The organism is Acidovorax sp. (genome assembly GCF_027492855.1).
Lineage (GTDB): Bacteria > Pseudomonadota > Gammaproteobacteria > Burkholderiales > Burkholderiaceae_C > Acidovorax.
The window spans coordinates 1-57,671 of record NZ_JAPUDY010000044.1 but is presented as its reverse complement, the minus strand read 5'-3'; the positions used below and the strand labels follow the sequence as shown (position 1 = coordinate 57,671).

42 protein-coding genes and 2 pseudogenes (1 of these 44 running past the window's edge) are annotated in these 57,671 nt (G+C 65.6%); 22 read left to right on the top strand and 22 right to left on the bottom strand.

The window, feature by feature from the left end; genetic code table 11:
* From Q0105_RS08210 to Q0105_RS08200, 3 genes are all read right to left on the bottom strand, one after another.
* Positions 1-993, bottom strand: the 5' portion of a protein-coding gene (locus Q0105_RS08210; RefSeq protein ID WP_298210617.1) for a two-component system response regulator. The gene continues 138 nt to the left of window position 1, outside the view; the window shows 993 of its 1,131 coding nt (coding positions 1-993); it begins with the start codon at positions 991-993; its stop codon lies off the left edge, out of view.
* Positions 994-1,017: 24 nt separating this feature from the next.
* Complete coding sequence (locus tag Q0105_RS08205; protein ID WP_298210615.1) at positions 1,018-5,853, bottom strand: PAS domain S-box protein; 4,836 nt, start codon at positions 5,851-5,853, stop codon at positions 1,018-1,020.
* 84 nt (positions 5,854-5,937) lie between these two features.
* Entirely contained in the window at positions 5,938-8,484 is a 2,547-nt protein-coding gene (locus Q0105_RS08200) for a bifunctional diguanylate cyclase/phosphodiesterase (RefSeq protein WP_298210613.1), read from the bottom strand.
* 615 nt (positions 8,485-9,099) lie between these two features.
* Between Q0105_RS08200 and Q0105_RS08195 the strand changes: the two genes are divergently transcribed.
* Both Q0105_RS08195 and Q0105_RS08190 read left to right on the top strand, forming a co-directional pair.
* Positions 9,100-9,981, top strand: a complete 882-nt coding sequence (locus tag Q0105_RS08195; protein ID WP_298210611.1) for a CmcJ/NvfI family oxidoreductase — start codon at positions 9,100-9,102, stop codon at positions 9,979-9,981.
* A 14-nt stretch (positions 9,982-9,995) separates the two neighbouring features.
* Positions 9,996-10,640 (top strand): 2-hydroxychromene-2-carboxylate isomerase, encoded by a 645-nt coding sequence (locus tag Q0105_RS08190; RefSeq protein ID WP_298210609.1) that lies wholly within the window; start codon positions 9,996-9,998, stop codon positions 10,638-10,640.
* Between the two features lie 192 nt (positions 10,641-10,832).
* On the opposite strand, the gene Q0105_RS08185 is transcribed toward Q0105_RS08190, so the two are convergent.
* Positions 10,833-11,753, bottom strand: coding sequence for a LysR substrate-binding domain-containing protein (locus tag Q0105_RS08185; protein ID WP_298210672.1), 921 nt, complete (start codon positions 11,751-11,753; stop codon positions 10,833-10,835).
* Between the two features lie 271 nt (positions 11,754-12,024).
* Between Q0105_RS08185 and Q0105_RS08180 the strand changes: the two genes are divergently transcribed.
* From Q0105_RS08180 to mutS, 3 genes and pseudogenes are all read left to right on the top strand, one after another.
* Positions 12,025-12,873 carry an isocitrate lyase/phosphoenolpyruvate mutase family protein gene (locus Q0105_RS08180; protein ID WP_298210607.1) on the top strand — a complete coding sequence of 283 codons (849 nt, stop codon included), beginning with the start codon at positions 12,025-12,027 and terminating at the stop codon, positions 12,871-12,873.
* A gap of 114 nt (positions 12,874-12,987) precedes the next feature.
* Positions 12,988-13,092, top strand: a pseudogene (locus Q0105_RS08175) (LysR family transcriptional regulator); the annotation flags it as partial.
* 204 nt (positions 13,093-13,296) lie between these two features.
* Positions 13,297-15,918 (top strand): DNA mismatch repair protein MutS, encoded by a 2,622-nt coding sequence (mutS, locus tag Q0105_RS08170; protein ID WP_298210605.1) that lies wholly within the window; start codon positions 13,297-13,299, stop codon positions 15,916-15,918.
* A gap of 18 nt (positions 15,919-15,936) precedes the next feature.
* Here the strand turns inward: mutS and Q0105_RS08165 are convergent, their stop codons facing one another.
* Positions 15,937-17,148, bottom strand: a complete 1,212-nt coding sequence (locus Q0105_RS08165; protein ID WP_298210603.1) for an alpha/beta fold hydrolase — start codon at positions 17,146-17,148, stop codon at positions 15,937-15,939.
* 293 nt (positions 17,149-17,441) lie between these two features.
* Here Q0105_RS08165 and Q0105_RS08160 point away from each other — a divergent pair, with 293 nt between their 5' ends.
* The 7 genes from Q0105_RS08160 (at position 17,442) to Q0105_RS08130 (ending at position 26,904) form a co-directional block, all read left to right on the top strand.
* Positions 17,442-18,269 (top strand): proteasome-type protease, encoded by an 828-nt coding sequence (locus Q0105_RS08160; protein WP_298210601.1) that lies wholly within the window; start codon positions 17,442-17,444, stop codon positions 18,267-18,269.
* 24 nt (positions 18,270-18,293) lie between these two features.
* A complete protein-coding gene (locus Q0105_RS08155) occupies positions 18,294-19,115 on the top strand; it encodes an alpha/beta hydrolase (RefSeq protein WP_298210599.1) in 822 nt (273 codons plus the stop codon).
* A gap of 159 nt (positions 19,116-19,274) precedes the next feature.
* Positions 19,275-20,096 (top strand): carotenoid biosynthesis protein, encoded by an 822-nt coding sequence (locus Q0105_RS08150; RefSeq protein ID WP_298210597.1) that lies wholly within the window; start codon positions 19,275-19,277, stop codon positions 20,094-20,096.
* Positions 20,097-20,148: 52 nt separating this feature from the next.
* Positions 20,149-21,630, top strand: a complete 1,482-nt coding sequence (locus tag Q0105_RS08145) for an oxygenase MpaB family protein (RefSeq protein ID WP_298210595.1) — start codon at positions 20,149-20,151, stop codon at positions 21,628-21,630.
* A gap of 106 nt (positions 21,631-21,736) precedes the next feature.
* On the top strand, positions 21,737-23,485 hold the full coding sequence (locus Q0105_RS08140) for a diguanylate cyclase (protein ID WP_366145918.1): 1,749 nt from the start codon (positions 21,737-21,739) through the stop codon (positions 23,483-23,485).
* Positions 23,482-25,305 (top strand): diguanylate cyclase, encoded by a 1,824-nt coding sequence (locus Q0105_RS08135; RefSeq protein WP_366145917.1) that lies wholly within the window; start codon positions 23,482-23,484, stop codon positions 25,303-25,305. Before Q0105_RS08140 ends, Q0105_RS08135 begins: the two co-directional genes overlap by 4 nt.
* A 102-nt stretch (positions 25,306-25,407) precedes the next feature.
* Positions 25,408-26,904 (top strand): FAD-binding oxidoreductase, encoded by a 1,497-nt coding sequence (locus Q0105_RS08130; RefSeq protein WP_298210594.1) that lies wholly within the window; start codon positions 25,408-25,410, stop codon positions 26,902-26,904.
* Between the two features lie 27 nt (positions 26,905-26,931).
* On the opposite strand, the gene Q0105_RS08125 is transcribed toward Q0105_RS08130, so the two are convergent.
* A complete protein-coding gene (locus tag Q0105_RS08125; RefSeq protein WP_298210592.1) occupies positions 26,932-28,257 on the bottom strand; it encodes a diguanylate cyclase in 1,326 nt (441 codons plus the stop codon).
* Positions 28,258-28,487: 230 nt separating this feature from the next.
* Positions 28,488-29,312 carry an undecaprenyl-diphosphate phosphatase gene (locus tag Q0105_RS08120; protein WP_298210590.1) on the bottom strand — a complete coding sequence of 275 codons (825 nt, stop codon included), beginning with the start codon at positions 29,310-29,312 and terminating at the stop codon, positions 28,488-28,490.
* A gap of 237 nt (positions 29,313-29,549) precedes the next feature.
* On the opposite strand from Q0105_RS08120, the gene Q0105_RS08115 reads away from it, so the two are divergent.
* From Q0105_RS08115 to Q0105_RS08090, 6 genes are all read left to right on the top strand, one after another.
* On the top strand, positions 29,550-30,119 hold the full coding sequence (locus Q0105_RS08115; protein WP_298210588.1) for a DUF6622 family protein: 570 nt from the start codon (positions 29,550-29,552) through the stop codon (positions 30,117-30,119).
* A gap of 49 nt (positions 30,120-30,168) precedes the next feature.
* Entirely contained in the window at positions 30,169-30,462 is a 294-nt protein-coding gene (locus tag Q0105_RS08110; RefSeq protein WP_298210586.1) for a 2TM domain-containing protein, read from the top strand.
* Positions 30,463-30,545: 83 nt separating this feature from the next.
* Positions 30,546-30,836: a 2TM domain-containing protein gene (locus Q0105_RS08105; RefSeq protein ID WP_298210584.1), complete on the top strand. Its 291-nt coding sequence runs from the start codon at positions 30,546-30,548 to the stop codon at positions 30,834-30,836.
* A 22-nt stretch (positions 30,837-30,858) separates the two neighbouring features.
* Positions 30,859-31,926 (top strand): histidine kinase, encoded by a 1,068-nt coding sequence (locus tag Q0105_RS08100; RefSeq protein WP_298210582.1) that lies wholly within the window; start codon positions 30,859-30,861, stop codon positions 31,924-31,926.
* Positions 31,923-32,771 (top strand): LytTR family DNA-binding domain-containing protein, encoded by an 849-nt coding sequence (locus Q0105_RS08095; RefSeq protein ID WP_298210580.1) that lies wholly within the window; start codon positions 31,923-31,925, stop codon positions 32,769-32,771. The genes Q0105_RS08100 and Q0105_RS08095 overlap by 4 nt, the downstream gene beginning before the upstream one ends.
* Before the next feature lie 163 nt (positions 32,772-32,934).
* Positions 32,935-35,235, top strand: coding sequence for a diguanylate cyclase (locus Q0105_RS08090; RefSeq protein ID WP_298210579.1), 2,301 nt, complete (start codon positions 32,935-32,937; stop codon positions 35,233-35,235).
* A 37-nt stretch (positions 35,236-35,272) separates the two neighbouring features.
* Here Q0105_RS08090 and Q0105_RS08085 read toward each other — a convergent pair whose 3' ends face one another.
* The 11 genes from Q0105_RS08085 to Q0105_RS08035 all read right to left on the bottom strand — a co-directional run bounded on the left by Q0105_RS08085 (position 35,273) and on the right by Q0105_RS08035 (position 51,841).
* Positions 35,273-36,727 (bottom strand): efflux transporter outer membrane subunit, encoded by a 1,455-nt coding sequence (locus Q0105_RS08085; protein ID WP_298210577.1) that lies wholly within the window; start codon positions 36,725-36,727, stop codon positions 35,273-35,275.
* Positions 36,724-39,861 carry an efflux RND transporter permease subunit gene (locus Q0105_RS08080; protein ID WP_298210575.1) on the bottom strand — a complete coding sequence of 1,046 codons (3,138 nt, stop codon included), beginning with the start codon at positions 39,859-39,861 and terminating at the stop codon, positions 36,724-36,726. The genes Q0105_RS08085 and Q0105_RS08080 overlap by 4 nt, the downstream gene beginning before the upstream one ends.
* A gap of 478 nt (positions 39,862-40,339) precedes the next feature.
* Complete coding sequence (locus Q0105_RS08075) at positions 40,340-43,450, bottom strand: MdtB/MuxB family multidrug efflux RND transporter permease subunit (protein ID WP_298210573.1); 3,111 nt, start codon at positions 43,448-43,450, stop codon at positions 40,340-40,342.
* A gap of 32 nt (positions 43,451-43,482) precedes the next feature.
* Positions 43,483-45,147 carry an efflux RND transporter periplasmic adaptor subunit gene (locus Q0105_RS08070; RefSeq protein WP_298210571.1) on the bottom strand — a complete coding sequence of 555 codons (1,665 nt, stop codon included), beginning with the start codon at positions 45,145-45,147 and terminating at the stop codon, positions 43,483-43,485.
* A gap of 149 nt (positions 45,148-45,296) precedes the next feature.
* Positions 45,297-45,938, bottom strand: coding sequence for a LysE family transporter (locus tag Q0105_RS08065; protein WP_298210569.1), 642 nt, complete (start codon positions 45,936-45,938; stop codon positions 45,297-45,299).
* 98 nt (positions 45,939-46,036) lie between these two features.
* Positions 46,037-46,666 carry an ATP-binding cassette domain-containing protein gene (locus Q0105_RS08060; RefSeq protein ID WP_298210567.1) on the bottom strand — a complete coding sequence of 210 codons (630 nt, stop codon included), beginning with the start codon at positions 46,664-46,666 and terminating at the stop codon, positions 46,037-46,039.
* Positions 46,667-46,726: 60 nt separating this feature from the next.
* Complete coding sequence (locus Q0105_RS08055) at positions 46,727-47,662, bottom strand: EamA family transporter (protein WP_298210565.1); 936 nt, start codon at positions 47,660-47,662, stop codon at positions 46,727-46,729.
* Entirely contained in the window at positions 47,659-48,672 is a 1,014-nt protein-coding gene (locus tag Q0105_RS08050; RefSeq protein ID WP_298210563.1) for an NAD-dependent epimerase/dehydratase family protein, read from the bottom strand. The genes Q0105_RS08055 and Q0105_RS08050 overlap by 4 nt, the downstream gene beginning before the upstream one ends.
* Positions 48,669-49,613 carry a bile acid:sodium symporter family protein gene (locus Q0105_RS08045; RefSeq protein WP_298210561.1) on the bottom strand — a complete coding sequence of 315 codons (945 nt, stop codon included), beginning with the start codon at positions 49,611-49,613 and terminating at the stop codon, positions 48,669-48,671. Before Q0105_RS08045 ends, Q0105_RS08050 begins: the two co-directional genes overlap by 4 nt.
* Positions 49,614-49,623: 10 nt before the next feature.
* Positions 49,624-50,958, bottom strand: coding sequence for an NAD(P)/FAD-dependent oxidoreductase (locus Q0105_RS08040; RefSeq protein ID WP_298210559.1), 1,335 nt, complete (start codon positions 50,956-50,958; stop codon positions 49,624-49,626).
* 58 nt (positions 50,959-51,016) lie between these two features.
* Positions 51,017-51,841 (bottom strand): SDR family oxidoreductase, encoded by an 825-nt coding sequence (locus Q0105_RS08035; RefSeq protein WP_298210557.1) that lies wholly within the window; start codon positions 51,839-51,841, stop codon positions 51,017-51,019.
* A 90-nt stretch (positions 51,842-51,931) separates the two neighbouring features.
* Between Q0105_RS08035 and Q0105_RS08030 the strand changes: the two genes are divergently transcribed.
* From Q0105_RS08030 to Q0105_RS08015, 4 genes are all read left to right on the top strand, one after another.
* Entirely contained in the window at positions 51,932-52,690 is a 759-nt protein-coding gene (locus tag Q0105_RS08030; protein WP_298210554.1) for an IclR family transcriptional regulator, read from the top strand.
* Between the two features lie 27 nt (positions 52,691-52,717).
* Positions 52,718-53,086 carry a hypothetical protein gene (locus Q0105_RS08025; protein ID WP_298210552.1) on the top strand — a complete coding sequence of 123 codons (369 nt, stop codon included), beginning with the start codon at positions 52,718-52,720 and terminating at the stop codon, positions 53,084-53,086.
* Between the two features lie 73 nt (positions 53,087-53,159).
* Positions 53,160-53,330 carry a hypothetical protein gene (locus Q0105_RS08020; RefSeq protein WP_162995995.1) on the top strand — a complete coding sequence of 57 codons (171 nt, stop codon included), beginning with the start codon at positions 53,160-53,162 and terminating at the stop codon, positions 53,328-53,330.
* Positions 53,331-53,455: 125 nt separating this feature from the next.
* Entirely contained in the window at positions 53,456-54,145 is a 690-nt protein-coding gene (locus Q0105_RS08015; RefSeq protein WP_298210549.1) for a glutathione S-transferase, read from the top strand.
* A 44-nt stretch (positions 54,146-54,189) separates the two neighbouring features.
* Here Q0105_RS08015 and Q0105_RS08010 read toward each other — a convergent pair whose 3' ends face one another.
* From Q0105_RS08010 to Q0105_RS07995, 4 genes and pseudogenes are all read right to left on the bottom strand, one after another.
* Entirely contained in the window at positions 54,190-55,272 is a 1,083-nt protein-coding gene (locus Q0105_RS08010) for an XdhC family protein (protein WP_298210547.1), read from the bottom strand.
* Between the two features lie 20 nt (positions 55,273-55,292).
* Positions 55,293-55,916 (bottom strand): carbon monoxide dehydrogenase subunit G, encoded by a 624-nt coding sequence (locus tag Q0105_RS08005; protein WP_298210545.1) that lies wholly within the window; start codon positions 55,914-55,916, stop codon positions 55,293-55,295.
* A 39-nt stretch (positions 55,917-55,955) separates the two neighbouring features.
* Positions 55,956-57,167 (bottom strand): VWA domain-containing protein, encoded by a 1,212-nt coding sequence (locus tag Q0105_RS08000; RefSeq protein WP_298210543.1) that lies wholly within the window; start codon positions 57,165-57,167, stop codon positions 55,956-55,958.
* A 145-nt stretch (positions 57,168-57,312) separates the two neighbouring features.
* Positions 57,313-57,671: pseudogene (locus tag Q0105_RS07995) on the bottom strand (MoxR family ATPase); the annotation flags it as partial.

Here is a 57,671-nt window from a genome sequence, read left to right as displayed (position 1 = left end):
AGGCTTGTAGACGCGTTTGCTGATGACCGCGTCATACACATCGGCCACAGCCATGAGGCGCGCTGACACGGGGATCGCGTCGCCCTCCAGCCCCTCGGGGTAGCCCGTGCCATCCCACTTTTCCTGGTGGCTGTAGGCGATCTCTTTAGAGACGCTCAAGAACGCCACCCGCATGCCCAGGCGCCGTTCGGCCTCGTCGATGGCATTGCGGCCCAGCGTGGTGTGGGTCTTCATGATCTCGAACTCTTCCACCGTGAGCTTGCCCGGCTTGAGCAAAATGCTGTCGGGGATGCCTATCTTGCCGATGTCGTGCAGCGGGGCGGACTTGTAGAGCAGCTCGATCATCCGGTCGTTGAGCACATGCTCAAAACGCGGGTGCTGGCGCAGCCGCTCGGCCAGCGTCTTCACATACAGCTGGGTGCGACGGATGTGGTTGGTGGTCTCGTTGTCGCGGGTTTCGGCCAATGAGGTCATGGCCATGATGGTCACGTCCTGGATGGCCTGCACCTCCAGCGTGCGCATGGCCACCTCGCGCTCCAGGTAAGCGCTTTTGTCGCGCAGAAAATCGGCCGTGGCCTTGAGTGCCAGGTGGGTGTTGACCCGCGCCAGCAAAATGGGTGGACTGATGGGCTTGGTGATGTAGTCCACCGCACCCAGGGCCAGGCCCCTGCGTTCGTCGTCGGGGTTGGAGCGCGCAGTCAAAAAGATCACCGGGATGTCGCGCGTGGCGGGTGCCGCCTTGAGGCGCCGGCAGACCTCGTAGCCGTCCACATCCGGCATCATGATGTCCAGCAAGATGAGGTCTGGCGGTGTGTCCGATTGGGCGATCTTGAGCGCCTTTTCCCCGTGGTTGGCCACCTTCACCAGGTAGTGCTCACGCAGCAGGCTTCCCATAAGGGTGAGGTTCTCGGGCGTGTCGTCCACCACGAGCACGGTGGCGATCGGCTTGTCAACGAGTGCCGCCGGACGGGTGGCAAAAGGCGCGTTGTCCATGAGGTGTCCTGTGTGTTGTGCCGTTCAGGGGTGCGGGGCGGCCATGGGCTCGGAGCCAGGTGCTGCCGCCATGGCATCCAGGGCCTGCTCGAAGTCGAAATTCAGGGTGTGCATCTCCACCACCTTATAAGCCTCGCCCAATATCCCCTTGAGCACACTGCCATTGTGTTGGAAAAATTCCGTGGCGGCTGGGTCGTCTTGCTCCAGCAGATGGCGCAGGCGCTGCAGGGCATCGGCGGCGGTGGCTCCGCCCTCTGCCTGTGCCGCATCGGACTGCAGGGGCCCCGACTCCACCGCCTGGGCCATCCATGCCTGCAGCGCCCCCAGCACCGGCACCAGGGCCGCGCGCAATTCGGCCAGCCCATGCACGATGGCCTCGTTGCCGTGGCGAAAGCGCAGTGCATGTTCCAGCGCCTGGGCGCGCTCGGACACCACTGGAGCACCGATATTGGCAGCCACCGAGCGCAGTGTGTGGGCCAGGCGCTCAGCCAGGCTGAGGTTGTTGGCAGACAACGCCTGCTGCAGTTCGGCCAGCACGGGCGCCTGCCCTTGGGCAAACCGGCGCAGCAGCTCGGCATACAACCCTGGCTTGCCCAAAGCGCGCTGCAGGCCCAGTGTGGTGTCCAGCCCCGCCACCAACGGCCAGGCGGTGTCCTGCTGCTGCGGTTCCTCGGGCTGCCGCAGGCCCGCGCCCTCGCCTGTGGCCGCCGCAGGCGCAGCCCCCAGCCCGTCGCGGGGGCGTATCCAGCGGCCCAAGGCCGCCCACAGTGCCGCGGGGTCGATGGGCTTGGCGACATGGTCGTTCATGCCCGCTGCAAAGCAGCGTTGGCGATCCACCTCCATCGCATTCGCAGTCATCGCGATGATGGGCAGGCGAGCGTGCTGCGGATTGCCGCGCAGCGCACGTGTGGTGGTTTCGCCGTCCATGACGGGCATCTGCATGTCCATCAGCACGGCGTCGTAATGCTTGCGCTCGATGCGGTCGATGGCGACCTGGCCGTTTTCGGCCACATCCACGGCAAAACCCGCGTCCAGCAGCAGTTCCATCGCCACCATCTGGTTGAGTTCGTTGTCTTCGACCAGCAGCACCTGGGCACCACGTATCTCCAGCGGCAACTCTGAGGCTGCGGGCGGCGGGGAGACCGTGCGGCGCCCCGCCGTGGTGGCGTGCTCCAGCGGTTGCATGAGGGTATCGAACAGCACCGAGGCGTTGACGGGCTTGATGAGCACGGTTTCGATGCCCTGGGCCCGCGCGGCGCGCATCACGTCCTCGCGGCCATAGGCCGTGACCATGAGCATCTGGGGCACCTTGGCCATGCCCAGGCTGCGGATATGGCCTGCCAGCTCCACGCCGTCCATGCCCGGCATGTGCCAGTCGAGCAGCAGCAGGCCATAAGGCCGGTGCTGGGCCATGGATTCGCGTAGCCGGTCCAGCGCCTCCAGCCCGGAATGTGCCTGCTCCACCTCGAAGCCCATGGCCAGCAGCATGTCGGATAACACCGTGGCCGCCGTGTGGTTGTCGTCCACCACCAACACGCGGCTGCCGCGCAGGTCGGGCGGGGGCAGCAGCGCGCGGGCGGGCGCGCCACGCTCCATGGGCACGGTCACCCAGAAGGTGGAGCCTTTGCCAAATACGCTGTCGACCCCGACCTCGCCGCCCATCAGCTCGGCCAGGCTCTTGCAGATGGCCAGCCCGAGCCCCGTGCCGCCATACCTGCGCGTGGTAGAGGTGTCTGCCTGCTGAAAGCTCTGGAACAGGCGCCCCATCTGCTCTTCGGTCAGGCCGATGCCGGTGTCGCGCACCTCGAAACGCAGCCGCACCTGCAAGTCCTTCGATTCCAGCAATCGCACGGCGATGGCGATCTCTCCTGACTCGGTGAACTTGATGGCGTTGTTGGCGAAATTGATGAGCACCTGGCCCAGGCGGAGCGCGTCGCCCACCAGGTTGGGCGGCACGTCGCTGGCCACATCGCAAACCAGCTCCAGCCCCTTGGCGCCGGCCTTGTAGCCCACCACGTCGGACACGCTCTCGAGCATGCGGTCGAGCAAAAACGGCTGCCACTCGACCACCAGCTTGCCCGCCTCGATCTTGGAAAAATCCAGGATGTCGTTGATCACCCCCAGCAGGTGCTGGCCCGCCTGCTGGATCTTGCTCACGTAGTCATGCTGGCGGGGGCTCAGGCCCGACTTGAGCGCCAGGTGCGACATGCCGATGATCGCGTTCATCGGAGTGCGAATCTCGTGGCTCATGTTGGCCAGAAAGTTGGACTTGAGCGCGGTGGACTCTTCGGCCAGTTCCTTGGCGCGGCGCAGCTCCTGCTCGGCGCGCTGGCGGTCGGTGATGTCCACCAGCGTGCCGATGGTGCCGCCCGGTGTTCCATCCGGGCGCGCGAACCCGTGCAGCCAGAACAACGTGTGGTGTATGTCTCCATCGGCATAGGGCAGGTCGACCTCCCGGTGCACCGACCGCTCACCGTCCATCGCCACCAGGGTGTCGCGCTCGAACAGCAACCGGGTCTCGGGGGACAGATAGTCCAGGTCCGCCACGGTCTTGCCGACCAGGGCTTCACGCGCCACCGCGAAAGCCTGCTCATACGCACGGTTGACGCCGATGTAGCGCCCGTCCGCCCCCTTGTAGAACAGCGGGATGGGGATAGCGTCGATCAGCGCCTGCTGGAAATCCAGCTGCCCTGCCACCTGCTCTTCCAGCAGCTTCTGGTCCTGGATGTCCACGTTGACACCCACCACGCGCACGGGCTGGCCCTGCGCATCCCGGAAGATGCGCGCTGCCTCCAGAAACCAGCGCACTTCGCCATCGGGGCGCACGATGCGCCAGGAATCGCGCAAGTGGTCCTCGGTCCCTGCCAGGCTGCTGTTGAAATAGGCATGCGCGCGTTCGCGGTCCTCGGGATGCAGGCAGTTGAGCCAGAAGTCGCGGCCGTCCGGTTGTGTGCCTGGCGGCAGGCCCATCATCTGCGCCAGCTTGTCGGACCACACAACCTCGCCCGTGTGCAGGTTCAGATCGAACACCCCGATCTTGCCCGCCTCCTGGGCCAGCTCCAGGCGCTCCTTGGCCTGCTCGATGGCCAGCTCAGCGCGCCGCTGGTCGCTCACATCCTCGATCACCCAGATGGATGCGGCGTTGAAGCCGTCCATCTTCAGGCTGCGCCCCGCCAGGCGCGCCTCGAAACTGCGGCCATCCAGGCGGTGCAAGGTGACCGTCTCGCGCAGGGCCTGGCCCGATGCCAGGCTGGGTGCCACCCGGGCTGCAAAAAGATCCGTGGGGCCCGCACCGCCAAACAGCACCGACACACCCTGCCCCAGCAACTGCGAGGATGTGCCCCCCATGAGCTCAAGGAACGCGGGATTGAACTGGCGAAAGTAGCCATCGCACACCAGCACGATGGGCGGCGCATTGTCAAAAATAGCCGTTTGCTGCTCCAGCAGTTCGTTGAGCAGGCGCTCACGCCGTTCCAGCTCCTGCTGGGCCTGCATGCGCTCGGTCACGTCCTCGTGCAGGCCCACGATGCCAATCCGCTTGCCATGCTCGTCAAACACCGGCGACAGCGTGGCTTCGTCGTGGTAGATGCTTCCGTCCTTGCGGCGGTTCACAAAATGCCCCCGCCAGGACTGCCCGGAAAGCAGCGTGGACCACAGGGTCTGGTAAGTCCGCGCCGGGGTCTGCCCGCTGGCCACCAGCGACGGCTTCTTGCCCCGTGCTTCGTCCAGCGTGTAGCCGGTGTTACGTTCGAACTGGGGGTTGACCCAATCGATGCGGCCGTCGCCATCGGTGATGATCACGGAAACCGGGCTGCTTTCGAGCGCCGCGCCCAGCAACCGGAAACGGTCCAGCGCGCTCGCCATCTGCGCGCGGCTGCGCAAAAGGTCCAGCAGCAGCAACCCAAGCAGGCCCAGCAGCGCAAACGCAGCGGCCCCCACCTGCGCGCGCCGGGCGGGCGTCATCAAGGCACTGATGTCGTCGAGCATCACCAGTTGCCATTGCCCCCCTGGGTCGTTCCAGTCGATGGCGTGGTGCTCCACCGCGTAGGTCACGCCGTTGAGCGTCACCTCACCCGCATCGGGCGAAAACGGAAGGGCCGAGGCCACACCGTTCTCAAAATGATGGCCCAATTGGCCCGACGCCCGAATGGCGTCGATGCGCGCCTGGGTGAGCGGCAGGGCCACGCCAAACTGCCATTCGGGCCGTGTGGAAGAAAACGCGGCCCCTTGCGGCGAGAGCAACACCGTGGGCAGGCCCGAGCGCTTGAGCAGCAGGTCCACCGCCTCGAACCCCGCCTTGAACATCACCACCCCGATGATCGATCCGGCGGGCGAGTCACCCGCATACAGTGGCGCTGCGTAGTACAGGCCGCGCTCCTGCGTATTGCGGCCCACGGCGGCGTACACGCTGTTGCCCCCCTGGATGGCTTGCTGAAAGTACGGGCGAAACGCGAGATTGATGCCCGTGGACCGCTCGCCCGCCGTCTCATGCGCCACCACGGTGCCATCCGCAGCAATGACATAGACACCCTTGACCAGAAACCGCCCACGCGCCACGGCAAGCCGGGCCAGCGCTTCCGGGTCGTCGGGTGGCAGGCGGCCCAATGCCATTTCCTTGAGCAAGGGCTCGCTCAAGCCCAGCAGCGACACCGCGCCCAGCAGGCCGCCGCCTGTGGTCTGGCTCACCAGTGCATCGGCCGTCTGCGTCAACAGGCGCGTGCGCTCGGTGGCGCGCTCTGTGCTCCGCCAATGCAGTGCACCCTGCACCACCAGCAAGGCGCCCAGCAGCGCAACCGCCAACACCAGCAAAAGTCCGCGAACCCCTGGGGCCTTTCGGTCCAGCACCTTGTCGAAAAACATGCCTAGACCTTCACCCGAAACCGCCACGCGGGCGCTGCAGCACCCACGCTGGCGGCCATGGCGTACGCCGCTCTGCGGAGCCCATCAACCTGCTGGGTGCAGAAATGCATCGAGATCTCCGGCAGGTCCGGGCCGTCCAAAAAGATACCCCTGAAACCCCTCACACCCATGCAGCCTCAAAAAGCTCAGCTGCCCCGTCGTCTCCACCCCCTCTGCCACCACCTCCAGGTCCAGGCTCTTGGCCAGCGCCAGTATCGTCCTCACGATCGCCGCGTCGTTCGGATCCGCCAGCACGTCCCGCACAAAGCTTTGGTCGATCTTGACCTGGTCCAGCGGCAGCCGCTTGAGGTAGGAGAGGGAGGAGTAGCCGGTGCCAAAGTCGTCGAGCGCAAACCCCACGCCTTCGCTTTTGAGCTGGACCATGCGTGCGATGGTGTCTTCGATGTCTCCCAAGAGCAGGCTTTCCGTGAGTTCGAGTTTGAGGTTTCTCGGATCTGCGTTGTGGCTTTGCAGGGTTTGCAGGACTTCGGCCACGAAGCCCGGTTGCCTGAATTGGCGGGCGCTGACGTTCACGGAGATGGAAAGTTGGGCGGTGCTTTCGTGTTGGCTCCAGCGCTGTAGTTGTTCGCAGGCGGTTTGCAGCACGTATTGGCCCAGGGGCAGGATGAGGCCGGTTTGTTCTGCCAGGGGGATGAAGTCGCCGGGGCTGATCATGCCGCGCTCTGGGTGGCGCCAGCGCACCAGGGCTTCTGCGCCCATGAGGCGGGCGTGGTGGTCTACGACGGGCTGGTAGTGCACGAGGAGTTCCCCGCGTGCCAGGCCTTGGCGCAGGTCGGCTTCCAGGTTGGAGCGGGCGTTGACGGCCGCTTGCATGTCGGGGTCAAAGAAGCGTTGGGTGTTGCGCCCTGCGGCTTTGGCCTGGTACATGGCCAGGTCTGCGCGTTTGAGCAGTTCGTCGACGGTGAGGCGTTCGTCTCCGTACAGGGTGATGCCGATGCTGGGGGTGCTGTAGTGTTGGCCGCCGTGCAGGTCAAAGGGCTGGTTCAGGCTGGCCAGGAGTTTTTCTGCGACGTTTTCCGCCTGGCTGGCCGCTTGCTGCAGGTCGGGGGCCAGGGCTTCGAGCATGACGACGAATTCGTCGCCGCCAAAGCGGGCGACGGTGTCGGCTTCGCGCACGCTGGCCACCAGGCGGGTGGCGACCTGGGCCAGGAGCTGGTCGCCCATGTCGTGGCCCAGGGTGTCGTTGAGGTCTTTGAAGTTGTCGAGGTCGATGAACAAGAGGGCCCCGAGGTTCTTGGTGCGCTGGCAGGCGGCGATGGAGCGTTGCAGGCGATCGAGCAGCAGGCGCCGGTTGGGCAGGCCGGTCAGGGCGTCGTAGAACGCCAGGCGTTCGATCTCTTGTTCTGCTCGCTTGCGGTCTGTGATGTCCATGGTGAAGCCATGCGACACCACCGAACCATCGGCCTCGCGGTGCGGGATGGCATTGGTCATGTGCCAGCGCACGCTGCCATCGTTCATGCGCACGCGGTACTCGCACTGCCAGGGAACCAGCTTGCGCATCGAGACCATGGCCGAACGCTGCACCTGCGGCAGGTCTTCGGCCAGCACACGGTGCATGAGCACGCCATGGTTCGCCGTCACCTCATCGGGCTCCACGCCCATGAACTCGCGCACCGCATCGCTGATGTACTGCACGCTGGTGCTGCCATCGGAATGCTGGCGGTACTCGTAGATGAAGCCCGGGATGCGGCTCGCAATGCGCTGAATGAACAGCAGTTGCTCGCGCAGTTGCTCGGCCGCGCGGTGCTCATCGGTCACGTCCTGCACCACGCCCATGACCACCTGCATCCCATCGCGTGGCAGCGTGCGCTGCACGCGCGAGCGCATCCAGCGCACCTGGCCGTCGGGCCTGCGCCAGCGGTATTCCACGTCCTGCTCCGAGCCTCGCTCGCGGACCTTGTCGAACACATAGCGGTCCTCCGGCAAGATGCCGCTGACGGCACGCTCCGGGTCCACCCATTCCTGCTGCTCGAACCCCGCGATGTCGCACAGCCCCGGCGACCACAGCAGCACGGTTTCGCCAGGATCTTCGATACGGCGCCAGTGGCCGGTGCGCGCCAGGCTCTCCATGGTGTTGAAGACCTCGGTCTGCTCGCGCAGCTCACGTCGCACTTCTTCCAGCGACTGCTCGGACGCTGCGAGCGAGGCCCGCAGATTCTCTGCCTCGGAGGCATCGCGCACCGTGACCATGATGCAGTCGCTGGTGATGCGGCGCGCCGAGAGATCCCAGGCCAGCAGCAGCCGCCCCGGCTCGCGCACCACTTGGCGGCACTCCAGCGGCGCACCCACGCGCACCACGCCGTACAACTGGTCCAGCAAGGGCGTGTCTGCCAGCAGGTCGAACACCTCGCTGGCATCCGCCCCTGGTTCACGCACGGCACCCAGCCCCGGCGTACGGCGCGCAGCGGCATTGGCGGCCAGCAACACCAACCGGCCGTTTTGCAGCCGGAACTCCATCAACGCCACCGGCACCGCATCCACCAAGGCCTGCAGGCGCGCCTGCGCCATGGGCTCGATGAGGCCGTCGCCCAAGGGGGCGAGAAGGTCGGTCAACAGTTCGGACGAAATCACGGTCGCTCTGAAACCTCTGGTTGTAAGAACTTAGTGCGCGACGCCAGGCCGATGCGCGGGCTCAGTCTTTGAGCATATCGTCAAGAATATGTCAAAACGTAACAGAAGGGCAAAACCTGCGGTAAATCATTGAGGGGAAACCCCATGGGCGAACTGTAAAGTCCGCGGCTCATTTCTGCTCCCCCACTGCATATACCGTGCACTAAAACACCGCAGGTCCATTGTGTCGCGCCCTTGTCACTGGGTCGATCGAAATCAACTCACCAAAACATGGACTTGATTGTCAGATCGTCCCGGCCTCGGGCCATTTGCGAGCATCCTGGCTGCCAATCAACGGGTCGCAAAGCCTGGCCGCCGCCGTCACGAAAAAGCGAAGTTACGCAGAAAACCGCTTGATCTGTCGTTTTCATTGCATCGTGCTCTTCTGCGCGAAGACGGACACGCCAGCCTTCATGGATACGAGACCTTGGCATTCGCAATATGCATGCGAAGCGACCTATAAGTCGCTTGAAGCGTAGCACTGCGCAGATTCCAATTCGCCGTAGAGAAGTTCAAGAGATGGGGTTCCATTCCGGCCAGCCCATCCATCGACATCTCGCACTAAAGGAGTCATGAATGAACACCACTACCGCGCAGTCCTTGCAACCCAGCACCTTCGGATCCCAATATCACCCCGCTGTCGTTGCCGGCCTAGGCTACCTGATGCCCACGCAGGAACTGCCCTGCAGCTATGCCTACGAACCGCCGCCAGGCATTCCATGGGAAAACTGTGAATACGAGTTAAGGCAGATGGTCATCGCAGATGCACGTGGCGCCGTGGAGCGAACTTCCATCGACCGAGAAGGTTTCGAACTGTGGGATGCACCGACGGCTGTCTCTGACTTTTTGGACGAAGAAGCGGTCAAGACGATCTACTACCGCGAAGCCTCTGAGCTTGCACTGGCGGTGACCGGTGCACAGCACGCCTATGTCTTCGACCACCTCGTACGGCGGCGCGAGCACGATCGCGCCGCCCTCTCGTTCGGCCGCAAGGGTACGGACGGACGAGCGGCTGCGAATGGCCGCATTCACAATGACTACACCGAGGCATCGGGGCACAAGCGGCTGGCGTTGGTGCTGACTGACCCTGATGTGGCGGTGCGCGTCAAGCGCTACGCCATCGTCAACGTTTGGCGCTCGATCAAGGGTCCGGTGCTCGACACGCCGTTGGCTGTCTGCGACGCCCGCACTGTGATGGCGGCAAACTTGGTCACCAGCGAGGTTCGCTATCCGCGCCGCACCGGAGAGATCTACCACGCAGTTCATTCGCCGCAGCACCATTGGTCCTACTACTCGAAGATGGACCGGCACGAGGCACTGGTGTTCAAGCAGTACGACTCGCAGATCAGCGGAGTCGCACGCTTCGTACCGCATGCGGCCTTCGACCATCCACACATGCCGCCGAATGCCCCGCTGCGCGAGAGCATCGAACTGCGCTGCCTGGTGGTCTACGAATGAAAGCACCCCCTCACATGAACACCATCGCACTCACATGTCCTCCGCCCACCATCGAATTCTGGTTCGATTTCGGCAGCAACTACAGCTATCTCAGCGCGATGCGCATCGAAGCCGCTGCAACCCAACACGGTGTGCAAATCCGCTGGAAGCCCTTTCTCCTGGGGCCTATCTTTCAGTCATTCGGCTGGGAAACATCCCCTTTCGTATTGCAGAAGGCCAAGGGCGACTACGTGTGGCGAGACATGGCGCGCGAGTGCCTGAAGGCTGGCCTTCCATGGCGCAAGCCCACCACGTTCCCCCGCACCGCGCTGCTACCGTCACAGGTAGCCGTTTTCGGTGCAGAGCAAGACTGGATAGGCACCTACTGTCGACGCATCATGTCGCTCAATTTTGCGGAGGACCGAGACATCGACGCGCCAGACGTGGTGACGGATGTTCTTGGCCACCTCGGCTTGGCGGCAAACGAAATTCAGGATGCGGCACAGTCCAACGCCAACAAGCTCAAACTTCGCGAACAGACGGAGACTGCCAAAGCCAAGGGAATCTTCGGAGCACCCACCTTCTTCGTAGGCGACGAGATGTTCTGGGGCAATGACCGGCTGGACGCCGCATTGGCTCATGCTGCTGGTCACCTGAAGGCCCTCAACGCCACTCAGTAGCCCGCATGAAGACGGAGCACTCCATGCCGAAGGACATGAAGTCGCGGAATTCGAACGGTAGGGGCGGTTCCGCGCGAAAAATCGACTGCCTTCAGTTAGAAGAGGCCCATCCCGCAACGCCCGCATGCGCACGGAGCATGCCATTGGCGACCAGCCATCGGTTTTTTTGGTCTGGCAGCAGCTTCATCTGCATCAGGAAGCCGAAGGCAGCACGGATTTCGCCTCGGCTTGGACCCAGGCAGCAACCTGTCGAACCTCCTTCCTGGGATGTGTGTCCGCATGAACCAGCCAGTAGGCATGTGTGGTTTCGGTTTTGTGCTTGGGCGGATCGATCAGCACAAGCCGCCCTTCATCGATCAAAGGCTGGATCAGCTCCAGACGGCCCAGTGCGACTCCCTGGCCTGCCAAGGCCGCCTGAATCACCAAGTCATATTGATTGAAGTGCAGCATGCCTTGCGGCTTGGCATCACCCCAACCCATGGCACTGAGCCAGTCCCGCCACTGCAGCCAGGGATGCCGTGGATCGTCAAATTCCAACAGATTCACCGTCGACAGCTTTTGCGCCGAGCGCAATGATTTGAGTCTCAGCGATGGATGGGCGACCGGCGCGACGGATTCACCGAAAAGTCGGATCGCCCCCTCCGGCGCCAGCGAAGGCGAGGTATACCGGATCGCCAAATCGATGCCATCGTTTCGCATGTCGGAAAGTTTGTTGTTGGCTGCAACGCGCACGTCCACCCCAGGATGCATCCTCTGAAAACGGCTCAGCCGGGGCAGCAGCCAGAGGCCCGTGATGCCGATGCTGCAAGTCAGCGTCACGGGGTGCGGCTGTCCTTTGGTTCGGATCTCGCCCATCACATCCTGCAGTTGCTGCACGGCGCCATCGGCGCTGCGGAACAAACGTTCACCTTTGGTCGTGAAAGCGATCGAACGGTGACCGCGTACGAGCAGTTTGACGCCCAATCGCTCTTCCAGAGCGTGGACCTGCCGACTGACCGCGGACTGCGTCAGGCAAAGATCTTGCGCGGCAAGCGTGATGCTCATGCGACGGCCCACCGCCACGAATCCTCTGATCAGATCGAGGGAAGGCAACTGAGAAAGTTGAATTGGCATTCCCATGATGCATGTCGCCAGTAAAAAAATTTGATTGAAGCACAACCAGAGAAGTTCTGTAATGAAGGCCTCCATCACGACGGTTGCCATCGCAACTTGCCCCGAGAAACTCTATGCCGTCCCATTTGCCAAAGCTACTGACGGACCTTGGCACATTGGCCGGTCAACGATCGGGCGCTCTTGTGGCTGCAACCAATGGTGGTCTTCGCAATGACTTCCGGCATGGCAATCGCCATGCGCAAGCGCGTTCCAACACTTCAAAAGGATGCACATGGAATTGAACACACCGTCCCAGATGGAAAAAGCCACAGCGTTTCGCGCGCTCCATGTCGAGGCTGACGGGTTCGTCATCCCGAACCCATGGGACGCAGGAACCGCGAGACTGCTGGAGTTCCTGGGCTTCAAGGCGCTGGCCACGACCAGTGCCGGATTCTCTTTCTCGCGCGGGCGGCCGGACAACTCGGTGCCGCGCGAACCCTTGCTGGCGCACCTTGCGCAAATCGCCGCCGCGACCAGCTTGCCCGTCAGTGCGGATCTCGAGAACGGCTTCGGCGACGCACCTGAGGAGGTGGCTCGAACAATCCGTCTTGCCGCTGAGGCTGGCGTGGTGGGTGGCTCTATCGAAGACACCACCGGACGACAGAACGAGCCGCTGTATGACCAGGCGTTTGCGGCAGAGCGCATCCGCGCTGCGGCAGAAGCCGCGCGTTCGCTTCCATTCCCATTCACTTTGACGGCACGGGCCGAGAACTACATCATCGGCAGGCCCGACCTCGCCGACACTATCGCGCGACTGCAGGCCTACCAGGAGGCCGGAGCGGATGTGCTTTTCGCGCCGGGGCTGACACGGCAGGAAGACATTGCGACGGTGGTGCGTGAAGTGGACAGGCCGGTGAACGTGCTGATCGGCTTCCCAGGAATCTCGCTCGGGGCAAAGGAGCTGGCTGAGTTGGGCGTGCGACGCATCAGTGTGGGTGGGTCGCTGGCGCGGGCGGCGTTGGGTGAGTTTCTGCGTGCAGCGACCGAGTTGAGAGACCATGGGACCTCCAGCTATGCGCTGTCGGCCATCAGCGGAAGCGAGATCAACAAGATTTTTGCAACAACGCCTTCAGCGCAGTAACTTGATCAGGGTTGCTCACATGCCCAATTTGACTTTGACGGACCGCTGCCCACGGTCGCGTCATCGCTCATGGCGTTGGTCTTTGTGGTGCGATGTGGTAGCGCCGTGCCGATGATCGAGTTGCGTCATCTCCGCTATTTCATTGCCGTCGCCGAGGAACTAAACTTCCGTCGCCCCGCCGAACGCATCTACCTCGACCAGACTCCGCTATCCACTGAGCCAAATGCGGCAACCTGGCCTTCATCGCCAACCAAAGAAAGCATTCGGGCTACTCGACGCCCATGAAGGTCTATTGCCGCTGGACAGATTCTCAGAATCCCCCAGCGAACTGAAGTGCATTTGGGTGGGTATGCAAAACATAGAGAAATTTGTTCCACATTTTTCCCAAGAGAGCGAATCAGAAGTGGTAAGTTTTTGATCAATATGGATAAATCTGACATTTCTGCGCATACGCCGATGATGGTCCAGTACCTGGCCCTCAAGGCCGGGTACCCCGAAACGCTCCTGTTTTACCGCATGGGAGACTTCTACGAGGTCTTCTGGCAAGACGCAGAAAAGGCTGCGCGCCTGCTCGACATCACGCTCACGCAGCGGGGCCAGTCGGGCGGGCAGCCGGTGGTGATGGCGGGTGTGCCCTTTCACGCACTTGAGAACTACCTGGCCCGGCTGATCAAGATGGGCGAGTCGGTGGCGATTGCCGAGCAGGTGGGCGAAGTGGGTGCGGCCAAGGGGCCGGTGGAGCGCAAGGTGGTGCGCGTGGTTACCCCCGGCACGCTGACCGACACCGAGCTGCTGTCCGACAAATCCGAATCGCTGCTGCTGGCCGTGCACCAGGCGCCGCGCGCGCGTTGCGGCCTGGCGTGGCTGAGCGTGACACAGGGCCGCGTGTTCCTGGCCGAATGTGCGCACGACGAACTCGGCGCCTGGCTGGCCCGTGTGGCGCCCAGCGAGCTGATCTACAGCGCGGGCGTGACCGAGCGTTTCGAGCAGCAACTGCAGGTGTTGCGCCAAAGCGGCGCCTTCACCTGCCCCATGAGCCCCCGGCCCGATTGGCAGTTCGACAGCGCCCTGGGCGAGCGCAAACTGCTCGAAAACCTGGGCGCGGCCAGCCTGCAGGCCTGGGGCGCGCAAGACCTGGGCGAGGCCCATGCCGCCGCCGCCGGGCTGCTGACCTATGCCGAACACACACAAGGCCGCACGCTCACCCATGTGCACAGCGTGCAGGTGCAGCGCGGCGACGATCTCATCGACCTGCCCGCCACCACGCGGCGCAACCTGGAGCTGGTGAAGACCTTGCGTGGCGACGATGCGCCCACGCTCTTCTCGCTGCTCGATACCTGCATGACCGGCATGGGCAGCCGCTTGCTCAAGACCTGGCTGCTGGAGCCCCAGCGCGACCGTGCCGAGGCGCGCCAGCGTCTGTCGGCCACCACCGCGCTGCGCGGGGCGGGTGGCGCAGGCGGCGGATCGGGCCCCTGGGCCACGCTGCGCGGCGAACTCAAGGGCGTGAGCGATGTGGAGCGCATCACCGCCCGCATCGCGCTGCGACAGGTGCGCCCGCGCGAACTGGTGGGCCTGGCCAAAACGCTACAAAAATCAGAGCTGCTTGCGCTGAATGGTAAAGCGCCAGAGCCATTTTTGATTCAAATTTTGGGTCACCTGCACCCGCCCGAGGGCTGCACCGCACTGCTGCAGGCCGCCATTGCCGAGGAGCCCGCCGCCCTGGTGCGCGACGGCGGCGTGATCGCCACAGGCTTTGACACCGAGCTCGATGAGCTGCGCGCCATCCAGACCAACTGCGACGCCTTTCTGCTGGAGCTGGAAACCCGCGAGAAGGCCCGCACCGGCATCGCCAACCTGCGCGTGCAGTTCAACAAGGTGCACGGTTTCTACATCGAGATCACCAGCAGCAACCTCGACCGCGTGCCCGACGACTACCGCCGCCGCCAAACGCTCAAAAACGCCGAGCGCTTCATCACGCCCGAACTCAAGGCGTTTGAAGACAAGGCCCTGTCGGCCAACGAGCGCGCCCTGGCACGCGAAAAGTGGCTGTACGAGCAAATCCTGGACCAGCTCCAGCCCCATGTGCCCGCCCTCACCCGCCTGGCGCAGGCGCTGGCCACGCTGGACGTGTTGTGCACGCTGGCCGAGCGCTCGCTCACGCTCAACTGGTGCACGCCGCAGTTCGTGCCCGAGCCCTGCATCGAGATCGAAGGCGGCCGCCACCCGGTGGTCGAGGCGCGCCTGGCCGAAACATCGAGCGGCAGCTTCATCGCCAACCACACGCGGCTGAACGCCAACACCCGCATGCAGGTCATCACCGGCCCCAACATGGGCGGTAAATCGACCTACATGCGCCAGGTGGCGCTGATCGTGCTGCTGGCCAGCATGGGCAGCCACGTGCCCGCCACCAGCTGCCGCCTGGGGCCTATCGACGCCATCCACACCCGCATTGGCGCGGCCGACGACCTGGCCAACGCGCAATCCACCTTCATGCTGGAGATGACCGAGGCAGCGCAAATATTGCACGCCGCCACGCCCCACAGCCTGGTGCTGATGGACGAGATCGGCCGGGGCACCAGCACCTTCGACGGCCTGGCGCTGGCCAGCGGTATTGCCACACATTTGCATGACAAAACCCGCGCCTTCACGCTGTTTGCCACGCACTATTTCGAGCTGACCGAGCTGCCGACCAAGGCACGCCACGCGATCAACATGCATGTGAGCGCCACCGAGTCGGGCACCGACATCGTGTTCCTGCACGAAATCCAGCCCGGCCCCGCCAGCCGCAGCTACGGCATTCAGGTGGCCAAGCTGGCCGGAATGCCCTCGCCCGTGCTGCACCATGCGCGCCACGCGCTGGCGGCGCTGGAGGAACGTGCGGGTGAAGACGAGTTGCAGGTGGACCTGTTCGCCACGCCCGAGGTGCCTGAGAGCGCAGGCGCGAGCCCGCTGGAGGCGGCCCTGGCGGCCATCAACCCCGACCAACTGAGCCCGCGCGAGGCGCTGGATGCGCTGTACCAGCTCAGGAAATTGATGGCGTAGAGCGGTTGGCGGGCGGGCTCACAAATCCCGCACCACCGGCGCCAACTGCCCCAGCATGAAGCTGATGAACGGCGGCACACACTGCAAGTGCCCCGCAGGCTGGGCGCGGCAGTCCGTGAGGCTCACCAGATCACCCGCGCCCCGGTCCTGCATGGCGCGCAGGGTGCGCACCGAGCTGGCGTAGGGCACGGTGCGGTCGTCACGGCCGTGGTACAGGCGCACGGGCAGGTTGGGTTTCCAGTCGTACACGCTGCTCACCTCGTCGAGGTAGCGCGTGTCGTCGGCCAAAAAGCGGTCGATGAAGCGGGTGTCGTAGGCCACGTCGGCATCACTCGGAATCAGCGCGCGCAGCAGCAAGCGGTACACCTCACGCTGCACGCTGGGGCCCAGGTAGCGCAAAAGGCCGGGGTTGAGGAGCGCGCCGATCACGGGCTGCTCGTTGCGCACCACATCGACCAGTCCATCCATGGTGGTCTGCACGTTGTAGGGCCCGGCGCCGGGCACCACCATGCGCAGTTGCTGCAGGTGGGGCGAGGCGCCCGCCTGCATCGCCCGGTGGGCGGCCATGGTGACGTAGCCGCCTTCGGAGTAGCCGGTCAGAAAGAGCTGCCCGTTGTCCACCACCCCGGCCTGGCCGCGCCAGGTGCGGGCGGCAGTCAGAAAGTCGACCGTAGCGGCAGCAGACGGCCCCGCCAGCAAATAGGGGTGGGGCGTGCCCTTGGACACCCCAAAACCCACGTAGTCGGGCGCCAAAACGATGTAGCCCAGCGACGCCAGCACCACGGCCACCTCGGAGGCCACGGCGTTGTTGCTGGGCGCCTTGGCATCCTGGAAGATGGTGCCGTGCTGGTAGCTCAGCACCGGGCTTTGGGCGCCTGCGGGCTTGATGGGCAGGCTCACCAGGCCCGAGGCACGCACCTCCTTGCCATCGGCGTCGGAGGTGAGGTATTCCAGTCGGTACGAGCGCACGCCGTAGCGCGGCACCAGGTCTTGCGCCAACGACTCCTTGTCGGCGATGGCGGCGGCGATCTCGCTGGCCGGGATGGTCGCGAGCAGGGTTGAGGATTCAAGCTGCCCGGCGCGCTCGGGTAGGACCGGGGGCGGCGGGGGTGGGTTGCCGCCGTTGTTGCTGTCGCCGCCACCACAGGCCGTGAGCAACGCAGCCAGCGATGCGCCCAGCGCCAGCGCGCACAAGCGGCGGACGTGCGAAAGGTTCAGCGAAGTCAACACGGCAGGGCCCTCCAAAGTCATGCGCCGGATGATAGGGCCGGGCCGCATGTGCCGCCCGCGCGCCTGCCCACCTGCAATGGCCCGTAGCGCGGGCCTCCAACACTTCGTCTGTCCGCTTTGCTTCAAGAAATAGTGCTCAAAATTGGCTCTAGCGCTTATTCAACAAGCGCTAGCAGCTATCAATTTTGATGAACCCTTGTAGCCAAGACTGCACGCACGGCCAGGCACCACCGGCACCTGCAGCGCGGACGACTAAACTTGCGGGTTATCCCTCATCAAACCCACTCCTTTTCATGACGTACTGCGTCGCCATCAAACTCAATGCCGGGCTGGTTTTCCTGTCCGATTCCCGCACCAACGCTGGCCTGGACCAGATCAGCTCCTTTCGCAAGATGATGGTCTATGAAAAGGCGGGCGACCGCTTCATGGTGCTGTTGTCGGCGGGCAACCTGTCGATATCGCAGTCCGTGCGCGAGATTCTCCAGAACGAGCAGATCAAGGACAGCGAGTCGGGCGAGCCCATCACGATCTGGAACGCCAAGAGCATGTTCGACGCCGCCCGCGTGCTGGGCGCGGCCGTGCGCCACGTGCACGAGCGCGATGGCGCCGCGCTCAAGCGCTCGGGCGTGGACTTCAATGTGTCCATGGTATTTGGCGGCCAGATCAAGGGCGAGGGTATGCGCCTGTTCCAGGTCTATTCGGCCGGCAACTTCATCGAAGCCACGTCCGAGACGCCGTACTTTCAGGTGGGCGAATCGAAATACGGCAAGCCGGTGCTCGACCGCGTGCTCACCCCCGAAACCCCGCTGGACGAGGCCGCCAAGTGCGCGCTGGTGTCCATGGACAGCACGCTCAAGTCCAACCTCTCTGTCGGCCTGCCGCTGGACCTGGTGGTGTACGAGGTGGACCGCTTTGCCACCGAGAAGGTGATCTGCATCGACGAGAACAACCCCTACTTCCGCATGCTGCACGACAGCTGGGGCCAAAAGCTGCGCCAGGTGTTCGACAGCATCGAGGACCCCGCCTGGGGCGGCGGCGCCACCGAGGTGCCCATCATGGTGAGCCCCGCGCGCAGCAAGCCGCTCAAAAAGATCACCAACCACACAGACCGGCTCATCTGAGAGCCTTGTCTGGCCGCCTTGTCCATGCTCCCCATCGTTTTCTCGCACGCCAACAGCTTTCCGGCCAGCACCTACCGCCTGCTTTTCAAGCTCCTCAAGGCGCGCGGCTTTGCGGTCAGCGCGGTGGAGCGCTTTGGCCACGACCCGCAGTACCCGGTGTCCAACAACTGGCCCCACCTGGTGCAGCACCTGGCGGACTTCACCGCCGAGCAGGTGGAGCGCGTGGGCGGGCCGGTGTTTCTGGTCGGGCACTCGCTGGGTGGTTTTCTGAGCGTGATGGCGGCAGCCCGCCACCCCGAGCTGGTGCGCGGCGTGCTGCTGATTGACTCGCCCCTCATCGGCGGCTGGAAGGCCAACGCACTGGGCGTTGCCAAACGCACGCAGGTGGTGGGCTCCATCTCGCCCGGCAAGGTCAGCCGCCAGCGCCGCTTCAGCTGGGCCAGCAACGACGAGGCGCTGGAGCACTTTCGCAAGAAGAAGGCCTTTGCCCGCTGGCACCCCGAGGTGCTGCAGGACTACATCACCCACGGCCTGCAGAACCACGACGGCAAGCGCGTGCTGGGCTTCGATCGCGCAGTGGAAACCGCCATCTACAACACGCTGCCCCACAACCTGGGCCGCCTGCTCAGCACGCACCCGCTGCAGTGCCCGGCCGCCTTCATCGGCGGGCGCGACTCCGAAGAGATGAAGCAAGTGGGCATGGCCATGACCCTGCGCATCACCGAAGGCCGCACCATGATGCTGGACGGCAGCCACCTCTTTCCGATGGAGCAGCCGCAGGCCACGGCGGCGGCCATCGAGGCCTCGCTGCTGAACCTCGCCGCGCTCACGCCCGCCCGGGGTTGAGCCGGAGGCCATGCCGCACGGCCCCTGTATCACCAAAAATCCCCCCGCAGTGCCAGAAACAGCGCTGTAGAGACGGCCCTCAATCAGGGCAAACAGGGGGCACGGCGGTCCGGGCAATCCCCTACACTGGGGGTATTGTTACAGCGTGATACAACCACCATGCCTGCACAGCCTCCGATGGCGGCGCGACTGCCTGCGCTCAGCTTTGCCCTGCTGGCCGCTTTTGTGGTCGCCACCGCGGTTCGCATCCACAACGACACGACCCTTGCGATCGTCATTGCCTCGGTGCTGATGTTTGCCTGCTGCTGGGCCAGCGCCACGCATTTGCTGGGCCCTCGGGCAGCACTGCATTTTGTGGTGATTGCCGTGTGCCTGGGCTGGTTTGCCGAGCAGATGGGCGCGAGCCACGGGTGGTTCTTCGGCCACTACACCTACACCGACGTGCTGGGCCCCCGCCTGCTCGATGTCCCCCTGGTCATCCCCATGATGTGGTTCGCGCTGACCTATGCGGGGTATGTGCTCAGCAACCTGATCGTCTGGCAATCGCCGGTGGACGGCGCCCCCGGCCTGGCCCATGCCGCCATGCTGTCATTTCTGGCGGCGATGATCGTGACCGCGTTTGACCTGGGCGCCGACCCTTACTTCGTCTACACCCTCAAGGCCTGGATCATGGCCAAGACCGATGGCGCCTGGTTTGGCGAAACGGTGCAGGGTTTCTTTGGCTGGGTGTTCGTGGCCTTCGTCATCATCTTCGGCTTTCGCATGTCGTCCCGCCAGCAGCCCCTGCAGCCCGTGAGCCCCTTTCTGCGCCGCCATGCCCTGGTCCCACTGACCATCTACGCATCGGGCATGGTGTTCCAGATGATCCTGGGCAGCCCGGTGGAGATCCGCTCCATTGCCCCGTTTGCCATGGGCATTCCGCTGCTGTGCGCGCTGGCAGGGTTCCAGCGCTGGAAGCGCCTGGGACCAACCACCGCATAAGTCCCACCCCGGCGCGCCCCCATACTGCCCCATCGACCGAGCCCCACGCCCCATGGAAAACATGCAGCACCACGCCGACCCCCTGGCAGACCAGACCATCGCACAGATCTTGGGCCCCTGGCCTGCGGGCAATGTGGCCGCCGATGCGCCCCAATGGGCCCACATCGACACCGTGAACCTGTTGTTTGGCCAGTGGACGGACAACGCCGCGCTGACGCACTGGACGGCGCAGCCCGGGCCCGTGCGCGCCAACCTGGGGGGGCAGACCGTCGAAGGTTGCGTGACGCCCGCCATGGCTGCGGCACTGAACACCTACGTGCAGACCGCCCAGGTGCTGCCCCCCTGGGCCGACGCGCGCAAGATTGAACGTGCTGAAGAACTGTTCATGGAACATGGTGCGCTGTCGTGCATCCTGCTGTTCTGCGCCAGCCTGCCCGAGTGCTACGTGATCCCTGATCTCTCCAGCGTGCTGCACACCTCCGGCCAACTGGAGCAGAACGCCGAGTACCGCATCCGCTCTACCGCCGCGATGATCTTCCCCGTGATGATGCACGGAGGCCTGAGCCTGCGCGGCGCCGGCGCTGCGCAGGTGCTCAAGGTGCGGCTCATCCACGCCACCATCCGCAACCTCATCCTGCACGGCAGCCCCAGCCACGCCATCGACCAATGGAAGGCCGGGGGCAACGGCATGGTCACCCCGCAATCCACCCAGCCCCGGGGCGGGCGTTCGGCCATGTACCAGGCCCTGTATGCACGCGGCTGGGATCTGGCCGGTGACGGCCTGCCCTGCAACCAGGAAGAGCTGGCCTATACCCTGCTGACCTTTGGCTATGTGTTCCTGCGCAGCCTGCGCCGGCTGGGCATCGGCCTGCCCCCCGCCGACGAAGAGGCCTACCTGCATGCCTGGAACGTGGTGGGCCACCTCCTGGGCATCGAGCGTCCGCTCATGGTGGACACCATGGAACAAGGCCGCGTGCTGATGGCCGGGATGCAGGCGCGCGGCCGCGCCGAGCCCGTGACCCCCGACCCCCGCCCCGCGCTGGGCCAGGCCCTGATGCAAACCATGGAGAAATCCCTGCCCTGGCCCATCGTCAAGCCCTTCCCCCAACTCATGACCCGCTACCTCTGCGGCCCCGCAACGGCGCAGGACCTGGGGCTGACCCAGCCCACGCCCTGGGCCTCTGCCCTGCTGTTCTGGGGCGTGCTGCTGCCGGCACGCACCATCGATGCGGTGCTGCGCCTGATGCTGCCGCGCTTTTCCATCGTGCGCATGCTCACCCGGGCACTGGGCTACCACTTCATGAGCCGGGTGCTGATGAGCCAGACCCGCCCGCTGCAACTGCCCACCGAACTGCTCAACCAAGTGGACACCGTGGTGCATGGCTGGAGCGATGACCCCCATGCGCCGGGCTGGCTCAACCGCATCGAAGACCGGCTGACCACCCAGGGCAGCTGGAGCCATGGCCTGGCGCAGACCGCCCAGAAAGCCATGACGGGCCGGGCAAGCACCACAATGCAGCAACCCGCCCCCTGACAGACGGACACAGCGGTCTCCACCCCACACAGAACCGATGGCGCCCTTGTTGTCCTGGCTCACAAGACTGGCTGCATGCTGCGGGCATGCCCTACGCTGCACGGCCGTGGCCGTGGGACTGTGCCTGCTCGCTCTGCACATGCTGCCAATGGGGGCGCAAGCGCAGTCGCAGGAACCGGGTCGACTGCTCGTGCTGGAGCCCGGCATGCAGGCACTGGACGCATGGCAGGCCATCACCCTACTGCCCGATGCGTCCCATCAACTGGGAGCGCTGGAGGTACTGGGCCGACTGCGCGAGTTCCAAGAGCCCAACCGGCGCGGTGGCTCCCTGGGGGTGCGCAAGGAGGCAGTGTGGCTGCACATCCCCATGGCCACGGCCGCTCGGGCCGAGACCGAATGGATCGTCAACCTCGGCTACAGCGCGCTGCAGGAGGTGGACATGTACCTGGCCAGCAACGGCGAGCTGCTCCAACAGGCCTCCCTGGGTTACCTGCGCCCTCCCAGCGAAACATCGCTCTCCAGCCGCACGCCCTCGATGGAGCTCAAACTCCGTGCTGGGCAGCGCTACGACCTGCTGATCCGGGTTCGCACATTGGGCCCGCTGATCCTGCCCCTCTCGGTCAGCGAGGTCCCTCACCACCTTCGTCTGGCGCTGCGCGAGCAGCTGCTGCAGGGTTTCCTCACCGGCCTGGCGTTCTGCCTGCTGGCCTACAGCCTGGCCCAATGGGCCAGCCATCGTGAGCGCCTGTTTGCCTACTACGCGCTGGTGGTGCTCGGCAGCGCGGGGTTTTCATTGCATTTCTTTGGCATCGGAGCCCAGTTCCTGTGGCCAGGCAATGTGTGGATGGAAGGGCATGCTGCCGTCATTGCGGGCTTCATTGCGCTGGCCGGCTCCTTCCTGTTTCTGAGCCACGTCCTGGCGGCCGGTGCGCGGCACAGCCGCTACGTGCGGGTGATGAAGGCGGGCGCCGTGGTCTCCATCGCTCTGTGCCTAGCCCACATGGTGAACCTGATCGGCCCCCGAGGAGCCACGGTCTTCATGAGCCTGCTGGGTCCTTTGCCATCCTTGTTCAGCATTCCCGCCGCCATCCGGCGGGTGCGCCAGAAAGACCCCATCGGCGCCACCCTGCTGATAGCCTGGACCGTGTACGCCCTGGCGGCCGTGGCCATGGCGGGCCTGGTCCAGGGCTGGTTGCCCGCCAACTTCTGGACGCTGCATGCCTTCCAGTTCGGCGCCACCCTGGACATGCTGCTCTTCCTGCGCGTGCTGGGTCTGCGCGCACAGGCGGCCAAAGCCCAGGCCCAGGAGACCCTGCGCGAGCGCGACCTCATGCACTCCCTCGCGCACAGCGACCCGCTCACGGGCCTGAGCAACCGGCGCGGCCTGCAGCATGCCCTGCATGCGGCCTTGCTCAAATGCACCCCGCAGCACATGGTGGCGGTGTACCTCATGGACCTGGACGGGTTCAAGCCCATCAACGACTCCTACGGCCACGACGTGGGCGACCACCTGCTGGTGGCGGTGGGCCAGCGGCTGCAGGCCAGCGTGCGCCACCAGACCGACCTGGTGGCTCGGCTGGGCGGGGATGAATTCATCGTCATAGCCTGCGAGCTGGCCAGCACCGAGCAGGCCGAGGACCTGGGGCGGTCGCTGATCAAGGCTTTCGAGCATTCCTTTGCGCTGGACCAGCACACCGTCACGGTAGGGCTGACCATCGGCTACGCGCTGGCACCGCTGGACGGAAGCGACGCGCAGGCCCTGCTGCGCCAGGCCGATGCCGCCATGTATGCAGGCAAGCAAAGCGGCAAGCAGTCCATCCGGCGCAACCAGGGCGAACTCGCCCTGTCCTCATGATGGTGCGCCGCCCTATCTTCCCGTGGCCATCGCGCCCCACCTTGCCGCGCGGGGGGGCGCACGGGCGCCAGGGCCTGCACTGGTGCCTGCCCTGGCTGCTGGCCATGGTCCTCATGCTGGCGGGCCCGGCCCGGGCCGCAGCAGCCACCCCGCTGGAGCTGCGCGACGACCACCCTTCCATCAAGGCGTGGCCGGCGGTGTCGGTGCTGGCCGACCCCTCGGGCACCCTGCTGATCGAAGACATCCTGGCCTCACTTGCACGCTTCGAACCGCCCCCGGACACCGGTGGCACGCTGGGCGTGCGCACCGAGCCTGTGTGGCTGCGCATCCCCGTAGCCGTTGCGCCCAGCTCCAGCGGCGTCTGGGTCCTGGACATCGACTACCCCGTGCTCCAGCGCATCGAGATCTACCTGGCCACCGACGGCCACGTGACCCAGCAGGCCACACTGGGCAGCCTGCAGCCCTACACCCAGCGCCCCCTGCGCAGCCGCTCGCACGCCTTGCCCTTGAACATGCTGCCAGGGCATGCCTACGAAGTGCTGTTGCGCATCGAGACCCGGGGCGCCATGGTGCTGCCCATCACCCTGATCAAGCCCACCACATGGCACAGCATGGCCCTGAACGAGCAGATGCTGCAGGGCATCCTGACCGGACTGGCGCTGTGCCTGATCATTTACAGCCTGGCGCAGTGGCTCAACCTGCGCGATGTGCTGTTCATCCAGTATGCGCTGCTCATTACCGGCAGCCTGCTGTTTTCGCTGCACCTGTTCGGCCTGGGCACGCAGTACCTGTGGCGCGACATGCCCTGGATGGAGCTGCATGCCGCCAACCTGGCGGCGCTGACCGCCACCTGCGGCTCCTTCCTCTTCATCAGCCAGGCGCTGGCGGGCGACCGCCCCCACAGCCGGCTGCTGCGCAGCATGCGCGGCGGAGCCGTGCTGTGCGTGGTGCTGGCCGCGCTGCATGCGCTGGACCTGCTGGGCACTCGCGCCGCCACCGGCATCGTCAGCGTCCTGGGGCTGGTGCCTGCGCTCATGGGCATCCCCGGCTCGGTGCGCCGTGCCCGCCAGGGCGACCCCGTTGGCACCACCTTGCTGCTGGCCTGGCTGCTGTATTTCCTGGCCACGGCCACCGTCATCGGACTGATCCGTGGCTGGGTGCCCGTGAATTTCTGGACCATGCACTCCTTCCAGTTCGGTGCCACGCTGGACATGCTGCTTTTCATGCGGGTGCTGGGCCTGCGCACCAAGGCGCTGCGCGCAGAGGCGGTGGACGCCAATCGCGAGCGCGACGTCATGCGCTCCCTGGCCCACACCGACCCACTGACCGGCTTGCCCAACCGGCGCGGACTCAACATCGCGCTGGCGTCCGCGCTCTCGCGCTGCAGCCCCGAGAAGATGCTGGCCGTGTACGTGATGGACCTGGACGGGTTCAAGCCCGTCAACGATCAGCATGGCCACGACGTGGGCGATGAGTTGCTGGTCGCCGTCACCCGGCGCCTGCAAGGCCATGTGCGCCAAAGCGACCTGGTGGCACGCCTGGGCGGCGACGAATTCGTGGTGATGGCCGGGCAACTGCACAGCCTGCAGCAGGCGCACGAACTGGGCAACAAACTGCTGGACGCCTTCCGCGCTCCGTTTTCGCTGCAGAACACGCGGGTCGAGGTGGGGCTGACCATCGGCTACGCCATCGCCCCCCACGACAGCAGCGACGCCGTCGGCCTGCTCAAGCTGGCCGATGCCGCCATGTACAGCGGCAAACAAGGCGGCAAGTTCTGCCTGCGGCGCAACACGGGCGACCTGGCGCTATCGTCCTCCTGAACAGACCGGCCGTGCATCGGCTATTTCCGACTGGTCAATCCTCGGCCGATCCGTTAAACACGGGGCTCCGCTTTCATCACCCATCACGGAGGATCGTTCGCCATGGCCCATCGCAAAAGCCCTGCCCGTATTGCCAAAGACGCGCGTGTTGCGCATTTCCGCTCACTGGCGGCCCCACAAGCTGCGGCCCTTGGCGCGGAGGCTGCGCCCCGCCCGACACTCCCCTGGGATGCCATCGCCTTGCTGGAGGCCAGGCTCGTGGGCCACATCGTCCTGCCCACCAGCCCCGACTACAACGAAGCCCGGCAGGAGTCCAACCCCGCGTTCCAGGCCTACCCCGAGATCATCGTGTACTGCGCCTGCGAAAACGACGTGCTGGAATGCCTGGCCGTGGCCCGTGCCTACCGCGTGTGGGTGGCCGTGCGCTGTGGCGGCCACAGCACGGCGGGGTACTCGGTCAACAGCGGCATGGTGATCGACCTCAGCGATATCAAGGGTGTGGTGCTCGACCCCGAGCGCGAACGGGTGCATGTGTTGCCCGGCACCGACTTCGACCACTTCAACGGCGCCATGAACCACACGGGCTGGCATGTGCCCACGGGGGCCTGCGGCAGCGTATGCGTGGGCGGTTTTGTGCAGGGCGGAGGTTACGGCTACACGTCGCGCGCCTTCGGCATCCAGAGCGATCTGGTGGAATCATTTCGCGTGGCGCTGGCCAACGGGTCCATCGTCACGGCCAGCGCCCACGACCACCCTGACCTCTTCTGGGCGCTTCGGGGCGGCACGGGCGGCAACTTCGGGGTGGTGCTGCAAGTCACCTATCGCATGCACCGGCTCGACCAGGTGTGGGCCTGGGCCATCAGTTGGGACCAGGCCCACGCGGCCCAGGTGCTCACGCTGATGCAAAAGAGCTTCATGAAGACAGGCGCCCCCGACAAACTGGGCTACATGATGAACCTGGGCTACCAGAAAGGCGCGCCGGTCTACATGGTGCAGGGCATGTTCTGCGGCACCCGCGAAGCCGGCCTGCAGGCCATTGCATCCTTGCTCGCCATCCCCAGCGCACAGCTACTGGTGGACAAGACCGGCACCTACCCCGAGATGAACGTCTGGCTCGAAGACCACCCCTACACCTTGCCGGACAACCTGCCGGACGGCGTGGCGGAAACCAAGGCCTGCGGCTACATCAGCACGCCGCTATCTACCGCCGACTGGCAGCGCATCATCGACTACTTCAAGACCTCGCCCAACCCCTGGTCCCTGGCCTACCTGGAGCCCTACGGGGGCGCCATCAACCGCTACCCGGTGGCCGACAGCGCGTTTATCCACCGCCATGTGGATGCCGACCTCGTGGTGGACGTGTTCTGGACCAACGCGGCGGAGCGCGCACAGATGGACGCCTGGCTCGATGGCTTCATGCAATTGGTCAAGCCCTTCCTGAACGGGCATGTCTATCAGAACTACCCGAACGCACGCCTCACCGATTTTGCAAACGCCTACTGGGGCCCCGCCTACCCGAAGCTGCAGCGGGTCAAGGCCACGTACGACCCCGGCAACTTCTTTCACTTCCAGCAGAGCATTCGGCCGCCGCAGGGCTAAAGAAACCGGTCTCCGGCCAGGCCGCGCTCAGGCGGCCTGCGCGTAGTGCAAACGCCCTTTGCCCGCGCGTTTGGCCGAATACATGGCCTGATCCGCGCGATTCATCAGGGCGTCGATATCGCCCTCCATCGGGGGGTGCATCGCGATGCCGATGCTGGCCCCAATGTGCAGATCGCGCCCATCCACCGACATCGGAAGGTGCAAGGCTTCGATGATGCGGCGGCCAATGGTGTCGGTCACGTCACGGGTCACCTCCTGGTCCAGCATCACTAGAAACTCATCGCCCCCCAAGCGCGCCATGGTGTCGCCCCCGCGCACCGTGCTCGCTATCCGCCGCGCCACGATGCGCAGGACTTCGTCGCCCGCGCGGTGGCCTTCGGTGTCGTTGACGCGCTTGAAACCGTCAAGGTCGATGAACAAAAGTGCGACCGTGTTCTTGCTGTGGCGGCACCGCACCAGGGATCTTTCCAGGCACGCCTGAAATGCCGCGCGGTTGAGCAGGCCGGTCAACGAATCGTGGTTGGCCAGGTAGTGCTGCTGGCGCGCAATCTGTATCTTGGCCGAGACGTCCTGCACCAGCGCCATGATGGAGGTGACCAGTCCATTCCCATCGGTCAGGGCCGAATTGAACCACTCGCAGTGCACCTCTGTCCCATCGCTGCGCACAAAGCAGGTTTCCGCACGGTTCTGCGACTCCTCGCCCGACTGAAGGCGCTGCAAGGCCTGGAGCAAGCTGTCGTCCATGGAGGCGGGGGCCAATAGATCGGTGAGCAGCCGCCCCTCCAGCGCCGATACCTGCAGCCATCCCATGAGCTGCACTGCCCGCTGCGAGCAGTGGAGCAGTTGCAACTTTTGGTCCATCTCCAGCACCGCCAGCGGGCTGTTTTCCATGTGGGACGAAAGCCGCTGGTTGGCGGCGCGCAGCGCATTCATGGCCACCTGCAGGTCATGCACATCCAGCGCCGTGGTGATAAAGCCATCAATGGCACCCTGGCTGTTGTGCCACGGCGTGAGGCAGATGGTGCGCCACTCGTCAAAACCATACGGCGTGCGCAACATGCGCTGGTACTGCAGCCGCTCACCGCGCAGGACACGCTCCACAAAGGGCATGAAGCGCATGCAATCCTGCTCGCCATAAACGTCCGCCAGCGTCCGGCCCACCAGTTGCGCGGGGGTTGAATTGAACCACCGCGCATACTCGTCGTTCACGTAAATCATGACCAGGCTGCGGTCGATCACCGCCATGGTCGCACCGGCGCTGCGGGAGATCAGGTCCAGGAGTTCCGCCTTTGACCATGTGTCCTTCCGAATGGCAGCGGAAGGCCGTGACAACTCTGGCTCATCTTGCATCATGCGGCGAAAGCCCCATCAGGGGATGGTCATCAATAGGGAGGCTGCCCCACGCCATTCATAGCGATTCTGCAGCGCACGGCGGCGGACGATGGCAGCTTATCACTTTCAGCCACTTCGCGGCCATCCTTTCCTGCCAGTTCATCAGCCGCCGTGGCAAGCCAGCGCCACGGCCACCAAGCCCCCACCGACAAGCCTCATCACCGTGGACGGACAGCCTGCGAGGAGGCCTCTCAACCGGCCCACTGCACCCAGCCCGTCCACGCGGTCACCAGCACAACCACCCCGAACACGATGCGGTAGTACGCAAACGGCACGAAGCTGTGGGTGCTGATGTAGCGCAGCAGCCAACGCACGCACAGCCAGGCGCTGAGGAAAGAGAAAACCAGCCCCGTCATGAACATCGGCAGATCCGCCATGGACAGCAGCGCACGCTCCTTGTAAAGGCTGTACACCCCCGCGCCAATGAGCGTGGGAATGGCCAAAAAGAACGAAAAATCCGTAGCAGCCTGCCGCGACAGGCCCAGCAACATGCCGCCAATGATGGTGGAGCCGCTGCGGCTGGTGCCGGGCACCATGGCCAGGCACTGCACCAGGCCCACCTTGAGCGCATCGAGGGGCGTCATCGCATCCACACTGTGCACGCGGGTGGCTGACGGCGGGCGGCGCTCGGCCCACAAAATGATGAAGCCCCCAATGATGAAGGTGCTGGCCACCACCACCGGCGTGAAAAGGTGCGCCTTGATGGCCTTGCCAAACAGCAGGCCCAGCACCACGGCGGGCAGAAAACCGATGAACACGTTGAGCGCAAAGCGCTGCGCCTGCCGCTCGGTGGGCAATGCCACCAGGGTGGAGCGGATCTTCTGCCAATACACCAGGATCACCGCAAAGATGGCGCCCGTCTGGATGGCGATGTCGAAGACCTTGGCCTTGGCGTCGTCAAAGCCCAGCAACGAGCCCGCCAAAATCAGGTGCCCCGTGGAAGAAATGGGCAAAAACTCGGTCAGCCCCTCGACGACCCCCATGATGGCGGCCTTGGCCAGCAATACAACGTCCACGCGCACTCCTTGCAAATAGGTGCCGGATTATCCGCCGGGGGCCCTGCGCAATCGGGCAGCGGCCCAAACGGCCCACAGTTCACGGCGCATTGGCGCATTCCACGGCCACCCATCCGCATTTCGTCGCATGGTGCTGTCCACGCCGGGCGCGTGCCTGCACAGTCCCCCCTGCATCGAGCGCGCTTGGGGCGCGCACCGTGCAACCCCCCTCTCTTTCCCCAGACTGGAACGACCACCATGCTGCTCAACCTGCTCATTCAACAGCCCCAGATGCTGGGCCCCATCATTCAGCACACGCCCTACTGGGTCTGGGGCCTCCTGGTTGGCCTGCTCGCGCTGGGCGCCAGCCAGCTCTTTGGCCGCAACGTCAGCCTGATGCGGGCCATGGCCATGCCTTTGGCGATGACGGCTCTGTCGGTGTACGGCCTCATCTCGGCCTTCGGCAGCGCGGGCCAGGTGGGCGCCGCGGTGGGGGCCTGGCTGGCGGCAGCCACCGCGATCGCGGCGCTGGCGCTGTGGCTCCAGCCTGCTGCGCCCAGCGGCACGCTGTATGCAGCCACGTCGCGCAGTTTCTTCATTCCGGGCAGCGCCATGCCCTTGGCCCTGATCCTCGGCATCTTTTTGACCAAGTATTTCGTAGGCGTCGAGTTAGCACTGCAACCCGCCCTGGCGCGCGACGGCAGCTTTGCCCTGCAGATCGCCGTGCTCTATGGCATCTTCAACGGTCTGTTCGCCGCCCGGTCCCTGCGCCTGTGGCGCCTGGCGCAGCGCAGCACCGCTTTCGCCACATCACCCGCTTCGGCCTGAGTACAGCCACATCCCCCAACCCCTCCTCTTTTGCTTGAAAGCTCCCACCATGCGCCGTGACCACCAGATCCACGATCCCATCGAACGCCTGGCCCGCAAGCGCGCTGGCGCGAAGCTAGGCTGGTACACCCACGCCGCCGTATACCTGCTGGTCAATCTGTTGCTGGCCGCACTGTCTGCCGCCAGCGGGCGCCACTGGGCCATCTTCCCGGCCGTGGGCTGGGGCATCGGCCTGGCCGTCCATGGCGTGATGGTGTTTGCTCTGGCGGGAGGCTCCGGCCTGCACGAACGCATGGTGCAGGCCGAACGCGACCGGATCATTCGACAGGGCACGGGCTCCTGAAACAGAGAACCAGGAGCCACCGCACTGCACGCCATACGCGGGCGCGCAAAAACCCGTGCGGCCCACCTAGAATAAGTGCCTCCATGCCCATGACACCCGAAGACATCGACAAACTGGCCCGAAAGCGCGCCGGGGCCAAACTGGGCTGGTACACCCATGCCGCAGTCTTCGTGGTGGTGAACCTGGGGCTATTTGGCATGTCGCGCTACGGCTTTGGCAACCGGCCCTGGTCGGTGTATCCGCTGCTGGGCTGGGGAGTGGGGTTGGCATTGCACGGTATTTCCGTGTTTTTGCTGGGCACAGGCTCCGGGTTGCGTGAACGCATGGTGCAACAAGAGCGTGAGCGGATTCAGCGCGAACGCGGTCAGCGCTGACTGAACCCCGGCGAGAGCCCCCATGAGAATCGACTGGATCGCCAAGCTCCGGCATTTTCTGCAGATGGTTGCCTTTTGCCTTTCCATCGCCGCCATCCACTACGCGTTCAGGCCACACAAGCCCTACGAGATTACGCTGGCCTACTCACTGTCCATCGGCCTGCTGTCCTGGGCGATCATCGACTTTGGGCGCCACCTTTTTCCATCCACCCAAGAGTACGGCTGGCCCACGGGCATCGCAGGGATTGCCTTGCCGCTGGTGGGAAACGTGCTGGGCTTCGTCGGCGGCACCTGGCTCGCCGATAGCTGGTTCGGGTTCGCGTCCTGGAACATGCATGAACGCCCCGAGTTGCACATCTCTGTCGGCATCACGGTGCTGTCAGGGCTTGCGCTGACCTACTTCTTCTACACCCGAAGCAAAAGCGCCTGGCTGCAGGCCCGCGTGAACGAAGTGCACAGCCAGGCCACGGAGGCCCGGCTCAAGCTGCTGGAGACGCAGCTCGAACCACACATGCTGTTCAACACCCTGGCCAACCTGCGCACGCTGATCGGCACCGACCCGGCACGCGCCCAGGAGATGCTGGACCGCATGATTGCCTACCTGCGCGCCACGCTCAGCGCATCGCGCAGCACCCAGCACCCACTGGAGCGCGAGTTTGAGCGCCTTGCCGACTACCTGGAGCTGATGGCCGTGCGCATGGGCCCGCGCATGGCCTACACGCTTGACCTGCCCGAGGCGCTGCGCCACGTGCCTGTGCCGCCGCTGTTGCTGCAACCCCTGGTCGAAAACGCCATCCGCCACGGCCTGGAGCCCCAGGTGGAGGGCGGGCACATCACCGTGCGGGCCAGCACCCGCCCCGGCCCCGGCGGCCCGCTACTGGTCATCGACGTGATCGACACCGGCGCAGGCCTGCCTGCCACCCGGCCTACTCCCAGCACCGGCCCCAGCCAAGGCTTTGGCCTGGCCCAGGTACACGAGCGACTGGCCACCCTTTACGGTGCAGCAGGTGCTCTCGAATTGATAGCTGGTAGCGCTGGTGGAACAAGCGCTAGCATCACTTTTCCTTTGAATCTACCCACCCAGCCATGAACCCGCCCGCCCCCCGCGCGCTGATCGCCGAAGACGAACCCCTGCTGGCCGCCGCCCTGCGCCAGGAGCTGGCGCGCGCCTGGCCCGGCCTGGAGATCGTGGCCACCGTGGGCGACGGGCGCTCGGCCGTGCAACAGGCGCTGGCGCTGCGGCCCGACGTGCTGTTTTTCGACATCCGCATGCCCGGCCAGAGCGGCCTGGATGCCGCCGTGGAGCTGGCCGACGCCTGGCCCGCCGACGCGCCCTTCCCGGCCCTGGTGTTTGCCACGGCCTACGACCAGTACGCGGTGCAGGCCTTCGACGCCCAGGCGGTGGACTACCTGCTCAAACCCATAGAGGCCCGCCGCCTGGCCCGCACCGTGGCCAAGGTCCAGGAGCTGCTCGCACAACGCCAGTCCGGCCTGGCCCCGGCGGCTGCCACGGCATCATCCCCTGCGCTCGAGACCACCATGGCCCAGTTGCGCGCGCTGCTGCAGGCGCCCGGCCTGGGGGCCGCCATGCCGCACCAGCCGCCCTCCGCCCGGCTGAGCGTGATCCAGGCCAGCCATGGCGCACAAATCCACATGGTGCCGCTGGCCGAGGTGGTCTATTTCGAAGCGGCTGACAAATATGTACGCGTACTGACTGCCGAGCGGGAATACCTGATCCGCACCGCGCTCAAGGAGCTGATCGAGCAGATCGATCCGCAAGAGTTCTGGCAGGTGCACCGCAGCACGTTGGTGCGCGCCGCAGCCATAACCACCGTGACCCGCGACGAGGCGGGCAAACAACACCTCAGCCTGCGTGGGCGGCCCGAGCGGCTGCCGGTGAGCCGGCTCTACGCCCATTTGTTCAAGGCGATGTAGCGGTTTGGCACCATCCGGCGAACTGACGGGCCCAGGGGGGCAGTTTTCAGCATTCGCGCACTGCTGTTTCGCGCTAGGATACTTTCTTGAGCTCTTGGTCACATCAACCGATCCATGACCCAGCGCCCGCATCAGACCCCGCCCTGCCCAAGGAGCACCGCGCATGCAAGCTAGCTACAGCCCACTGCTGGTGGTGCTCTCGGTGCTCACAGCGATCATTGCGTCGTTCGTGGCACTGAACATGGCGTCCCACGTCACCGCTGCGCGCACGGCCACCAAAGCGGGGCAGCAGAGCAAGGAGCGCATGTGGCTGTGGCTGGCGGGCGGCTCGGTGGCCATGGGCTCGGGCATCTGGTCCATGCACTTTGTGGGCATGCTGGCGTTCTCGCTGCCCATTCCACTGGCGTATGACGTGTCCATCACCCTGGCATCGTGGGTGGTGGCTGTGCTTTCATCCATGCTTGCGCTGATCACCATCAGCCGCCCTCAGCTTGCCTGGCGCCAACTGGGGGTGGCGGGTATGTTGATGGGGGTGGGCGTGGCGTCCATGCACTATCTGGGCATGGAGGCGATGCAGATGATGCCGCGCATCTCCTACGACCCACTGCTGTTTGCGCTGTCGGTGCTGATTGCCATCGTTGCATCCACGGCCGCGCTCAAGATCTGCTTTTTGCTGCGCGGCGACAACGCCGTCACCGGTCTGACGCAAAAGGCCGCTGCAGCCCTTGTCATGGGGCTGGCCATTGCAGGCATGCACTACACCGGCATGGCTGCCGCCAACTTCCCCGAAGGCAGCGTCTGCACCGCCAATGACCTGGGTATCTGGGGAGCACGGATGGGCATCGCCATCAGCGCAGTGGTGGCCGTGTTCTTCATGGTCATGCTGTTGGTTTCTGTGTACCACGCCATGGCGCCCACAATTCTCAACCGGCTGGCGTTTCTGGTGTTCGCCTCGATCGTGCCCGTATCGCTGCTGGTGATTGGCGTAATGGCCTTTGACTACTACCGGTTGCACCAACAGCAAGAGCGTGAACTCGTCAGCGCCGCACGGGCTGTGATGACGGCGGTGGACCATGAGCTGGCCAACATCAAATCCGGCATGGAGGTGCTCTCCACCTCACGCATGCTGCAGGGGGGCAATTTGCGGGATTTTCACGGCCAGGCGCGTGACAGCCTGGCAGCGCTGAACCTCTCGGCCATTGTTCTGGAGAGCGCAGACGGCCAGACGCTGATGGATACCCAGCGCACCGCAGACTCCAGCCTTTCGCCCACTCCGCAGCAACGCCAGCAACCCGGCACCGCGGAGCGCACTGACCTCGCAGCCCTCAGCCCGTACCTGGAAGACGCGGGCACCATCACCGTTTCGGTCCCCCTGTCCTATGCCGGTGGCCAGGTGCTGCGCGCGCGATTCGCACCGTCCATCCTGGCCCACCTGATCACCGAAAAGCAGCTCTCTTCACAATGGATCGTCTCGGTATATGACGGCAACGGCTACATCACCGCACGCAGCCACGATATGGAGCGCTATGTGGGACGGCTGGGGCTGCCCGGCATCATCGGCAATATCACCCGCAACACGGCGGACGCGTTTGAAACCGTCACCCGCGAAGGCACGCCCGTGCTGATGGGCTCCAGCCGCTCAGCCCACACGGGGTGGGCGGTGGGCGTGGGTATTCCCAGCGCCAGCCTGCGCGCACCACTATTGGACGCCGCCGTCTGGCTGCTGGCGGGGCTGACGCTCATCTTGCTAGTCAGCCTGCTGCTGGCTTGGCGAATCAGCCGGGGCATCTCGTCGTCCGTGCAATCGCTGGTGCAACCCGCTCTGGCGCTGGGCGACGGGGCATCCATCAACGTACCGCCGCTGGCGCTGGCCGAGGCCGACCAGGTCGGCCGGGCGCTGAGCCAGGCCTCAATCCTGCTGGACGCTACCCGCCACGAGGCCTACCACGACCCCCTGACCGGACTGGCCAACCGTGCCTTCTTTCGGCAGATGCTGCGCAAGCAGATCACCCTGGCCGAACGCAACAGCACGGGCCTGGCGGTGCTCTACATTGACCTGGACGGTTTCAAGGCCGTGAACGACACCCACGGCCACGACGCGGGTGACCTGCTGCTGCAGGAGGCCGCCCAGCGCCTGGCGCAGGGCGTGCGCGCCTGCGACCTGGTGGCGCGCCTGGGGGGCGACGAGTTCGCCATTGCCCTGATCCAGCCAGGCGCCCGGGGCGCGGCCAAGGTGGCCGCCAAACTGGTGGAGCATATTTCGCAACCCTACCACTGCGGCGAGCACACGCTGCATGTATCCGCCAGCATTGGCGCCACCAACTACCTGCCTGGCACAGCGCCCCACGCGGGTGCAGCTGAGGCACTGCTCAAACAGGCAGACGTCGCCATGTACCACGCCAAACAAACCGGCAAGCGCCGCGTGGTCATGGCGGACTATGTGCCTGCCGATGCCTCGGCGTGAGTTGCATTGCACCTCCCCATTCCAGTGACTCCAGGCCTCACGGTGCTGCCCGCGGCTCCCATCGCCCCGCCACGTTCTTGAGCAGGCTGTTAACGGCACTTAACCTGCGGCTGCGCACGTCGATCAGGCTGCGCCGGGCGGACAACACGGTGGTCTGCGCCGCCAGCACATTGAGGTAACCCACGGTGCCCGCGCGGTACTGGTTCTCCACCACATCCAGCGCGCGCTGCGCGGCGGCGGTGGCCTCGCGCTGCAACTGCTCCTCTTGCGCCAGGGCGGCGGCGGCAGTCAGGTTGTCCTCCACCTCCTGCAGCGCCGTGAGCACCACGCCTCGGTAGGCCGCCGTGACCTGCTCGTGGCTGGCGCGGGCCGACTCCACCGCCGCGCTGCGGGCGCCGCCGTCAAAAATGGATGCCGCCAACGCCGGACCCAGCGACCAGAACAGGTTGGGCGCACTGAACAAATCGGACAGCGGCGAGCCCCGGTAGCCGCCTGCCGCCGACAGCGTGAGCGCCGGGAAATATGCGGCGCGCGCCACGCCGATCTGCGCATTGGCCGCCGCCACGCGGCGCTCGGCAGCGGCGATGTCGGGGCGGCGCTGCAGCAGGTCGGACGGCAAGGCCTGCGGCACTGCCGCAGGCGTGGGCAACGCGCCCGTGGCCGCCAGCGAGAACGCCGCGGGCGCCTGGCCCAACAAGGCGGCCAGCGCGTGCTCCAACTGGCTGCGCGTGGTTTGCGACTCCAGCAATTGCACCTGGGTGGACTTGTACTGCACCTCGGCCTGCGCCACATCGGCGCTGGAGGCCACACCCGCAGTCTGGCGATTGCGCGTCAGCTCCCAACTGCGGTCATAGGCCTTCAGGGTCTCGGCCAGCAGCGCGGCCTGGGCTTCGGCGGTACGCAGCGAAAAATAAGTCTGCGCCACCGTGGCCTGCAGCGACAGGCGGGCGGCAGCCAGATCGCCAGCACTGGCCTGGGCGCTGGCCTGCGCGGCGCTCACCCCGGCCGACACGCGGCCCCACAGGTCCAGCTCCCAACTGGCAGAAAGGCCCAGCGAGTGGCTATTGCTGATGCGCGCCGTGCTGCTGCCATTGGCCAGCTGCGAGCCACTGCGCGCGCGGCTGCTGCTGGCGTTGGCCCCCACGGTGGGCAAGGTCGCCGCGCTGCTGCTGGCCACGGCCGCCTGGGCGGCGCGCAGGCGCGCGGCGCTCTGGGCCAGCGTGGGGCTGTTCGCATCGGCCTGCTGCTGCAGGCGGTCCAGCACGGCATCGCCATAGGCCAACCACCAGGTTTCGGGCACCGCATTGGCGGCCTGGGGCTGCGCGGGCTGCCACAAGCCCTGGGCCTGCGCTGCGGCCTCCTCCTTGAAGGCGGTGGGGATGTCCATGGCGGGCCGCTCATACGGCGGGGTTTGCGCGCAGCCTGCCAGCCACAGGCTGCCAACCAGCAGGGTAGGCCAAGCGGCCCGGCGCGAAAGAGTGGGAGAGGTCATCCGTCGTTTCCTTGCAATACCGCCGGGGTCACTGGTGCGGCTGCCGCCCGCGCACTGCGGCGGCGGCCCAGGGCCCGCAGCACCCGCGTGCGCAGCCGGTCCAGCGCCACGTACATCACCGGCGTGGTGTAAAGCGTGAGCAACTGGCTCACCAGCAACCCGCCCACGATGGCTATGCCCAGCGGCTGGCGCAGCTCGGCCCCATCGCCCCGGCCCAGGGCCAGCGGCAGCGCGCCAAAAATGGCCGCCACCGTGGTCATGAGGATGGGGCGCAGCCGCAAATTGCATGCACGGTAAATGGCTTGTGCGGCCGTCACATGTACCCCGCCCTGCTGGCGCTGCCGGGTGAGCGCAAAGTCAATCATCATGATCGCGTTCTTCTTGACGATGCCGATCAGCAAGATCACGCCGATGAGCGCGATGAGCGAGAACTCGGTCTTGAACAGCATCAGCGCCATGAGCGCCCCCACACCCGCCGAGGGCAGCGTGGACAAAATGGTGACGGGGTGCACCAGGCTCTCGTACAACATGCCCAGCACCAGGTAGATGGTGATGATGGCCGCCAGGATCAGCAGCGGCTGGCCCGCCAGCGAGTCCTGAAACGCACCCGCCGTGCCGCTGAACGAGCCGCGCACCGACACCGGCACACCCAGCTCGGCCACGGCGTTGCGCACGGCATCGGACGCCTGCGACAGCGACACGCCCGGCGCCAGGCTGAAGCCGATGCTGCTGGCCGGTGTGCCCCTGTCGTGGTTGACCGACAGCGGCGTGTTGGTGGTGGTGATGCGCGCAAATGCGGTCAGCGGGATCTGCTGGCCCAGGCTGTTGACGAAGAAGAAGCCGCGCAGCGTCTCGGGGCTTTGCAGGTAGCGTGGCTCGGCCTCCATCACCACGCGGTACTGGTTGAGCGGGTTGTAGATCACGCCCACCTGGCGCTGGCCAAAGGCATCGTTCAGCGTGGCGTCGATCTGCGCCATGGTGAGGGAGAGGCGCGCCACGGCGTCGCGGTCGATGACCAGCGAGGTCTGCAGACCGAAGTCCTGCACATCGCTGTTCACGTCCTCCAGTTCTGGCAACTGGCTCAGCACCTGGCGGATGCGCGGCTCCCAGGTGCGCAGGTCGCCAATGTCGTCGGCCTGCAGCGTGTAGTCGAACGAGGCACTGCTCTGCCGCCCGCCAATGCGGATGTCGCGCTGCGGCACCATGAACAGGCGCGCGCCCGGCTCGTTCTTGAGCTGCTCGCGCAGCCGCGCGATGACCACCTCTGAACGCTCTTGCCCCGGCCCGCGCTTGAGCGTCATGAACATCTGCGCGGCATTGCGCTGCCAGCCGCCCGTGAAGCCGGTCACATGCTCCACGGCCGGGTCGGCCTGCACGATGGCCAGAAAACGCTGCAGCCGCTGCTCCATGGCCTGGTACGACGTGGCCTGGTCGGCCCGGATGAAACCCGAGATGCGGCCCGTGTCCTGCTCGGGCATGAAACCCTTGTCGATGGCGGTGTACAGGCTCACGTTGAGCGCCACCACACCCGCCAGCACCAGCAGGGCCACCGGCTGGTGGCGCAGGCACCAAGCCAGGCTGCGGCGATACAAGCGCATGCCGCGCGCCTGGGCCCGGTCCAACCACCCACGGCGGCGCCGCGCTGCATGGAGGTGTTGGGGCTTGAGCAGCGCCGCGCACATCATGGGCGTGGTGGTGAGCGACACCACCATCGACACCAGGATGGCCGAGGACATGACGATGGCGAACTCGCGGAAGAACCGCCCCACGATGCCGCCCATGAACAAAATGGGCACGAACACGGCAATGAGCGAGAGGCTCATGGACACCACGGTGAAACCGATCTCTCGCGCGCCGTCGAGCGAGGCCTGCAGCGCGGTCTTGCCACGCTCCATGTGGCGCATGATGTTCTCGAGCACCACGATGGCGTCGTCCACCACAAAACCCGTGGCCACCGTGAGCGCCATGAGCGAGAGGTTGTCGAGCGTGTAGCCCGCGAGGTACATCACGCCAAACGTGCCCGCCAGCGACACCGGTACCGCCACGCTGGGGATGAGCGTGGCGCGCCCGTTGCGCAAAAACAGAAACACCACCAGGATCACCAGCCCCACCGCAATGAGCAGCGCGCGCTCCACCTCCTTGACCGAGGCGCGCAGCGTGGGCGTGCGGTCGGAGACGATCTCGATATCAATGGCCTCTGGAATGGACGCCTTGAGCGCGGGCAGCAGCGAACGCACCCGCTCCACGGCTTCGAGAATGTTGGCGCCGGGCTGCTTGTAGACCTGCAGCAGAACAGCCGGTTTGCCATTGGCCACGCCGAAATTGCGTACGTCCTGCACCGAGTCCTTCACCTCGGCCACGTCTTGCAGTCGCACGGCCTGGCCGTTTTTCCAGCGCAGCACCAGTGGCGCGTAGTCGGCCGCCACACGCGCCTGGTCGTTAGTGGCCACCTGCCAGTAGTGGTCCTCACGCTCCACCGCACCCAGCGGCCGGTTGGCATTGGTGGTGACGATGGCGCTGCGCACCTGCTCCAACGAAATACCGTTGGACGCCAGCCGCACCGGGTCCAGCTCCACCCGCACGGCAGGCAGTGCGCCGCCACTCACCGTGGCCTGCCCCACGCCTTCAACCTGCGAGAGTTTTTGCGCCAGCACCGTGGAGGCGGCGTCGTACATCTGCCCGCGCGTGAGCAGGTCGGACGTAAGCGCCAGGATCATGATGGGCGAATCCGCCGGGTTGACCTTTCGGTAGGTCGGGTTGCTGGGCATGCCGGTGGGCAGCAGCGTGCGCGCGGCGTTGATGGCCGCCTGCACATCGCGCGCGGCGCTGTCCACGTTGCGATCCAGGTCGAACTGCAGCGTGATGGAGGTGCTACCCAGGATGGAGCGCGAGGTGATCTCGGTGACCCCCGCAATGGCGCCCAGCGACCGCTCCAGCGGCGTGGCCACGGTGGCAGCCATGGTGTCGGGGCTGGCGCCAGGCAGGCTCGCGCTGACCGAGATGGTCGGGTAGTCCACCTGCGGCAGCGGGGCCACGGGCAGCAGGAAGTACGACACCGCACCGGCCAGGGCCAGGCCCAGGGTGAGGAGCATGGTGCCGATGGGGCGATGGATGAAGGGGGTGGAGAGGCTCATGGGGTGGCCTCTTCATTTTTTTGATCTTTTTGGCACCCAGCGCTTATCTGATAAGCGCAAGCAGCTATGTTTTTAATAGCAATCAATGTGCCTTGAGTAAGCCCGGAGGCCGGGGCGCACGCCCCGCAGCACGGCGCGAGGCGCTTGCGCCCGCGAGACACTGTCGACGGCCCGTGTGGCTGTTCGGCTGTCCAACCCCTGCTGGCTGCAGGCTGGGGGTCGCCTTTCTTTTGCTTACTTTTCTTTGGCGAAGCAAAGAAAAGTGAGTCGCCTGCCGGGGCGATAACCCGGCCCCCGCCCTGAACCCAAGCACACCTCCCAAACCAGCCAACGAGCCCAGGCTTCGACAAGCTCAGCCCGAACGGTTCAAGGAAGTGCGCAGACTCCGAAAGGCTCAGCCCGAACGGATGGGGAAGCGCCCAGGCTTCGACAAGCTCAGCCCGAACGGTGAACAACAAAGTGAAATCCAGGGCCGCCATCAAGCCACCCCGCCCCGTCGCCCACGCCACCGCTGCGCCCACCCCTCAAACGTGAGGTAGATCACCGGCGTCGTGAACAGCGTGAGCAACTGGCTCAGGATCAGCCCCCCCACCATCGTCACCCCCAGCGGATGCCGCAGCTCACTGCCCACTCCCGTGCCCAACATCATCGGCAACGCCCCCAGCAAGGCCGCCAGCGTCGTCATCAAAATCGGCCGAAACCGCAACAGGCACGCCTGATAAATGGCATCGCGCGCGCTCAAGCCGCCGTCGCGCTGCGCCTCCAGCGCAAAGTCGATCATCATGATCGCGTTCTTCTTCACGATGCCGATCAACAGCACGATGCCGATGATGGCGATGATGTCCAGATCCACCCGCGCCGCCATCAGCGCCAGCAAGGCCCCCAGCCCTGCCGAGGGCAAGGTGGACAAAATCGTGACCGGGTGCACCGTGCTCTCATACAGCACGCCGAGCACGATGTACATCGTGACCACCGCCGCCAAAATCAGCAGCAGCGTGTTCGACAGCGAGGCCTGGAAGGCCAGCGCCGCGCCCTGGAAGCGTGTCTCTACCGACAACGGCAACTGGCCTTCGGCCTGCACAGCGGCCTTCTCGCGCTCGATGGCGGCCACGGCGTTGCCCAGCGAAACGCCCGGCGCGGTGTTGAACGAGATCGTGGCAGCGGGCAACTGGCCCACGTGGTTCACCACCAGCGGCATGTTGCGCTCTTCGATGCGCGCCACCGACGACAGCGGTACAGGCGCTCCGGCGCTCGATGGCACATAAATGCTCTGCAGCGCCTCGGGCCCCACCTTGAACTGCGGCGCCACCTCCAGAACCACGCGGTACTGGTTGGACTGGGTGAAGATGGTCGAGATCAGCCGCTGGCCAAAGGCGTTGTACAGCGCGGCATCAATGCCAGCCACCGTCACCCCCAGGCGGCTGGCCTGGGCGCGGTCGATCTGCACATAGGCCTGGCGGCCCTGGTCCTGCAAGTCGCTGGCCACGTCGGTCAGCTCAGGCAGCGCGCGCAGGCGGCGCAGCAACTCGGTGGTGCTGGTGGTGAGCTGTTTCATGTCGGGCGACGACAGCAGCCACTGGTACTGCGTGCGCGCCACACGGTCTTCAATCGTCAAATCCTGCACGGGCTGAATGAAAAGGCGGATGCCGGGCAAGCCCTGCACACGCTCGGCAAGGCGCTGCTGCACCGCATCGGCCTTGTCGCGTTGCGCGTGCGGCTGCAGGTCGATCAACAAACGGCCCGTGTTGAGCGTGGTGTTGGCGCCATCGACGCCGATGAACGACGAGATGCTGCGCACGGCCGGGTCTTGCAGCAAACTGTCGACCACGGCCTGCTGACGCTCGGCCATGCCAGCAAACGAGATCGACTGGTCAGCCTCGGTGGTGGCCTGCAGCGTGCCCGTGTCCTGCACCGGGAAGAAGCCCTTGGGGATGAACAGGTAAAGCACCACGGTGAGCACCAGCGTGGCCAGGAACAGCAGCCAGGTCCAGCCCCGGCGGTCCAGCACCCAGGCCAGCATGCGGCCATAGCCCGCAATCACGCGGTCGAAAAAGTGGCCTGTGGCCCGGTACAGCCGCCCATGGCTCTCTTCGGGCGTGTGGCGCAACAGCCGCGCGCACAACATGGGCGTGAGCGTGAGCGACACCACGGCCGAGATCAGGATGGAGACAGCCAGCGTGATGGCGAACTCGTGGAACAAGCGCCCCACTACGTCGCCCATGAACAAGAGCGGTATCAGCACCGCGATGAGCGAGATGGTGAGCGAGATGATGGTGAAACCGATCTGCTTGGAGCCCTTGAGCGCCGCCGCCAGCGGTGCCTCGCCCTCTTCCACGTAGCGCGCGATGTTCTCGATCATCACGATGGCGTCATCCACCACAAAGCCGGTGGAGATGGTGAGCGCCATCAGCGTGAGGTTGTTGATCGAGAACCCCGCGAGGTACATCACGCCGCAGGTGCCGATCAGCGACAGCGGCACCGCTACGCTGGGGATCAGAGTGGCCGAGGGGCTGCGCAAGAAGACAAAAATCACCGCCACCACCAGCAGCACGGCCAGGCCCAGCTCCATCTGCATGGCGCGCACCGAGGCGCGCACGGTGACCGTGCGGTCAGTCAGCACCTGCACATCCAGCGAGGCGGGCAGCGTGCTCTGCAACTGCGGCAGCAGGGCCTTGATGCGATCCACCGTCTCGATCACGTTGGCGCCAGGCTGGCGGCGGATGTTGAGGATCACGCCGGGCTTGGCCCCGGTGTCTGCCGTGCCCGCCCAAGCCGCAAGGCGCGTGTTCTCGGCATCGTCCACCGTCTCGGCCACGTCTTTCAAGCGCACGGGTGCGCCGTTCTTGAAGGCGATGATGAGGTCGCGGTATTCGGCGGCAGACTGCAACTGGTCGTTGGCGTCGATGGTCGATGCGCGCGCGGGGCCGTCAAACCCGCCCTTGGCCTGCTTGACGTTGGCGGCCGCGATGGACGTGCGCACGTCCTCCAGCGTCAGGCCCAGTTGTGCCAGCGCCGTGGGGTTGGCCTGGATGCGCACGGCCGGGCGGCGCCCGCCCGCAATCGCCACCAGCCCCACGCCTTTGACCTGCGAGAGCTTGGGCGCGAGGCGGTTCTCCACCAGGTCGTTCACGCGGATGACGGGCAGCGAGGGCGAGGTGATGGCCAGCGTGAGGATGGGCGCGTCCGCCGGGTTGACCTTGCTGTACAGCGGCGGCATGGGCAGGTCGCTGGGCAGCAGGTTGCTGCCTGCGTTGATGGCCGCCTGCACCTGCTGCTCGGCCACATCGAGCGCCATGTCGAGCGCAAAACGCAGCGTGATCACCGAGGCCCCGCCCGAGCTGGTGGACGACATCTGCGAGAGGCCCGGCATCTGGCCGAACTGGCGCTCCAGCGGCGCGGTGACGTTGGAGGTCATCACGTCCGGGCTCGCGCCCGGGTACAGCGTGGTGACCTGGATGGTGGGGTAGTCCACCTCGGGCAATGCCGAGGTGGGCAGCAACCGGTAGGCCATCAGCCCCGCGATCAGGATCGCCACCATGAACAGCGCCGTGGCAACGGGGCGCAGGATAAAGAGGCGCGACAGATTCATGGCGACAGATGCGCTCGCAAACGGTGCCGCGCTCAGCGCGTTGGTGCCGCAGTGCCACCCTGAGGCGACTGCAGCCGCTCGCGGATGTAGGCACGGCGCTCGTCCTGCGGCAGGGCCATCACGCGGGCACGTTCATCGGCGGGCATCTGGTCGAGCAGCGCTTTCACCTGGGGCGGGATACCACGCGGTGGTTCCGACGGCGCACTGGCCGGCGCCGCAGCAGGCGCCACAGCAGCCTGTGCAGGTGCGGCAGAAGACGGCGTTGCTGGAGCTGATGCCGCTGATGCAGCCGGTGCGGCGCCACCCGCGCCCATCTGCGCACGCCGCTCGCGTATGAAGGCGCGGCGCTCCTCGGGGCTCATTTTCTGAAGCTTCTCGCGTGCCTCGGGCGACAGCGACGCCATGAAGGCGCGGCGCTGCGCGGCCTGGTCCTGGGCGGCCTGGTCAGCGCGGGTCACGGCCCCGGCATCGATCACCGCCACTTTGGCGCCTTCGCGCAGGCGGTCGATGCCGTCGGTCACCACCTGGTCGCCCTCGCGCAATTCGCCCTCAATGCTGATGCGGTTGCCATCGGCCACGCCCACACGGATGGCGCGCTGGGTGACGGTGCTGTCCTCTTGCACCAGATACACGTAGTTGTTCTGCACCGCCGTCGCAGGCACGGTCAGCACGGCTTCGAGCAGATTGACCTGCAGCCGCACGTTGACGAATTGGTTGGGATACAGCGCACCGTCTTCGTTGGCGAATGCGGCCTTGACCTTGATGGTGCCCGTGGCGGTGTCGATGGCGTTGTCCAGCGCCACCACGCGGCCCTTGGCCAGCGAGCGGCGCGCATCGCGGTCCCACAGCTCCACAGGCAACTCCTTGCCCGCCGCCATGCGCTGCCGCATCTGCGGCAGGTGGGCCTCGGGCACGGAAAACGCAGCATCCATGGGCCGCACCTGATTGATGGTGACGATGCCGTTGGCATCGCTCGGCCCCACCACATTGCCCTTGTCGGCCTGGCGCAAGCCCAACCGACCCGCAAACGGCGCCGTCACCTGGGTGTAGCTCAACTGCAGGCGCGCTGCATCCACCTGGGCCTGACCGGATGCCACCGTGCCCTCCAGTTGCCGCACCAGCGCGGCCTGGGTGTCCACCTGCTGGCTGGCGATCGAGTCGCGCGCCAGCAGGTCCTGGTAGCGCTTGAGGTCGAGCTGCGCATTCTTGAGCAAGGCCTGGTCACGCTGCAGCGTGCCCTGGGCCTGCGACAGCGCCGCGCGGTAGCTGCGTGCATCGATCTCGGCCAACACCTGGCCCGCACGCACCTCATCGCCCTCCTTGAAGCGCAGCGCCATCAACTCGCCACTCACCTTGGCGCGCACCACGGCCGTGGAGCGGGCGCTCATGGTGCCGATGGCGCTCACCACCACCCGCACATCACCCCGCTGCACGGTGCCCACCGACACAGGCTGCACATTGCTGCCACCGCCAAAGCGGCCCGGCCCGCCAGCGGGTGGTTTACGCCCGGCGGAGGCCCCCGTTGCGCTTGCACCGCCTGCACTGGCTGCCTCCTGGCGCTGCTTCCACCACAGGGCGCCACCTGCGGCCAACCCCGCCAAAACGGCAGCCAACAGCACGGCAACAAGCAGCCGCAGCTTGCCGGACTGCAATGCAGCCGGCTGCTGCGAACGGGCAAACGAGCGGATCAGGGGCATGGTCGGGCGCAACGCGGTGAATGAGCGGATGGATATGGTAGCCAGCGCCCCAGGGAAACCACCGCTGCGCGAGCCCCTTTACCGGGGATTTACCCGTGCTATGGATTGCGCTTACCGACCGCGCAACACACCCACCCAGGTAGTGCAGGTCAACGATTGGTCGCCAGCAAAAGACCGCCAGCGCCCATGAAAAATCCGCCCGTGGCCTTGTTCAGCCGCGCCACACCCTGCGATGTGCGGATAAAACGGCGAATCTGGCGGCCAAAGCTGGCATACACGGCCGTCGATACAAACTCGCTGCCAAGATAGATGGAGCCCAAGACCAGAAACTGGCGCGCCGCTGGTTGTGCCGGATCGATGAACTGCGGAAAGATCGCCGCGAACAGAATGATGGCCTTGGGGTTGGTGATGCCCAGCAAAAACTCCTGGGCGATGAGTGCGCGCAGGCTCACAGGCGCCGGGTGGCCAGGCAGCAGGCCACTGCCCGAAGCATCAGCCAACGCAAGGCCGCTGAATTCGCGGCTGCGCCAGGCCCGCCAGCCGAGCCAGAACAAATAGGCCGCACCCACCCATTTCACCGCCGTGAAGGCGGCCTCAGAAGCCAGCAACATGGCGCCCAGCCCCACGGCAGACACCGCGAGGAAGATGGCAAACGCCGCCGCCCGGCCCACGGTAGCAATCAAGGCCGCGCCCACACCAGCACGAATGCCGTTGTTCAGGCCGCAAAAATTGTTGGGCCCTGGGGTGAGCGAAATGGCGATGGCCACCGGAACGAAGAGCAGCGCGTCCATGGAGCGGTCCTTGCGGGGAGAAATAAAAAGGGAAAGCCGGAGCAGTCTAAGGCAGTCCTTCTCCCGCTGCTGGCCGAGAAGCACAAGCCCCCGAAGCCTCAGAGCCGCACCAAATCCACCACGGAGCCCCAGGGCACCCCCATCAGGGCCTCGTAGTGAGCCACCACAACCAGGCGGTCGGGCTGGAATGCCTGCGCCGTCAGGGCCTGCGCCAGGTAGTGGATAGAGGGCTTGTCCAAGCCCCCTACCGGCTCATCGATGAGGGTGAGGGGAGCCCCCGACGCCAGGGCCCCAGCCATGAGCACCTTGCGCTTGCTGCCGGTGGACAGCGCATAGAACGGCTTGTCCAGATGCTCATGCAGCGTAAACCCCTCGGTGTGCGCGGCCAGTGCAGCGGCATCCCACAGCGGATAGCGGGCGGGCAGGCCATCAAGCCAGCCCCTGGCAGTCAGTTTGTCGAAATCGTCCGAACGGGGATCGGCCCAGAACACCTGTTGCGCATAGGCTTTGGGCGCGGCTTGCTGATTTACACCCCGCAGCGTGATGCGCCCGGCCTGCGCGACGAGTTCCCCCGCCAACAGCCGCAACAGTGTGGTTTTGCCACTGCTCTCATCGCCGCGCACCAAGGCCAGGCCTGCGGGCAACGCCATGGACCACTGGTCCAGCACCCTGCATTCGGGGTAGGCAAAGCACAGGCCCTCCACCTGCAACACCACGTTCAGAGACATCCTGCTTCCTTGGGTTTGGCGCGCAGGGCATTCCATCCAGTCCTGCGCGAGTCCAGGATTTTAGAGAGCGGTCGAAGAAGCCTCGGTTTGGCGCTGCCTGCGCGCCGCCAGCCAGCCTCCAGCCTGGTTCACCACCAGACCACACAGCACGGCTGCCGCGCCGCCCCATTGCAGCGGCAAGGGGGTCTCGCCCAAGAACGCATAGGCGGCCCACAGCCCCACCACAGGCACCAGCAGCGAAAACGGCGTGACCCGCCCGGCGGCGTGGCGCTGAAGCAGTTGCGTCCACAGCGTGTAGGCCAGCAAGGTGGCCAGAAAAGCCAGATAGCCCACCGCCAGCAGCGCAACACCGTCGATGGAGCGAAGCTGCGCCTGCACGCCGCCCACACCGTCGTTCCAGGCGGCCAGCGCAAAGAACGGAACAATGGGCACCAGGCTGCTCCACACGATGAAGGGGAACGGCGCATAGGCCCCGGCCTGCGCGGCGCGGCGCGCCACCAGATTGGACACGGCCCACATGAAAGCCGCCCCCAGCGTGAGCACAAAGCCAGCCAGCGTCATCTGCCCCGGCCCCTCGCCATGCGCCAAGCCAATGGTCATGAGCCCGCCCAGCGCCAGCAAAAGGCCCCACCACTGCCAGGGCTTGGCGCGCTCGCCCAGCAACGGTGCGGCCAGCAGCAAGGTGAAGAATGCCTGCGTCTGCATGACCACCGAGGCCATCCCTGCCGTCATCCCCAGCTGCAATCCCAGAAACAGAAAGCCAAACTGCCCCAGCCCCTGCGCCAGCCCATAGCCCACGACAAAGCGCCACGGCAGCGCGGGGCGGGGCACGAACAACAAAAAAGGCAGCGACGCGGCGGCAAACCGCAGGGCGCCCAGCAGCATGGGGCTGAGCCCCTGCAGACCAACCTTCATCACCACGAAGTTCAGCCCCCAGATGACCACCACGGCCAGCGCGCGCAGCAGGTCGCCCCGGCTCAGCGCCCGCACGGTCATGCGGCCACCGCCGATGACCCGGCCGCAGCCACGGGCCGCCCCTGGCGCGCGCGGGCGGCTACGAAGGCATCGAACGCCTGGGCGCTGGTCTTGCCGGGCGCATAGCCCAGCCCTTCCTTGAGCGCTGTGTTGAGCAACACGGGGCGGTAGCGCAGAAAATCGAGCTGCTCGGGTCCATAGCGGCTCACGCCCAAGGTGGAGCCCACGGCCAGCGCGGCGCGCAACAGGCCCGCAGGCAGCTCCAGCACCGGCTTGCCCAGGCGCCGGGCGATCTCGCGCAGCGGCAGCGCACCATCGCCCGCCAGGTTAAAGCAGCCCGCGCGCCGCGTGCGCAGGGCATGCACGATGGCGCCGGTCACGTCCTCATCCCAGATGAAGACGAACGGGCTGGCGCTGCCCCGGATGGCCAGCAGGCGCGGCTTGTCGAACAGCGCGGTGATCTGGTTGTCCACGCGCTCGCCCAAGATGGTGCCGATGCGCAGCACCGTCTGCGCCAGCGCCGGATTGTCAGCGCGGTACTGGGCCAGCATTTCCTCCACAAGCCGCTTGTGGTGGGCGTAGGCAAACACCTCGTTGCCACGCAGCACATCGGTCTCGCGCAGCCAGGCCGGGTTGTCAGCGTGGTAGCCATAGGCCGCACCGCTGGAGCTGACGACAAGATGCTGAACGCCCTGGGCCACACAGGCATCGAGCACGTTCTTGCTGCCCAGCACATCCACGGAATACTCGAATTCGCGGCTGGAGCCCTTGCCTGGCGTGACGATAGAGGCCAGATGCACCACGCTGTCGATGGCATGTTCGGCCAGCACCTGCTCCAGCTCGGGGTCGCGCACATCTTGCACCCTGTAGATCACGCCGGGCAGGCGGCGCTCGGCGGGCACCTCACGCACATCGGCCACTACCAGGGTGGCCACCCCTTCACTCGCCAGCGCCGCCACCACGCCCCGGCCCAGAAAACCATCGGCCCCGGTCACCAAGATGCGGCGGGTGTTCATCAACGATTCGGTCATGCGCCGCGCTCCTTGGCCACTGCCCCTGGCGATGCGGAGGGCTGCACGACCGGTCTACGCCCCCACCACCCGGCCAGCACCAAGCCTGCGATGATGTCCCAGAAGCCCCACACGCCCGCTACCACGGCCATGCCGCCCAGGCCACCGAAGAAGCTGAAGATCAGCACCAGGCCCAGCCCGGCGTTGCGAATGCCCACCTCAATGCTCACTGCGCGCCGGTCGTAGTCTGGCAATCCACTCGCCCGCGCACAGGCATAGCCGGTGCCAAAGGCCAGTGCGTCATGTAGCACCACGGCCAGCAGCACCAGCCCCACGTAGTCGAGGAAGTAGCGCCAATTGCCCGCCACGGCGCCAACAATGAAACCAATCAGGCAGACAAAGCTCAGGATGCGCACGGGCTTTTTGATCCGCTGCGTGAAACGCGGCAGTTTCTCGGCACACAAGATGCCCAGCACGAACGGCAGCCCGATGATGACCACGATATGGCCCGCCATTTCCAATGGGTCGAGCGCAATGCTGCGCAGCAGCGGCGCCGCCGTGGGGTGCATGCTGCCCCAGAACGCAAAGTTGAGTGGCATCAGCACGATGGCCAACGCATTGGAGATCGCCGTCATCGACACCGACAGCGCCACATTGCCTCCGGCGCGGTGCGTGAGGATATTGCTCACGTTGCCGGGCGGGCAACACGCCACAAGGATCATGCCCAGCGCAATGCTGGGGCCGGGCTTCAGTAGCAGCGTGAGCACGAAGGTCACCGCAGGCAGCACGATGAACTGCGCCGCAATGCCCACCGCCATGGCGCCGGGCATGCGCAGCACACGTTTGAAGTCGGCCACGCGCGTGTCGAGCGCAATGCCAAACATGAGAAAACCCAGCACCACGTTCAGCACCACCAGTGATGCGGGGTTGAAGTTGAGCCGTATTTCGTCCACGGGCAGCATGGTGAGCCTTTCAGGCGAGGGCAGCGGAAGCTGCACGCACGGCGTTGCGGTAAGTATTCTTGTGCACGTAGTACGCCATGCGTTCGAGTTTCAGATACTTGAATCCCCCTGAAAGATCGGGCGGCGGACCTGCCTTGGCCTGGCGCAGCGCCTCGGCACGCGGCGAGCCCTCGGCCTGCGCCTTGAAGAAGCGGGCCACCAGCTCGGCCTGCTCATAACGGCCCTGCCAGCCAATGCCACTGGCTTCGATCATGCCCATCACGGCCAGGTTGTCGAAACGCGGCGAGAGGATGTTGAGGTACAGCTGCGGCGCCATGCCCTGCCAGTTGAGCAGGCTGTGGTCAATGAACGGGTAGTGCAGCTTGTAGCCCGTGGCACAGAGCACCAGGTCGTAGTCTTGCGCGCGGCCATCCTTGAAGTACACCGTGTGGCCGTCAAAACGGGCGATGTCGGGCTTCACGTGGATGTCGCCATGGCCCAGGTGGTGCAGCACCAGCGAGTTCACCACGGGGTGCGACTCGTACATCTTGTAGTCGGGCTTGGGCAGGCCGAAGCGCGCCGGATCGCCCGTAAACCATTGCAGCACCACGCTATCGACCTTCTGCTTGAGCCAAGGGGGTAGCGGCAGCTTGCCGCCCAGTGTGTCGGCAGGCTTGCCAAACACGTACTTGGGCACAAAGTAGTAACCGCGCCGCACCGAAAGATCCACGCTCTTGGCGTAGTGCACCGCGTCCACCGCGATGTCGCAACCCGAATTGCCCGCGCCCACCACCAACACGCGTTTGCCCTTGAACAGCTCGGCGCTTTTGTAGGCGCTGGTGTGCAGCAGTTCCCCATCGAAGTGGCCCTCGAAGCGCGGCATGTTGGGCTCGGCCAGTGTGCCGTTGGCAATCACCACACCCTTGAACTCCGCCGTCTGCGCAGGGCCGCCGTGCTGGCTCCAGGTGATGCGCCACAGCGGTGCAGCGCCCTCACCCACGGGCTCTACCTTCAGCACACGGGTGCCAAACCAATAGTGCTGGCGCAAGCCAAAGCGCTCTGAAAAATCAAGGAAATACTGGCGCATTTCGCGGTGGCTGGGGTAGTCGGCCACCTCGGGGCGCATGGGGAACTCGGTGAACTCCGTGGTGTGTTTGCTGGAAATAAGGTGTGCAGACTCGTACACGGTGCTGCGCGGGTTGTCGATGTTCCACAGCCCTCCCACATCGGTGTGGGCCTCAAAGCCCTGAAAAGGCACCCCCAGTTTTTGTAGATTGCGCGCGGCGGCCAGCCCGCTGGGGCCAGCGCCAATCAATGCAATCTGAGTGCGGGTGTCCACCACGGTGGGCGTTGTCTCTGGGCTCATGTTTTTGCTTTCTTTCTCTTGGTCTTGTGTCGCTCTGTCCATCCCTCGGCAGACCGGTTCAGGCACCCGGTTCGTCCGGCGGTGGCAGGCCCGGAATGGCAGTGGCACCTGCCTGGCCCACACGCGGCTTGCGCGGCTGGCCCAGCAGCAGGCGATCGTGCAGGGCATCGGGCAAAAGATTGAGCAGCCGGGCCAGCCAGCCAATGCGCGCAGGCAGCACGATGTGGGTGCGCCCCCTTGCAATGCCCTCCAACATAGCCTGGGCTGCGGCCTCTGGCTCCATCAGGCCAGGCATGGCAAACCGATTGCCGGCCGTCAGCGGGGTACGCAAGTAACCGGGGCTCACCGTGCTGACCAAAACGGACTTACCGCGCAATTCGGCACGCAGGCTCTCCAGGTAACGGATCAGCCCACCCTTGCTGGCGCAATAGGCGCCGTTTCCGGGCATGCCACGCCAACCCGCAATGCTGGCCACGCCCACCAGGGCGCCGCGCCGCTGCGAACGCATGGCTTTGACAAAGGGCTGAAACGTGGTGGCAGCGCCCAGCAGGTTGATCTCCAGCATGCGGCGCAGCACGGCCAGGTCATCGGCCTCGGCGGTGTCATAGCCACCCGCCACGCCCGCGTTGGCGATCACCAGATCGGGCGGGCCCCTGCGCGCCATCCAATCCGCCGCCATGGCCTGCATGGCGGCACTGTGGGCCACATCGGGCGTGTACACGGCGCAGCGCTCGGGTGCCAGTGCGGCCAGCGCCTGCAGGGTGGGTTGGTGCAGCCCCACCAGCGCCACGGACGCCCCCTGGCGGATCAGTTCCCGTGCCAGGGCCTGGCCCAGGCCGCCGCAAGCTCCGGTGAGTACCGCATTCTGGAAAGTCGCTGCCATGGATACCCCAAAGAATCGTGGTTTGCAGCTTAGCCACAATGTTCAATAATCCCGAAATGTTTTATGGATTCGTCTCGAATTCCGGGATTTATGATCAACACATCCCCCAGCCTCAGGCTGTTTGAACTGCTGGAAATCATGTGCGCCCAAGGCCGGCCTTTCAGCCTGGCCGACGCCATCGAGGCCACCGGCTGGCCCAAGCCCAGCGTGCACCGCATGCTGGGCCAGCTTGAAAGCGGCGGTTTGCTGGCGCGCGAACCCGATGGCCGCCGCTACACCCCGGCCCCACGCCTGCTGCGCCTGGCTGAGAGCACGCTCAGCGCGGGCACCCAGCATGGCGTGCGCCATGCAGTGCTGCGCCAATTGGTGGCAGATATTGGCGAGAGCTGCAACCTCACGGCGTTGAGCGGCGCCGAGGTGATCTACCTGGACCGCGTGGAATCTGCCTTTCCGCTGCGCATGGAACTGCGGCCTGGCACCCGCGTGCCCATCCATTGCTCGGCCAGCGGCAAGCTGTTTCTGGCCCACCTGTCAGCCGCGCGCCGGGCCGCCATTCTGAACGGCCTGCCCCTTACCCGCCACACAGCCACCACCCTGACCGAGCGCACCGCCCTGGAAGCCGAGTTGGAGCAGATCCTGCGGCAAGGCTACGCCACCGACGCCGAAGAGTTTGTCGACGGCCTCGTCTGCGTTGCCGTGCCCGTGCTGGGCAGCGGAGGACAACAGCGCCAGGTACGCTGCGCCGTTGCACTGCAGGCGCCTGCGGCCCGCATGCCGCTGGCCCAGGCGCTGCAACAGGTGCCCCGCCTGGGTGAGGCCGCCCAGGCACTGGGCCGCACCTGGGCATGATGGACCTCATTTTTCTAACTCCCGACCATGCCACTGAACTACCTGGACTTTGATTACAGCGAAGATGCCGACGGCATCGGCACCTTTGATGCCATGGCCAGCGCGCTGCCAGCCCAGATTCCGGCCTTGCACTCCGAAATCGTCCAGGTGCTGGTTTGGGCACACCAGCACTGGCCGGAGGCCTACGGCCCCTTGGAAGATGGCGGTGAATGGCAGTACGACCTGCAGGGCGTGCAGGAGGTCAGCACACCGCTGGTGCTGGAGCTGGACCCGGCCGACGAACACCTTCGCACCGCCCTCGGGCCTGCGGCGCCACCACGCACCACCCTGACCCTGACCATCAGCGGCAGCGCCGCCTTCTGCATGGCGCTGCGGGAGGCTTTCGAGATCGCATAGGAAGCCTCCAAAAACCCCTGCGCCCGGCTGTAGCCTAAAATCACTCTTTTTTCCACCAACTCAGAGACCTACCATGGGCAACAAGATCGTCACCGAAGCAGACCGCAAGCGCACCCCCCGCCCTACGCCCGTGCCCGGCTACACCCTGGCTACCCCCGGCCGTGGCCAGCGCGTGAGCCTGGAGCGCGGTGTGGCAACCCGCAGCAAGAAGAACCCTGGCAAGCGCTCCAAGAAGGGCGGCTGATCGCCAGATCGCCACGGGCTGGCCTGTGCGGCTGGCACCTTGCAAAAGAGCCCTCGCGAGAGGGCTTTTTGCTTTCCGGGCGTCCTCTACGCCGTGCTGGCCGCTGGAGGCCCTAATATGCACCCATGCTCACCGTCCACCACCTCGAAACCTCGCGCTCGCAGCGCATCCTCTGGCTCCTGGAAGAACTGGGGGTGCCCTACGAACTCAAGGTCTACCGGCGCGACAAGGCCACCAAGCTGGCGCCGCCCGAGCTGAAAAAAATCCACCCCCTGGGCAAATCGCCCGTGATCACCGATGGCGGCGAGGTGATTGCCGAGTCGGGCGCGATCATCGAGTACCTGGTGGAGACCTATGGCGCGCAGGCAGATGGCGACCTGGCCCATCTGCAGCCCGCATTGCGCACCCCGGAGCACCGCCAGTGCCGCTTTTGGATGCATTACGCCGAGGGCTCACTCATGAACTGGCTGGTGATGAAGCTGGTGTTCATGACGATCCCCACCCAGCCCATGCCCTTCTTCGCCAAGCCCATTGCGCGAAAACTGTGTGGCAGCGTGCAGCAAAAGCTCATCGACCCCAACGTGGACGCCGCGCTCGCCTTCATCGAGGCGCACCTGGCCACCCACCGCTGGTTTGCGGGCGAGCACCTCACCATGGCAGATTTTCAGATGAGTTTTGCGGTAGAGGCCCTGCTGGCACGCGCCAATGACGCGGGCCATTGCCCGCACCTGAAGGCCTACTTGCAGCGCATGCAGGCACGCCCCGCCTACCAGCGGGGCATTGCCAAGGGCGGGCCGGTGGTGATGGGGAACTGAGGCCCTGGCGCTTGTTGGTGCGGCACCCGCAACGACTGACTGCGTCAGCCCACCCCACACACCCTCGCACCTGGATCGTTGTGCACCAGTTCCCGGTCGTTCTTGGCCTGGGCCACTTCCACGTCGCGCGGCAGGGCCACACCGTTCTTCACGGCCAATATCTCGGCCATCACGCTCACGGCGATCTCGGGCGGCGTCTTGCTGCCGATGTAGATACCGATGGGGCCACGCAGGCGTGCCAGGCTTTCAGCGGTCTGATCGAAGTGCTCCATCATCCGCGCTCGGCGTGCCTCGTTGTTGCGGCGCGAGCCAATGCCGCCCACATAGAAGGCCTGGGTATTGAGCGCCTCCAGCAAGGCCAGATCGTCGAGCTTGGGGTCGTGCGTGAGCGCCACCACACAACTGCGGTGGTCGGGCTTGAAGGCCAGCACCACGTCGTCGGGCATATCGCTCACCACGGTGGCGCCAGGCACGCTCCAACTGCCCCGGTATTCCTCTCGCGGGTCGCACACGGTCACTGCAAAGCCGTTGAACAAGGCCATGGTGGCGAGGTATTCCGTGAGTTGCCCGGCGCCGATGAGCAGCATGCGGTATTCCGGCCCGAAGGTGTTGGTGAGCTGCCGCGCGTCCACCGCCAAGTCCTGCGGCGCCGCTGCCGGGGCCAGCGTGACGGCACCGTCGGCCAGGCGCACGGTACGCTGCACCAGGCGGCCTGCGGTCAACAGAGCGATCAGCTCGGCCAGGCGGGTCGGGTCAGGGTCGTATTCGAGCAGCAGCTCCAGCGTGCCGCCACAGGGCAGGCCAAAGCGATGGGCTTCGTCGGCGCTGATGCCATATTTGACGAAGGTCGGCGGCCCGCTGGGAATGCTGTGCTCGGCCGCCGATGCAGCCGACGCAGCCGTGGCCACCTGCGCATAGGCGCGGGTGTGGCGGTCGATCAGGTCGTCTTCAATGCAGCCGCCCGATACCGAGCCCACCACCGCGCCATCTTCACACAGCGCCATGATGGAGCCCACGGGCCGGGGCGACGAGCCCCAGGTGCGCACCACTGTGGCCAAGAGGGCGCGGCGCCCTGCGGCGCGCCAGCCTTGCAGGGTGCGCAGCACCATAACGTCCAAATTTTCCATGGCTCAAGTTTCCCGCTTATTCAGCCCCGATTGAACCACCAGGCCACCAACACCAGCGCCACCACGCCCCCCGCCCACACCCAGGCGGGCACCCCGCCCCCCTGGGCCATGGTGCCGCCATCTACCGCACCGGGCTGGGTGACGGCATTCGCAGCGGTGGCTTGCGGCACCTCGGGGCGTGGGTGGCGGCGTTGCATTTCGTTGTCAAAACGCTTGAAGAAATCCTCGGCCATGGTTTTGGCGGCGCCATCGATCAAGCGCTGGCCCAGTTGGGCGATCTTGCCGCCCACCGACGCATGCACGGTGTAGTGCAGCTCGCAACTGTCCTGCCCCGTCCCATCATCAGGCACCGGCACCAGCTTGACCTGGGCATTGCCCTTGCCAAAGCCCGCCACGCCGCCTGAACCATCAAACGCGATGTTGTAGCTCTCGGGCGGCAAGATGTCGGACAGGGTGATCTTGCCCGCGAACTTGGCCGACACAGGGCCGATCTTGAGCGCCATGGCCACGGCGTATTGGTGTTCGCCCGTGGGCTCGACCTTGTCGCAGCCAGGGATGCACAGCTTGAGGACTTCGGGGTCGTTGAGCGCTTCCCAGGCCTGCTGCTGGCTGACGGCAAGGGTGCGGCTGGCTTGCATTTCCATGGTGGGTCCTCTCGGTGGTTCGGTTGTCTCTGAAATCGGTCACTGCCTGAGCACTGCCGCCAGGCTGGCCGCCAGCTCTTGCAAGCGGCTCAGGTTGTGCACGGCCACCATGCCGTGGGCCTGGCGGTGCAGTTCGGCGGCGCCGCGCGCGGTGGGGGCATAGCCGTCGAAACGCAGCAGCGGGTTGAGCCACAGCAGGCGCCCGCAATGGCGGCGCAGCCAGCCCAGCTCCTGCGCCAGCGCTTCGGGCGCGCCTGTGTCCAACCCGTCGCTGATCAGCAGCACCAGTGTGCGTCGCCCCACCAGCCGCCGGGCATGTTGCGTGCGCAACTGGGCCAGGCTGTCGCCCATGCGGGTGCCCCCGGCAAAGTCACAGATGGCGTGGCTGGCCGTGTGCAGCATGGCGTCGGTGTCGGCCTGGCGAAAGGCGGGCGTGAGGTCAGTCAGCCCCGTGCCGAACGCGAACACATCGCGGCGCACGGCGCCCCCCGTGTGGCGTGGTGCGGTGGCGGCGTGCAAAAACGCCAGCAGCAGGCGCGCATAACGCTCCATCGAGCCGGACACATCCACCAGCACCAAGAGCGGCAGCGGTTGCTGGCGCCGCTGCAGAAGCGGAATCCGCAGCACCTCGCCGCCATGGCGGGCCGCATGGTGCATGGCGCCCGGCCAGTGCGGGCGGCTGCCGCGTACACCCGGCCGGGTGCGGCGGGCGGCATAGCGCGGCAGGGGCAAAGGCACTTCGCGCGCCAGGCGTTCCACCAGCAAGTATTCGCTGGCCGAGAGCTGGTTGAAGTCGGCATGGCGCAGGCGCTGCAGGTCGCTGGCGGTCATGGCGGCATCGAAGTCGATCTTGTCGTCCTCGCGCGGCGGGGGGCCATTGCGCGCCGCGCGCACGGGGGCCAGCGCCTCGCTCACGCGCGGGCGGCGCTTGGCGGGCTCGGCCTTGGACTCGGCGCTGGGCAGCATCTGCGCGAGCAGCTTCTGGGCGATGTTGGGGTTGCGAAAGTACGCGTCAAACAGCTCGCGGAACACCATGCGGTCTTGCTCGCGGCTGACGAGCACGGCCTCCAGCGCGGCGCAAAAATCCTCGCGCTGCAATCCCACCAACATCACCGCCTGCTGGGCCAGCGCCATGCGCGCGGCGTCCACACGCACACCGGCGCGGCGCAGCGTGCGGCCAAAGCCGCTCAGGTTGTCAGCCAGCTTGCCGGTGCGGGCATCGCCCAATTGCGAGACCGAAGAGATCGTCATGCCCTCTGCCACGGCCACTCCTTCATATGGGTTCGCGTTCGATCCATCAGAACCGTTCGGGCTGAGCTTGTAGAAGCGCCACGTGAGGCTTCGACAAGCTCAGCCCGAACGGTTTCATATTCTTGAATGCACATCGGTATCGGTATCAAGCATCAGCGTCGGCAGGCTGCAGCAACTGCACCGCCATGTCGCGTGTGAGAGCCGCCACATCCTCGCGCTGCTTGAACAAAATGCCTGCTGTGTCAGACACCACTTCTGGGTCCACAACGATGGTGTCGAGCGCCACCAGCGCCTTGGCCCATTCCACACTCTCGGCAATACCGGGAGCACGCTGAAAGGCATTGGCAAACGGCTGGCTGCGCAGGCGGCCCACAAACTCTGCCACCTGCTGCGCCAGCGCCGCGCTGGCATTTGGCACCTGGGTGCGCACGATGGCCAGCTCGCGCTCACGCTCGGGGTAGTCCAGCCAGTGGTACAGGCAGCGGCGCTTGACGGCGTCGTGCA

Coding starts and splice junctions, on each gene's coding strand:
- Q0105_RS08205 (WP_298210615.1), bottom strand. CDS start 5,853: ATGTTTTTCGACAAGGTGCTGGACCGAAAGGCCCCAGGGGTTCGCGGA.
- Q0105_RS08195 (WP_298210611.1), top strand. CDS start 9,100: ATGAACACCACTACCGCGCAGTCCTTGCAACCCAGCACCTTCGGATCC.
- Q0105_RS08190 (WP_298210609.1), top strand. CDS start 9,996: ATGAACACCATCGCACTCACATGTCCTCCGCCCACCATCGAATTCTGG.
- Q0105_RS08185 (WP_298210672.1), bottom strand. CDS start 11,753: ATGCCAATTCAACTTTCTCAGTTGCCTTCCCTCGATCTGATCAGAGGA.
- Q0105_RS08180 (WP_298210607.1), top strand. CDS start 12,025: ATGGAATTGAACACACCGTCCCAGATGGAAAAAGCCACAGCGTTTCGC.
- mutS (WP_298210605.1), top strand. CDS start 13,297: ATGGATAAATCTGACATTTCTGCGCATACGCCGATGATGGTCCAGTAC.
- Q0105_RS08160 (WP_298210601.1), top strand. CDS start 17,442: ATGACGTACTGCGTCGCCATCAAACTCAATGCCGGGCTGGTTTTCCTG.
- Q0105_RS08155 (WP_298210599.1), top strand. CDS start 18,294: ATGCTCCCCATCGTTTTCTCGCACGCCAACAGCTTTCCGGCCAGCACC.
- Q0105_RS08150 (WP_298210597.1), top strand. CDS start 19,275: ATGCCTGCACAGCCTCCGATGGCGGCGCGACTGCCTGCGCTCAGCTTT.
- Q0105_RS08145 (WP_298210595.1), top strand. CDS start 20,149: ATGGAAAACATGCAGCACCACGCCGACCCCCTGGCAGACCAGACCATC.
- Q0105_RS08135 (WP_366145917.1), top strand. CDS start 23,482: ATGATGGTGCGCCGCCCTATCTTCCCGTGGCCATCGCGCCCCACCTTG.
- Q0105_RS08130 (WP_298210594.1), top strand. CDS start 25,408: ATGGCCCATCGCAAAAGCCCTGCCCGTATTGCCAAAGACGCGCGTGTT.
- Q0105_RS08125 (WP_298210592.1), bottom strand. CDS start 28,257: ATGATGCAAGATGAGCCAGAGTTGTCACGGCCTTCCGCTGCCATTCGG.
- Q0105_RS08115 (WP_298210588.1), top strand. CDS start 29,550: ATGCTGCTCAACCTGCTCATTCAACAGCCCCAGATGCTGGGCCCCATC.
- Q0105_RS08110 (WP_298210586.1), top strand. CDS start 30,169: ATGCGCCGTGACCACCAGATCCACGATCCCATCGAACGCCTGGCCCGC.
- Q0105_RS08105 (WP_298210584.1), top strand. CDS start 30,546: ATGCCCATGACACCCGAAGACATCGACAAACTGGCCCGAAAGCGCGCC.
- Q0105_RS08100 (WP_298210582.1), top strand. CDS start 30,859: ATGAGAATCGACTGGATCGCCAAGCTCCGGCATTTTCTGCAGATGGTT.
- Q0105_RS08095 (WP_298210580.1), top strand. CDS start 31,923: ATGAACCCGCCCGCCCCCCGCGCGCTGATCGCCGAAGACGAACCCCTG.
- Q0105_RS08090 (WP_298210579.1), top strand. CDS start 32,935: ATGCAAGCTAGCTACAGCCCACTGCTGGTGGTGCTCTCGGTGCTCACA.
- Q0105_RS08085 (WP_298210577.1), bottom strand. CDS start 36,727: ATGACCTCTCCCACTCTTTCGCGCCGGGCCGCTTGGCCTACCCTGCTG.
- Q0105_RS08080 (WP_298210575.1), bottom strand. CDS start 39,861: ATGAGCCTCTCCACCCCCTTCATCCATCGCCCCATCGGCACCATGCTC.
- Q0105_RS08075 (WP_298210573.1), bottom strand. CDS start 43,450: ATGAATCTGTCGCGCCTCTTTATCCTGCGCCCCGTTGCCACGGCGCTG.
- Q0105_RS08070 (WP_298210571.1), bottom strand. CDS start 45,147: ATGCCCCTGATCCGCTCGTTTGCCCGTTCGCAGCAGCCGGCTGCATTG.
- Q0105_RS08065 (WP_298210569.1), bottom strand. CDS start 45,938: ATGGACGCGCTGCTCTTCGTTCCGGTGGCCATCGCCATTTCGCTCACC.
- Q0105_RS08060 (WP_298210567.1), bottom strand. CDS start 46,666: ATGTCTCTGAACGTGGTGTTGCAGGTGGAGGGCCTGTGCTTTGCCTAC.
- Q0105_RS08055 (WP_298210565.1), bottom strand. CDS start 47,662: ATGACCGTGCGGGCGCTGAGCCGGGGCGACCTGCTGCGCGCGCTGGCC.
- Q0105_RS08050 (WP_298210563.1), bottom strand. CDS start 48,672: ATGACCGAATCGTTGATGAACACCCGCCGCATCTTGGTGACCGGGGCC.
- Q0105_RS08045 (WP_298210561.1), bottom strand. CDS start 49,613: ATGCTGCCCGTGGACGAAATACGGCTCAACTTCAACCCCGCATCACTG.
- Q0105_RS08040 (WP_298210559.1), bottom strand. CDS start 50,958: ATGAGCCCAGAGACAACGCCCACCGTGGTGGACACCCGCACTCAGATT.
- Q0105_RS08035 (WP_298210557.1), bottom strand. CDS start 51,841: ATGGCAGCGACTTTCCAGAATGCGGTACTCACCGGAGCTTGCGGCGGC.
- Q0105_RS08030 (WP_298210554.1), top strand. CDS start 51,932: ATGATCAACACATCCCCCAGCCTCAGGCTGTTTGAACTGCTGGAAATC.
- Q0105_RS08025 (WP_298210552.1), top strand. CDS start 52,718: ATGCCACTGAACTACCTGGACTTTGATTACAGCGAAGATGCCGACGGC.
- Q0105_RS08020 (WP_162995995.1), top strand. CDS start 53,160: ATGGGCAACAAGATCGTCACCGAAGCAGACCGCAAGCGCACCCCCCGC.
- Q0105_RS08015 (WP_298210549.1), top strand. CDS start 53,456: ATGCTCACCGTCCACCACCTCGAAACCTCGCGCTCGCAGCGCATCCTC.
- Q0105_RS08010 (WP_298210547.1), bottom strand. CDS start 55,272: ATGGAAAATTTGGACGTTATGGTGCTGCGCACCCTGCAAGGCTGGCGC.
- Q0105_RS08005 (WP_298210545.1), bottom strand. CDS start 55,916: ATGGAAATGCAAGCCAGCCGCACCCTTGCCGTCAGCCAGCAGCAGGCC.
- Q0105_RS08000 (WP_298210543.1), bottom strand. CDS start 57,167: ATGACGATCTCTTCGGTCTCGCAATTGGGCGATGCCCGCACCGGCAAG.